Source organism: Streptomyces sp. NPDC101490 (assembly GCF_044767145.1).
Lineage (GTDB): Bacteria > Actinomycetota > Actinomycetes > Streptomycetales > Streptomycetaceae > Streptomyces.
Window position 1 is genome coordinate 1 of sequence record NZ_JBIWNI010000021.1, and the last position, 41,869, is coordinate 41,869.

Here is a 41,869-nt window from a genome sequence, read left to right on the forward strand (position 1 = left end):
CAGTATCGGGGCGACCCTCCGCCTTGCGATCGCACGCACCAGACGCCGCCAGGCCTGCCCTCCGGGCAGACGGCGCCACTTTTGAAACACGCCCTAGGCCTGAACGAAGGGCCGGGCCCGAGCGGGCGGGCCCGGTGCGCGGGAGGGGACGAAGAGAGGCCGGGCCCGGGAGGGCCGGGAGGGGCCCGGGGAGGGAGCGGGCCGGGGAGGGGCCCGGGGCGGGAGTGCCCCGGGCCCCCGTCATGCGGTGACGGCCGGCCTGCGGCCGGTGGAGGTCAGTCCCGGCCGGAGGCGGCGGGGTCCCCGGGGCGAACGGGGTCGGCGAGGTCGGCGGCGGCCGGGTGTCCGGCGTCCTCGGCCAGGTGTCCGGTCGGTCCGGCCGGGTGTCCGGCGTCCTCGGCCGGGAGTCCGGTCACGTCGGTCGCCTGGGCGCCGCGCTCGCGCATCTTTCTCAGCAGCTCCTTCTTCTGGTCGTCCGCCGTGCGGCGGACGCCCGAGCGGCCCTGGGGGTTGCCGTGCTGGTCGGCGCGGGACAGCTTCTTGCGCTGCCCTCCGACGCCGAGGAGGTTGTTGCGGCTCTTGGCCACGGTGTTCTCCCGTCGGTGAGGTGGGTGGTGGTCCAACGCGGTCCGCTCACGACGGCGCTCACTCGTAGATCTGGAAGAACGAGAACATGCCGACGACGCTACCGGCGCCCCTCCAGCGGGGACATCCGGTTTTCCTCCAGACCACTCGATCGAATGACAGATATTGAAATCTGTCATCGCACATGCCATGGTTGTCCCATGACCACGAACCAGAGCCCCGTCCCCACCCGTCCGCTCGGCACCACCGGCCCCCGCGTCTCCGCCCTCGGCCTCGGCTGCATGGGCATGTCCGCGCTGTACGGCGAGGCCGACCGCGCCGAGTCGATCGCGACGATCCACGCGGCCCTGGACGCCGGGGTGACCCTGCTCGACACGGGCGACTTCTACGGCATGGGGCACAACGAACTGCTGATCGCCGAAGCGCTGCGAACAGCCCCCGCGAGCGCCCGGGAGCAGGCGCTGACCAGCGTGAAGTTCGGCGCGCTGCGCACGGTCGAGGGCGGCTTTTCGGGGTACGACGGGCGGCCCGACGCCGTGAAGAACTTCGCGGCGTACTCGCTCCAGCGCCTCGGCCTCGACCACATCGACATCTACCGGATCGCCCGGGTGGACCCGGACGTGCCGATCGAGGAGACCGTCGGCGCCATCGCCGAGCTGGTCGAGGCGGGGCACGTGCGGCACGTCGGGCTCTCGGAGGTCGGTGCGGACACCCTGCGCCGGGCGGCGGCCGTGACCCCGGTCTCCGACCTCCAGATCGAGTACTCGCTGATCTCCCGGTCGATCGAGAAGGAGATCCTGCCCGCCGCGCGCGAGCTGGGCATCGGCGTCACGGCGTACGGGGTGCTGTCGCGCGGGCTCATCAGCGGTCACTTCGCCCGGGACCGGGAGCTGGCGGCGAACGACTTCCGGGGCATGAGCCCCCGCTTCCAGGGCGAGAACCTCCAGCGGAACCTGGACCTGGTGGACCGGCTGAGAGTGATCGCCGAGGCGAAGGGCGCCACGGTCGCGCAGACCGCCGTCGCCTGGGTCCTCGCCCAGGGCGAGCGACAGGGCGCGGACATCGTTCCGCTGGTCGGCGCCCGGCGCCGGGACCGGCTCGCGGAGGCGCTCGGCGCCCTGGACGTCCGTCTCGACGCGGCCGACCTGGCAGCGATCGAGGAGGCCGTCCCGGCGGGCGCGGCGGCGGGCGAGCGGTACCCGGAATCGCAGATGGCGCACCTGGACAGCGAGCGCTGACCGGCGGGTACTGTCCTTCCATGGCCGCCACCGAGACCCTGACCGCCGAGCGCATCCTCGAAGCCACCGAGGAGGTGCTGCGGCGCTACGGCCCGGCGAAGGCGACCGTGGTGGACGTGGCGCGGGTCCTCGGCGTCAGCCACGGCAGCGTCTACCGCCACTTCCGGACGAAGGCGGCGCTGCGCGAGGCGGTGACCGAGCGGTGGCTCTCGCGCACCGAGACCGACCTCGCCGCGCTGACGACGGCGGCCGGACGACCGGCGCGTGCCAAGCTCCACGACTGGTTCGCGACCCTCTTCGAGGCCAAGCGGCACAAGGCGGGCGGCGACCCCGAGCTGTTCGCCACGTACGGGGTGCTGATCGACGAGAACAGCGGGGTGGTCGACCGGCACGTGGACGTCCTGATCGGCCAGGTCCGGTCGATCGTCGAGGAGGGGGCGAGGGACGCGGAGTTCAGCGCCGAGGACCCCGAGGCGACGGCCCGCGCCCTGTTCGACGCGACCTCCCGCTTCCACGACCCGGCCTACGCCCCGGAGTGGCGGCGCCCCACAATCGAGTCCGAGTTCGAAGCCGTGGTGGACCTCCTGCTCCGCGGCCTGCGCGCCTGACCCCGGGTCCCCGCCCGCACGGCACCACGACCGGGACATCACCACCGCGACACCGCGACGGGACACCGCCACCGGCCGTCCGCCGGATGGGCGGTCGGCCCTTCCGCCACCCTGAGCCTTCCGGCGGCCCAGGCCTTCGTTCGCCCGCCGCACGGCGAAGCCCCCGGGTCCGTTTCCGGGACCGGGGGCTTCGCCGTGAGCGTGGGGCGGGTCAGCAGCCGAGCAGACGGCTGCCCAGGTAGCTCTGGATCTGGTCGAGCGAGACGCGCTCCTGCTTCATGGTGTCGCGCTCGCGGACGGTCACCGCGTTGTCGTCGAGGGTGTCGAAGTCGACGGTGACGCAGAACGGGGTGCCGATCTCGTCCTGGCGACGGTAGCGGCGGCCGATGGCGCCGGCGTCGTCGAACTCGATGTTCCAGTTCTGGCGCAGGTCGGCCGCCAGGCCCTTGGCCTTCGGGGAGAGCTGCGCGTTCCGGGACAGCGGCAGGACCGCGACCTTGATCGGGGCCAGTCGCGGGTCGAGGCGCAGCACGGCGCGCTTCTCCATGACGCCCTTGGCGTTGGGGGCCTCGTCCTCGGTGTAGGCGTCGAGGAGGAAGGCCAGCATCGCGCGGCCGACACCGGCGGCGGGCTCGATGACGTACGGCGTCCAGCGCTCGCCGGACTCCTGGTCCAGGTAGGTCAGGTTGGCACCGGAAGCCTTGGAGTGGGCGTTCAGGTCGTAGTCGGTGCGGTTGGCGACGCCCTCCAGCTCGCCCCACTCGCTGCCGCCGAAGGAGAAGCGGTACTCGATGTCGGCGGTGCGCTTGGAGTAGTGGGAGAGCTTCTCCTGCGGGTGCTCGAACCAGCGCATGTTCTCCTCGCGCATACCGAGGCCCGTGTACCAGTTCCAGCGCTGCTGCATCCAGTACTCCTGCCACTGCTCGTCCTCGCCCGGCTTGACGAAGAACTCCATCTCCATCTGCTCGAACTCGCGGGTGCGGAAGATGAAGTTGCCCGGAGTGATCTCGTTCCGGAAGGACTTGCCCATCTGCGCGATGCCGAACGGGGGCTTCTTGCGCGAGGTCTGCAGCACCTGGCCGAAGTTGGTGAAGATGCCCTGGGCGGTCTCGGGACGCAGGTAGGCGACGGAGGCGGTGTCCTGGGTCGGGCCGAGGTGGGTGGAGAGCAGGCCGGAGAACTGCTTGGGCTCCGTGAAGGTGCCCTTGTTGCCGCAGTTGGGGCAGTTCAGGTCGACGAGGCCGTTCTCGGGGAGACGGCCGTGCTTCTCCTCGTACGCCTCCTCCAGGTGGTCGGCGCGGTAGCGCTTGTGGCAGGAGGTGCACTCGGTGAGCGGGTCACTGAAAGTGGCGACGTGACCGGAGGCCTCCCAGACCTCGGTGGCCAGGATGACCGACGAGTCGATGCCGACGACGTCCTCGCGCGCGGTGACCATGTAGCGCCACCACTGACGCTTGAGGTTCTCCTTCAGCTCGACACCGAGCGGTCCGTAGTCCCAGGCGGCCTTCTGGCCACCGTAGATCTCACTGCACGGGTAGACGAAGCCACGGCGCTTGCTCAGGCTGACGATGGTGTCGATCTTGTCGGCGGCCACGGTGCTCTCTTCATTACGACGACGAAGTGCGAATGCCACAGGTTACCGGCGCCCGTACCCCCCGTATCAAATCGGTTCGGAGAGCGGTCCGCGCGAGGGCGCGGGACGACGGTGTGGGGTGGCGACGTGGGGTGGCCCACACCTGAGGACAATTGACAATCGTTTCCAGTTTTGTTGAAAATGACTGTCATGAACGTACGCCGCCTGATACCCAGCACCGCCCTCGCCGGAGCCGTCGCGCTCGGCGCCGTCACCCTCTCCGCCTGCACCGGAATCTCCGACACGGCGGACAAGGGCGACAAGGGCGGCAGCGGCAGGCTGGACGTCGTGGCGTCCTTCTACCCCATGCAGTACCTGGCCGAGCAGATAGGCGGCGACCACGTCGCCGTCGACACCCTCACCAAGCCCGGCGTCGAACCCCACGACCTGGAGCTCAAGCCCCGGCAGATCGGCGAGCTCGGCGACGCCGACGTCGTCCTCTACCTCAAGGGCATCCAGCCCGCCGTCGACGAGGCCATCGCCCAGGCCGGCGTGAAGAACACGGTCGACGCGGCCACCCTGACCACCCTGGAGACCCACGGCAGCAGCACCGGCCACGACCACGGGCACGGTGAGGAGGGCCACGCGGCGGAGGAAGCGGGCCACGACCACGGCTCCGAGGCCGGAACCGACCCGCACGTCTGGCTCGACCCCGTGAAGTACGCCGAGGTCGCCCGCGGTGTGGGCGCCGCCCTGGCGAAGGCCGACCCGGCCCACGCCGCCGACTACACGAAGAACACCGACGCCCTGGTGAAGAAGCTCGGCGACCTGGACGCCGACTTCCGCGACGGCCTGAAGAACACCACCACCAAGACCTTCATCACCACCCACTCCGCCTTCGGCTACCTCGCCGAGCGGTACGGGCTGGACCAGGAGGGCATCTCCGGCGTCGACCCCGAGTCCGAGCCGAGCCCCGCCCGGATCAAGGAGATCCAGGACATCGCGAAGAAGGACAAGGTCAGCACCGTCTTCTTCGAGACCCTCGCGAGCGACAAGACCGCCAGGACCCTCGCGGACGACACCGGTCTGAAGACCGATGTGCTCGACCCGCTGGAAGGCATCACGGACAAGTCGAAGGGCGACGACTACCTCCAGGTCATGCGCGCCAACCTCGACGCGCTGCAGAAGGCCCTCGGCGCCAAGTGACCCCCGCACCCGAGGAGGTGTCCGCCATGGACGCGGAACCCGTCATCTCCGTCCGAGGAGCCTCCGCGGCCCTCGGCGCCCGGCCCGTGCTGCGCGGCGTCGACCTCACCGTGCACCGGGGCGAGGTCGTCGCCCTGCTCGGCGCCAACGGCTCCGGCAAGTCCACCGCCGTCCGCGCGGTCATCGGCCAGGTGCCGCTGACCGGTGGCACGATCGAGCTGTTCGGCACGGACCGGAAGCGGTTCCGCGACTGGGCCCGGGTCGGCTACGTGCCGCAGCGCACCACGGCCGCGAGTGGTGTCCCCGCCACGATCCGCGAGGTCGTCGCCTCGGGCCGGCTCGCCCGCCGCAGGTTCGGCCCGCCGGGCAGAGCCGACCGCGCCGCCGTCGACCGGGCCATCGAGCTGGTCGGCCTCGGCGACCGCGCCCGGGACTCCGTCTCCGCGCTCTCCGGTGGCCAGCACCAGCGGGTCCTGATCGCCCGCGCGCTCGCCTCCGAGCCCGAACTGCTGATCATGGACGAGCCGATGGCGGGCGTGGACCTCGCCAGCCAGGAGATCCTCGCCGCGACCCTGCGCGAACAGGTCGCGGGCGGCACCACGGTCCTCCTCGTCCTGCACGAGCTGGGCCCCCTGGAGCCGCTGATCGACCGGGCGGTCGTCCTGCGCGACGGCTGTGTCGTCCACGACGGCCCGCCGCCGGAGGCCGTCGGACAGCACGCCCTGCCCGGCCACGACCACGTACATCCGCACGCGGCCGGTGAGCCGCTCCGCACGGGACTGCTGACCTGACATGGAATTCCTCGAACCGGCCTTCATGCAGCGGGCGCTGCTCGCCGCCGTGCTCGTCGGCATCACCGCCCCCGCCGTCGGCCTCTACCTCGTCCAGCGCCGCCAGGCACTGATGGGCGACGGCATCGGCCACGTCGCCATGACCGGAGTCGGCCTCGGCTTCCTCCTCAACTCCAGCCCCGTCTGGATGGCGACCCTGGTCGCCGTCGTCGGTTCGGTGGCGATGGAGCTGATCAGGGCGTACGGGAAGACCCGCGGCGACCTCGCGCTCGCGCTGCTCTTCTACGGCGGCATGGCAGGCGGCGTGCTGCTGATCAACCTGTCGCCGACCGGCTCCAACGCCAACCTCAGCTCGTACCTCTTCGGCTCGCTCTCCACGGTGTCCTCCGAGGACATCACCGCGATCGCGGTCCTCGCCGCCTTCGTCGTCCTGGTCACCGTCGGCCTGCGCCGCCAGCTCTTCGCGGTCAGCCAGGACGAGGAGTTCGCCCGGGTCACCGGTCTGCCGGTGCGCGCCCTGAACCTGCTGATCGCGGTCACCGCCGCGGTGACCGTCACGGTCGCCATGCGGGTCGTGGGCCTGCTCCTGGTCAGCGCCCTCATGGTGGTGCCGGTGGCGGCGGCCCAGCAGCTGACGAAGTCGTTCCGCGCGACCTTCGTCCTCTCGGTGGCGACCGGTGTCGTGGTCACCCTGACGGGCACGGTCACCTCGTACTACCAGGACGTGCCGCCCGGCGCGACGATCGTCCTCTACGCGATCGGGGTCTTCGTCCTGCTGACGCTGCTCGCCACGCCGCTCGCCAAACGGCGGGCGCGGGCCGCCGAGGCGGCCGCGGCGGGCTGTGACGTACCGGTTCCGCCCACACGACGGCCGACGGACGACGTCAAGGTCTGATCGCTCAGATCTCGGGGGGCCGGGGTGCTGGCAGAATGGCGGGGGCAGACAAGGATTCAAGGAGGCCCCCGTGGTGACGGCAGGACCCCCCGTACGAGGCCGCTCGACCAGACAACGGGCCGCCGTCTCGGCCGCCCTGAACGAGGTGGACGAGTTCCGCAGCGCCCAGGAGCTGCACGACATGCTCAAGCACCGGGGCGACTCGGTCGGCCTCACCACCGTCTACCGCACCCTCCAGTCCCTCGCGGACGCGGGCGAGGTCGACGCGCTGCGGACCAGCGAGGGCGAGACGGTCTACCGCCGCTGCTCGACCGGCGACCACCACCACCACCTGGTCTGCCGCGTCTGCGGCAAGGCCGTCGAGGTGGAGGGGCCGATGGTGGAGCAGTGGGCCGAGACGATCGCCTCGGAGCACGGCTTCGTGAACGTGGCGCACACCGTGGAGATCTTCGGCACCTGCGCGGAGTGCGCGCGGAAGTGACCTGACGTAGTCGGGGCCCGTACCGGGGTCGGTACGGGCCCCGACGCACGTCCGCGTCAGAAGCGGGGCACGTCTGTCAGACGCGGGTGAGGTGCCGGTCCAGGAGCGCCCGCAGCCGGTCGGCGTCGGCCGGACCGGCGAGCCCGCTCTTGGGCAGGTAGGCGAAGCCGGTGGAGGCCCCCCGGGCGGTGAGGAGCACGAAGAGCCGGGGCGTCTCCACGTACCGGGGCAGCATCGGCCAGCGGATGACGGTGTCGGTGTCACGGGTGATCCACCGCCCGCCGTCCTCGTCGAGCAGGGCCCGGCCCTCGCCCTGGTCGCGCACCGCCCGGAAGACGCTCCGGGCGGTCGTCACGGGAATCAGCTCCGCCGCGAGGACGGCGACCAGACCGAGCCCGGCGAACAGGGCCGCGGTACGCGGCTCCGGCTCGGACGGCAGCAGGGCCAGGGCCGCGATCACCAGGGCGAGCGCACAGGCACCGCGGGCCGTCCAGCGCAGCGCCCGCCACCAGGGGGCGGCCCGCAGCCTGATCCGTACCGCCTCGCTCACGTCTTCGTACAGGGGCGGGTAGACGAGTTCGAGCCCGTCCCACGCGGTGTCGCCGGTCGCTTCGCTCACGGCGGTGATCGTAACCGGGCCCGGCGGGGGCCCGGCGGGGACGGTCAGGCCTTGTCGAGGACGGCCAGGTCGGCGGGGTCCACGCCGCCGAAACGCCGGTCGCGGGAGGCGTACTCGACACAGGCGCGCCACAGGTCACGGCGGTCGAAGTCGGGCCACAGCACGTCCTGGAAGATCATCTCGGCGTAGCTGCTCTGCCAGATCAGGTAGTTGGAGGTGCGCTGCTCGCCGCTGGGGCGCAGGAAGAGGTCCACGTCCGGCATGTCCGGGTAGTACAGGTACTTCTGGAAGGTCTTCTCGTTGACCTTCGACGGGTCCAGCCTGCCCGCGGCGACGTCCTCCGCGAGCTTCTTGGCGGCGTCGGCGACCTCGGCGCGACCGCCGTAGTTGAGGCAGAAGTACAGGGTCATGGCGTCGTTGTCGACGGTCTGCTCCTGGGCGACCTGGAGCTCCTGGACGACCGACTTCCACATCTTGGGCATCCGGCCGACCCAGCGGATGCGGATGCCCAGTTCGTTCATCTCGTCGCGGCGGCGGCGGATGACGTCCCGGTTGAAGTTCATCAGGAAGCGGACCTCGTCGGGCGACCGCTTCCAGTTCTCGGTGGAGAAGGCGTAGAGGGAGAGGTTCTTGACGCCCATCTCCAGGCAGCCCTTGAGCACGTCGAGGACGACGCCCTCGCCGACCTTGTGGCCCTCGGTGCGGGGCAGGCCGCGCTCCTTGGCCCAGCGGCCGTTGCCGTCCATCACACAGGCGATGTGGTTCGGCACCAGCTCCGACGGGAGCTTCGGCGGGCGGGCGCCGGACGGGTGCGGCTCGGGGAGCTTGTACTCGCGGCGCTGCCGTCCGAGGATTCCGCGTCGTGCGATGGCCATGGCGATGGATCTCCTAGCTCTTCTCTACGTACCGCAGGGAGCGCAGGCCGCGCTCGAGGTGCCAGTGCAGATAGGCGGACACCAGTCCGCCGCCCTCCCTGACGTGACGCGGCTCGCACGCGTCCGCAGTCGCCCAGTCGCCCGTGAGCAGCGCGCTGAGCAGGCCGATGGCCTCCGCAGAGGGTACGACGCTTCCCGGCACCCGGCAGTCCGCGCAGACGACTCCGCCCGCGCCGACCGAGAAGAACCGGTGGGGGCCGTCGAGCCCGCAGCGGGCGCAGTCCTCGAAGCTGGGCGCGTAGCCGTTCACGGCGAGGGAGCGGAGCAGGAAGGCGTCGAGGACGAGGTGGGGGGCGTGCTCGCCCCGGGCGAGGGTCCGCAGGCCGCCCACGAGCAGCAGGTACTGCTGGACGGCGGGTTCGCCCTCGTGGTCGGTGAAGCGTTCGGCCGTCTCCAGCATGGCGGTGCCGGCGGTGTAGCGGGCGTAGTCGGTGACGATGCCGCCGCCGTAGGGGGCGATGGTCTCGCTCTGGGTGCAGAGCGGCAGGGTGCGTCCGACGAGTTCGCTCCCCCGGGCGAAGAACTGCACGTCGACGTGGGAGAACGGTTCGAGCCTCGCGCCGAACTTGGACTTGGTCCGCCGGACGCCCCGGGCCACCGCCCGTACGCGTCCGTGCCCACGGGTGAGGAGGGTGATGATGCGGTCCGCTTCGCCCAGCTTCTGGGTGCGCAGCACGATGCCGTCGTCGCGGAACAGACTCATGGGCCCATTCTCGCGTACGGGAGGCGGGTACCGGGACCAGGGGGACGGGACCGTCGCGGTGGCCGGACCGCGAGTGGCGAGTTCTCTTCCGTCCGTACGGGAAGGGGTACCGGCTCCGTCCTTACGGGAAGGGGTGCCGGCCCCGGGCATCCGGTCCGCGTCCGGTCAGGACACCTCGCCCCGGCTCCGCGCGTTCGCGTGCGCGGTGGCCGCGCTGATCCGCTCGGCGGAGGTGGCCTCCCGCACGCCTTCGGGCTCGACGTCCCATTCGCGTCCGCCGCCCAGCGGGCGGACCTGGACGTAGGGGCCCTCGTGGCCCATGACCCTTCCGACCCGCCCTGTGCGGATCTCCACGACGTACGACCCGATGGGCAGTGTCATGACCGGTTCTCCTCCCCGTGGGCGCCTTCTCCGTGTCTTCTCCCACCAACGTATGCCTTTCTGAATCCATTTCCCGCTTCGCCTCACCAGAGCGGGACCGCATCCGCGGAATCGACAGACCCGCAGGTCACGCAAGTGCGGTGGGGCTCAGGGCAGTTGCCCTGTTCGATCAGCCAATTCGAAAGCCGCGAGGGAATGCGGTGCGGGAAATCGAATGGGGCGCAGAAAATTCACGCGCTTTTCGAACGGCGCGGACCGGGTGCGGAACAGGCGCGGGCCGGGCACGGACCCGGTCCCGACCGCGCCCCGGACGCACTCCGACCGCACTCCGACCGGACGGAAAGGCCGACGGCGGCCCCGGCCCGCGCCTCCCCGCAGACCCTCCGAAGCCTAGTCACCCTTGGGGAAGTCATAAGATCGCCTTATGGGTCCATAGGCCGGTGGTGGGTACCGCAGCGCACCGTGCGATATTTAGGGTGACCTAAGTGTCGGCGGCTTCGCCGCCACGTCGTTTGCGAAGGGAACCCACTCATGCCCCGCCCCCTCCGGGTCGCGATCGTCGGCGCCGGCCCCGCCGGAATCTACGCCGCCGATGCGCTGCTGAAGTCCGAGGCCGCCGCAGAGCCGGGTGTGTCCATCGACCTCTTCGAGCGGATGCCCGCCCCCTTCGGCCTCATCCGCTACGGCGTCGCCCCCGACCACCCCCGCATCAAGGGCATCATCACCGCCCTCCACCAGGTCCTCGACAAGCCGCAGGTCCGCCTCTTCGGCAACATCGACTACGGCACCGACGTGCACCTGGACGACCTGCGCGCCTTCTACGACGCCGTGGTCTTCTCCACCGGCGCGATGGCCGACCGTCCGCTGAGCATCCCGGGCGTGGAGCTGGACGGCTCGTACGGCGCCGCCGACTTCGCCTCCTGGTACGACGGCCACCCGGACGTCCCGCGCACCTGGCCGCTCCACGCGGAGAAGGTCGCCGTCCTCGGCGTCGGCAACGTGGCCCTCGACATCGCCCGCATCCTCGCCAAGACCGCCGAGGAGCTGCTGCCGACCGAGATCCCCGCCAACGTCCACGAGGGCCTCGAGGCCAACAAGGCCGTCGAGATCCACGTCTTCGGCCGTCGCGGCCCGGCCCAGGCCAAGTTCAGCCCCATGGAGCTGCGCGAGCTGGACCACTCGCCGAACATCGAGGTCATCGTCAACCCCGAGGACATCGACTACGACGAGGGCTCGATCGCCGAGCGGCGCAAGAACAAGCAGACCGACATGGTCGCCAAGACGCTGGAGAACTGGGCGATCCGCGACGCCGGCGACCGCCCGCACAAGCTCTTCCTGCACTTCTTCGAGTCGCCCGTCGAGATCCTCGGCGAGGACGGCCGGGTCGTCGGCCTGCGCACCGAGCGCACCGAACTGGACGGCACGGGCAATGTGAAGGGCACCGGCGCCACCACCGACTGGGACGTCCGGGCGGTCTACCGCGCCGTCGGCTACCTCTCCGACGAGCTGCCCAAGCTGCCCTGGGACACCGCCAGCGGCACCGTCCCCGACCAGGGCGGCAGGGTGATCGAGGAGACCGGCGAGCACCTGGCCTCCACGTACGTCACGGGCTGGATCCGGCGCGGCCCCGTCGGCCTCATCGGCCACACCAAGGGCGACGCCAACGAGACCGTGGCGAACCTCCTGGACGACTTCACGAACGGGCGGCTGCTCGCCCCCGCCACCCCCGAGCCGGACGCGGTCGTGTCCTTCCTGGAGGGCCGGGGCCTCACGTACACGACGTGGGAGGGCTGGTACGCCCTGGACGCCGCCGAGAAGGCGCTGGGCGAGCCGCAGGGCCGCGAGCGCGTGAAGATAGTCGAGCGCGAGGACATGCTGCGCGCCAGCGGCGCCATCGGCTGACCTCCGCGCGCGGCCGACCGGCCCCGTGCGCACGAAGGCTCCGGCCCCCGGCCGCGTCCTCCCGAGGGAGGGCGGGACCGGGGGCCGGAGCCTTCGTGCGCATCCGTACGGTGCCTGGGGGCGTCGGTCAGGACACCGTGCGGGCCGAGGCGAGGAGCCGGGCGACGTCGTCGGGGGCGAGCGCGAGCGCGTTCCCCACGGTGCCCAGGACCTCCTGCTCGGCCGGGCTGTAGATCCCGTCCGCGAGGGCGATCCGGGCGGCCCCCAGCAGCAGCGCCTCCCGCCCGGCGGGCGCCAGGTGCGGTGTGAGCGGCTCCAGGGCCTCGTGGAGCTCGATCGCGAGGAGCGCGCCCTCCGGGTTCACCTCGGGCATGAAACGCCCGGTGTCGGCCTCCAGGGCCGCCACGAGGTCGACGAGCTGGATGGCCGTGCACTCGGCGAATCCCGCGGACCTGACCGCGCTCACGGCCCGGTCGAGGACCTCGCGCGAATCGGTGCCGCCCGCCGCGAGGACGGCGAGGGCGACGGTGTGCACGGCGTCCCGCAGCATCGCGGAGAACCTGCCGGTCGTCGGGGAGTCCAGCACCTCCGTGCCGAAGTGCGTGTGGCACGCGGCGCATTCGACGACCGGCCCCGTACACCCGCGGGGCAGGACCGGCACCCCGAGGACGGCGAACCGGCGGCGGCCGGTGCGCCGCCGGTAGTTGCGATCGCCTCCGCACTCCTCGCAGAAGAACTCACCGTCCCCGACGGTGTTCCAGGAGGTGCGGATCCCGCATACGCCCACTTTCCCACCACGTGAATCCCGGGCAGACCGCACACGCACCTCCTCGACGGCCCGGCTGCACTGCCGGCGTTGGCGTGATGTTAGCCACATCCTCGTTGTGGCGTCAGCACCCCGTCAGGAGTTCGTCGTGCGGATGGCCGAGACACGTCACCGCTCAGGAGGTGCGGCGGCGGCGCTTTGCGAAGGCCAGGAAGCCTCCGCCGACGAGGACGGCGGCCGCGGCGGCGGCGATCACGCCCGGTCCGATGGCCGAACCGGTCGAGGCGAGATCACCCTCCGGGGTGGCGGACGGCGCCGGGGTCGGCGTCGCGGCCGGGGCGCTGGTGGACTCGCCGGGGGCGGCCGGGGTGGACGGGGAGGCGGAGCCGCCCGGCGTCTCGGAGGCGCTCGGCGTCGCGCCGCCCTCGCTGGGGGTGGCCGAGGGGGTGGTGGCCGTCGGGGTGGGGACGGTGGTCTCGGTGGGCTTCGGGGGCTCCGGGGAGACGACCGGGCCCGGCTTCGTCTCCTTGGGGAGGCAGCCGGTGAAGTTCATCTGGTGGGTCTCGGCGCCGGGGACGGTGTCGAGGGAACCCGCGATGACGGAGCCGTTGACGTGACCGGGGCCGTAGGCCGTGCTGCCCATGGAGACGGCGGCGTTGGGCGCGAGGATCGTGCCGGGCCAGGAGGTGTAGTTCTTCTTCACGCTCGTGGCCTCGGGGAAGTTCCACAGCAGCTTGGAGCGGACCTCCTTGAAGTCGGCGCTCCCGGAGGCGTAGTCGTCGATCACGAAGTTCTTCACCTGCGCGTCCCAGAGCCAGACGCTGGAGGTGGGGCGGGTGTGCATGTCGTACGAGCCACCGACGACGTTCACGAGGGTGGAGGCGCCGGTGGGCACCTTCACGTAGATCTCGCCCGCCTTCTGCAGGTCGGCGGCGCTCACCGCGAAGACGTTGAGCCGGGCGTCGGTGCCGGTGAGGAGGAGGCTCCTGCCGTCCACGGCGGCCTCGCCGTTCGGCTTGACGCCCGCCCAGCCGGTGGACAGCGCGCGCAGTTCGGTGAACTCCTTGCCGAAGTCGATCGGCGAGGAGCCCTCCTTGACCTTGTCGCCGTCGACGCCGAAGCCCTGGCCGGGCGTGGAGCGGTTGACGACCTTCCCGGCTATGCCGGTGCCGTTGTCGAGGACGACCTGGTTGGCGTACAGGGTGCCGCCGACGACGAGGCTGTGGCCGCCGGGCAGCCGGGCGAGGTCGGCTCCGGTCAGCTTGTGGCCGATGGAGAAGCCCGAGGGCCGCTTGGGGTCGCCGAAGGTGGCGTCACCGCCGACGGCGACCGCGCCCTCGGAGTCCGAGTGCCGGACGGAGTCCTTCTCGACGAACTCGGCGTAGTGGCCGGCGATGCCGAGCGGATTCGTCACGCACTCCGTCGTGGTCGTGGCGGAAGCGACGGGGGCCCAGCTGAGGGCGGCACCGGTCACCGCGAGGGCGGCGGCCACGGCAGCGGTCGTGCGCATACGAAACTCCAGCTCAAAGGAGGTGCGAAAGGGGCGCGTGGGGGGTGTGTGGGGAATGTGTGGGGCACGTGTGGGGGGCGTGTCCGAAGGGACGCCCCGACTGTCCGCCATTCCCTGATCTACCGTCAACTCACCTCATATGACGGCCAATCCGACATAGAGGGATCACTCACCTTAAGCGAAGCTGAAACTGTGACGCGCTTCACATGTGTCGCTGCCCCGTGCCTCACGGAGAGGTACGGGGCAGCGACGGTGGGAAGCGTCAGCGGGCGGAGCGGTTGACCGCCGAGACGACCGCCTTCAGGGAGGCGCGGGTCGTGTTGGCGTCGATGCCGATGCCCCACAGGACCTTGCCGTCGATGGCGCACTCGATGTACGAGGCGGCCTGCGCGGACGCGCCCTCGCTCATCGTGTGCTCCTGGTAGTCCAGCAGCCGGGCGTCGACGCCGACCGCCTGGAGCGCGGCGAAGAACGCGGAGATCGGGCCGTTGCCGGAGCCCGTCAGCACGGTCTCCGTACCGTCCACGACCGCCTCGACGGTCAGCGTGTCCGTGCCGTCGGTGTCCGAGGTGGACTGGCCGGAACGGAGCTGCACCCGGCCCCAGGCGTTGTCCGGGTTGGGCAGGTACTCGTCCTGGAAGACCGCCCAGATCGCGGCCGGGGTGACCTCGCCGCCCTCGCTGTCGGTCATCTGCTGGATGATCCGGGAGAACTCGATCTGCATCCGGCGGGGCAGGTCCAGCTTGTGGTCGTTCTTCAGGACGTACGCGATGCCGCCCTTGCCGGACTGCGAGTTGACCCGGATGACCGCCTCGTAGGAACGGCCCACGTCCTTCGGGTCGATGGGCAGGTACGGCACCGCCCACTCGATGTCGTCGACCGTCTTCCCCGCGGCGGCGGCATCGGCCTCCATCGCGTCGAAGCCCTTCTTGATGGCGTCCTGGTGGGAGCCGGAGAAGGAGGTGTAGACCAGGTCGCCCGCGTAGGGGTGGCGCGGGTGGACCTCCATCTGGTTGCAGTACTCGCTGGTCCGGCGGATCTCGTCGATCTGCGAGAAGTCGATCTGCGGGTCCACGCCCTGGCTGAACAGGTTCATCCCGAGGGTCACCAGGTCGACGTTGCCGGTCCGCTCGCCCTGCCCGAACAGGCAGCCCTCGACGCGGTCGGCGCCCGCCATCAGCGCCAGCTCGGCCGCCGCGACCGCCGTGCCCCGGTCGTTGTGCGGGTGCACCGACAGGCACACGTACTCCCGGCGGGTCAGGTTCCGGGACATCCACTCGAACCGGTCCGCGTGCGTGGACGGCGTCGAACGCTCCACCGTGGCGGGCAGGTTGAGGATGATCTCGCGGCCCGGACCCGGCTGCCACACGTCACAGACCGCCTCGCAGACCTCCAGCGCGAAGTCCAGCTCGGTGTCCGTGAAGATCTCGGGGCTGTACTGGTAGCCGAACACCGTCTCCGGTCCCAGCAGCTTCTCCGCGTACTCCATCACCAGTCGCGTGCCGTCCACCGCGATCTGCTTGATCTGCTCCTTCGAGCCGCGGAAGACGACCCGGCGGAAGGTGGGCGCGGTCGCGTTGTACAGGTGGACGGTGGCGCGCTTCGCACCGGCCAGCGACTCCACGGTCCGCTCGATCAGGTCCTCGCGGGCCTGGGTCAGTACGGAGATGGTGACGTCGTCCGGGATCGCGCCCTCTTCGATGATCGAGCGCACGAACGCGAAGTCCGTCTCGCCCGAGGACGGGAACCCGACCTCGATCTCCTTGTAGCCCATGCGGACCAGCAGGTCGAACATCTCGCGCTTGCGGGCCGGGGACATCGGGTCGATCAGCGCCTGGTTGCCGTCGCGCAGGTCCGTGGAGAGCCAGCGCGGAGCCCGGGTGATCCGCTGCTCGGGCCAGGTCCGGTCGGGGATCTCGACGGCCTCGTACCGGCCGTACTTGTGGATCGGCATCCCGGACGGCTTCTGCAGCGGCGTCTCGTTGGTGACGGGCGTGGGGCGGCCGACGAAGGGGGACTGGGACATCGCGTTGGGCTCCTCGGTACAGCGGGAGGGGGTTCCCCCGGCCCTTCACGGGACTCGGGGGAGGCCGACTGTCGAACGCAACACCAGGTCCCGCGGGGAGGGGGTCGGCCTACGACTACAGGCCCTCACCGCGGCAGCTAAGGAGAAGCAGCCCGAAACGCATGATGCCCGGCAGCCTAGCCGAGGACGACGGAGGCGGACGTCCCGTTTCAGTATGCGGGACGGCCTCCACGTCAAGACCCGACAGTGACGCATCACTCCATTTCGCCAATTCCCGTCTCAGCCCGTGACAGTGGGATCACTCAGTGCCACATTGCAGAGATGACCCACACTCCCGTCTTCTGCTCGATCATCCCGCCGCACGTCCTGGACAAGCTGGCCCGGGACGGGAACGACGCGGCCCTGCGCACCCTGGAGGCCGACGCCGCCCTGCGGACCCGCCGCCGGGTGACCGGTGTCCGGGAGGCGGCCGCCCCGGCCCCCTCCGACGCCGGCTCCGCGAAGCCGAACCGCACGATCTACGACGCCGGGCACCAGGAGGTCCTGCCCGGCAGGAAGGTCCGCGGCGAGGGCGACGCCCCCGGCCCCGACGCGACCGTGAACCGCGCCCACGCCGGTCTCGGCGCCACGTTCGACCTCTTCCGGGCGGTCTACGGACGGGACTCGCTGGACGGGGCGGGGCTGCCCCTGCACGCGAGCGTCCACTACGGCCAGCGCTACAACAACGCCTTCTGGGACGGCCAGCAGATGGTGTTCGGCGACGGGGACGGGGACCTCTTCCTCGACTTCACCATCCCGGTGGACGTCATCGGGCACGAACTCACCCACGGCTTCACCCAGCACACCGCGAACCTGGAGTACTACGGCCAGTCGGGCGCCCTCAACGAGTCCGTCTCCGACGTCTTCGGCGTCCTGGTCAAGCAGCACGCCCTCGGCCAGAGCACCACCCAGGCCGACTGGCTGATCGGCGCGGGGCTGCTCGGCCCCGGGGTCGACCACGGCACGGCGCTGCGCTCCATGAAGGCCCCGGGCACCGCGTACGACGACGACGTCCTCGGCAAGGACCCGCAGCCCGCCCACATGGACCACTACGTCCGCACCAGCCGGGACAACGGCGGCGTCCACATCAACTCCGGCATCCCCAACCACGCCTTCTACCTGCTCGCGACCGAGCTGGGCGGCAACGCCTGGGAGCGGGCCGGGCAGATCTGGTACGACGTGATGACCGGCGGGGCGCTCACCCCCGAGGACCGGTTCGCCGAGTTCGCGGCGGCCACCGTGGCGGCGGCGCGCGCCCGGTACGGCGACGGGACGGAGCTCCAGGCCGTCCTCAAGGCCTGGTCCGCGGTCGGGCTGCCGTCCGACTGATCCGGCTGGTACACAGGTCCCATGCGGATTCGAGTGCGGCGCACGGGCGGTTTCGCGGGGATCGAGCGGTCGGCGGAGGTGGACACCGGCGCACTGGCGGACGCCGCCGAGTGGCACGCCCTCGCCGACCGGGTGCTCGCGGACGGCGAGAGCGTGCCACCCGGCGGCGGCCGGGGCGTCCCGGACGGCTTCCGGTACGAGATCACCGTCGACGGCCGCACGGTCCACTGCGGCGACCCACGGCTGACGGAGGCGCAGCGGACCCTCATCACGAGGGTCCTCAAGGAAGGCGCGTAGCCGGGAGGTACAGCGCGCGCCAACCCTCCGCGCGCTCCACCTTCCGCGCGCTCCCCGCGTGCGCCGCGCCCCCCATCTCACCCTATGTCGCTCTGTCGTTCGAAGATCGTTCGTGTCCTGCGAGGATGGCGCCACCTCCGTCAACCTCGCGAACATGGAGCGCACATGAACGACAGTCAGCTCGGACGGCGTGGCTTCCTCTCCCTGGGCGGTGTCGCCGCCCTGTCCGTCGCAGGGATCGGGGCGACCGCCGGAACCGCGGGCGCGACGGGCCCGCGTGCCGGGGCCACGGGCGCCACCCTGGCACTGCCGCCGTCGAAACTGATCCGGGTCGAGGGCAACACCGGCCCGGCCTACTTCCGCGAGAAGGCCGTGCAGCGGGGGACGGTCATCCAGTCCCTCGGCTTCGACAACGTGAACCGCCGCCTCTACTTCGCCCAGCTCATCGGCGGCGGACTCCATTTCCCGGGCGAGCCGGAGCAGGTCACCGCCGCCACCCGCGACCTCCACGGCGACCTGGCGATCACCGAGTGGACCCTCGGCCCCGACACCCCGGAGGGCGCCGGAAGCGCGAGCCTCACGGGCTCCATGTATCTGCGGGGCTTCGGCCACGGCGTCGGCATCGGCGTCGAGCCGTCCGGGAGCGGCACCTACCTGTGGACCGAGGTCGACGCCGTCCAGGACACCCAGCAGGGGACCAGCCGGGGGCGGCGCCTCTGCCGCTTCAGGTTCAGCAGTTCCGATACGCCCCTGGACGCCACCAGCACCTCGCTCCAGAAGTTCACCCCCGTACCCGGCAGTGTGAACAACACCGCGGGCGTCGACCCGCTCAACAACCGCCTGGTGGTCCGCTACAGCCTGAACGGGACGCACTACCGGATCTTCGACCTGGCGGCGGCGCGGGCGGGCGACTTCGGTACGCCGCTGGCCGAGATCGCCGAGCCCGCGGTCCAGATCGACCGCGACCTCTACGGAAAGCCGTCGTTCCAGGGGTACGCGGTGGCCGGTCAGTACCTCTACATGCTGCACGGCAACTCGTACGGCTACACCCAGGACCATGACGGCGACCCGTCCACGCCCAAGATCGTCATCTCCCCGCCCGGCGTGGGCAACACCCATCTCACCTCGGTGGACCTGAACACCGGCCAGATCGTCACGACCTTCCACTCGAAGGCGGGCCACACCCTGCCGTTCCGGGAGCCGGAGGGCCTGGCCGTCCAGATCCCGAAGGCGTCCGAGCCCGGGGTGTTCCGCCTCTGCATGGGCTTCGCCTCGGGGGACACCCCGGGCGGGCGCACGGCGTCGGTCTACTACAAGGACTCGCTGATCCAGCCGTAGGGCGGGACGGCGGCGGGGCGGGGCGTGACCGCACGACGGTCACGACGGTCACGACGGTCACCGCGTCACGACACGAGAAGGGGCCGCGTCCGGGGAGAAGTCCCGGGCGCGGCCCTCGTCGCGGCCCGCCCCTTCCGGGGCCCGCTGCTAGAAGCCGAGCTTCCGCAGCTGCTTCGGGTCGCGCTGCCAGTCCTTGGCGACCTTCACGTGCAGGTCGAGGAAGACGGGGGTGCCGAGCAGCGCCTCGATGTGCTTGCGGGACTTCATGCCGACCTCCTTGAGGCGGCTGCCCTTCGGGCCGATGATGATGCCCTTCTGGCTGGGGCGCTCGATGTACACGTTGGCGTGGATGTCGAGCAGCGGCCGGTCCGCCGGGCGGTTCTCGCGCGGGATCATCTCCTCGACGACCACCGCGATGGAGTGCGGCAGCTCGTCCCGGACGCCTTCGAGGGCGGCCTCGCGGATCAGCTCCGCGACCATGACCTGCTCCGGCTCGTCGGTGAGGTCGCCCTCCGGGTAGAGCGGCGGGGACTCGGGGAGCAGCGGGATCAGCAGGTCGGCGACGAGCTGGACCTGCTTGTCACCGACGGCCGAGACGGGCACGATCTGCGTCCACTCGAAGCCCAGCTCCTTGCCGAGCTGGTCGATCGCGATGAGCTGCTCGGCGAGGGTCTTGGAGTCGACCAGGTCGGTCTTGGTGATGATCGCGATCTTGGGGGTCTTCTTGATCCCGGCGAGTTCCTTGGCGATGAACCGGTCGCCGGGTCCGAGCTTCTGGTCGGCGGGCAGGCAGAAGCCGATCACGTCGACCTCGGCCCAGGTGGCGCGCACCACGTCGTTGAGCCGCTCGCCGAGGAGGGTGCGCGGCTTGTGGAGGCCCGGGGTGTCGACCAGGATCAGCTGGGCCTCGGGGCGGTGCACGATGCCCCGGACGGTGTGCCGGGTGGTCTGCGGCCGGTTCGAGGTGATGGCCACCTTCTGACCGACCAGAGCGTTCGTGAGGGTGGACTTGCCCGCGTTGGGGCGGCCGACGAAGCAGGCGAAGCCGGCCCGGTGGACGGCTTCGGATTCTTGGTTGCGAGCGCTCATGGAGGCCATTGTCCCCGATGAGCGCCCGCCGTACGCACTCAGTGCGTGCTCGCGGGTACCGGAGCCTCCTCCACGGGGTCCGTACGGGGGTCCCGGCGGGCCGTCCGGCGGCGGAGCCGCAGGCCGAGGACGGTGGCGGCGATCACCGCGAGGAGGGTGACGAGAGCGGTCCAGGGCACGGCGAGGAAGGAGACGGTGCCGGTCTCCCGTACGTCCTTCGCGGTGGCGGTGAGGGTGATGTCGCCCCGGTCGAACTGGGGGGAGCCGGTCCACCGCGCGGTGAGCCGGATCTTCTGCCGGGGCAGCAGCTCGGCGGGCAGCCCGGTCAGGCCGCGGGCGAGGAGAGTGCGGCCGAAGAGCCCCTCGGCGCGGAGCGCGACCTCGGGGCTGAGGGTGACGTTGCCCCGGTTGTGCAGGGTGTACGAGAGGAGGGCGCTGCCGTCGCGGGTGCCGGGGACCAGCGGCAGGTCCTGGTCGAGGGTGATGTCCTCGACGGCGAGGGCGGGCACGGTCGGGCCGGTGACCCGGAGGTAGACGCGGGCGGCGACGGCCCGCTGGACGCCGACGGCGACCGTGCCCCCGGCGGCGGGGCCGATCCGTTCGTCGAGGGCGACGAGGGCGCCGGGGTGGTCGCCGGGGTCGGCGTCGGCGGGGACGGTCAGCGTGTAGGGGACGGTGACGGCGGAGCGGGGCGGGACGGTGATCCGGGTCTTCTCGGGGGTGATCCAGGCTCCGGCGCCGGTCTGCCTCTCCTGCCGGGTGCGGACGGCGAAGCCGCCGTCGCGGTCGGTGTTGTAGGCGTCGGCGCCGTAGAGCCGGAAGGTCAGCGGGCCGTTCGTCCGGTTGGTGACGGTGACCCGGTCGGTGACGGTGGCGCCCGGGTCGGCGGTGAGGAAGAAGTAGGGGCGGCTGCCCGGCCGGGCGGCCGCCGGGTAGACCGCCCATTCGCCGTTCTCCGCCGCCCCGGCGCCCGGCGCGAGGCCCAGGAGCAGGAGGAGGGCGCTCAGGAGGAGGGCGTACGGCTTGACGCGGAGGACGTACGGTTCGACGCGCACGGTGCGGAACCTCCTGGGGTGCGGATCGGCGGCGGACCGGCCGGGTGCGCGCCCGGCCCGCCGTGCGGTCAGGACAGGGTCAGCGTGAGCACGCCCGCGTACGAGCCGGGCGCGGTGAACGCCGGGACGTCGAGGGAGAGGCCCGCGTCGACGGTGAACTCGCCTCCGGTGAGGGCGCCGTTCGGGGTGGAGGCGAGGGTGGCGCCGCCGCTGCCGACGGGTCCTGCGGACCCGGCCGCGCAGGTGCTGGGGCTGCCCGCCTTGGCGGTGCAGGACGGGGTCCAGCTGAGGTTCCCGGCGCCGAGGGAGCCGCCGGGGCCGGTGAAGTCGGTGACCTTGCCGGTGAGGGACCAGCCCGCGGGGCCGCCGCGGAAGTCCTTGACGGTCACGGTCTGGAGGCTGCCGGTGGCGGCGCCGCCCTGGCCGAAGTCCACGGCGGAGAGCTGCACGGCGTCGCCCGCCTGGGTCATGGACAGTTCGCCCGCCGTGACGGACGCGGTGATCCGCTGGCTGCCCGGCGGATCGGGGGTGTCGTCGACGACGGTGTAGGCGGCCGGGCCCGCGCCCTTGTCGGCGTTCCAGGAGGCGCCCTCGTAGGCCACGATCCCGGTGGTCGCCTTGTCGTTGACCTTGAGGCGGGCGGCGAAGGAGCCCTCGCTGTCGGTCGTGACGGTCATCCGGTCGGCGGTCTCGGCCGCTCCGGCGCGGCCGACGACGGTGACGTCGGTGAGCGGGGTGAAGCGGGAGCCGTTGACGGTGACCCGGACGCCGGGGGCGCCGGAGGGCGTCTCCAGCTGGAGGGCCCGGGTGTTGGGGCTGGTCACCGGGCTCGCGGTGACCGTGTCGGAGACCGGGGCGGGCGGGTTGAGGACGGTACAGGGGGTGTCCAGCTCCATGATGTAGCTGGTGTGGATGTTGTAGTCGCCGGGTGACAGGGTGATCGTTCCGGCCTGGGTGACCGTGAAGGTGCCGGTCATGGAGAAGGCCGGGAAGGAGCCCTTGCCGGGGACCGGCGGGTTCTTCTTGGGGCCGGTGACGGTGATGGCGCCGGTCTGGGCGCCGCCGAGGACGACCTTGCCGCTGGGCGTCATGATGTCGGCCGGGAGGGCGAGGTCGACCGGGTTGGAGGCGGCGGGCTTGGTGATCGTGTAGGTGACGGTCACGACGTCGCCGACCTTGGGGCTGCTCTTGTCGACCGAGACGAGGGCGGTGGTGGTGCCCTGGATGGGCGGGATGCCCGCGATCGGCGGCGGGATGCAGCGGGTCTGGTACTGCACCTCCACGGAACTGCTGGTCGCACCGGCGGGGGTGGCGAGCGCGCCGCCGCCCGCGAACGCGAGGGCGGTGGCGCCGAGGACGGCGGTCCAGCGCCGTCTTCGGACGGCCGCCCGGGATCGGGTGAGTGCCATGGTGTGCCCCCTCCTGAGGAATGAGTGGGCGCCATTGACAGCCGTCGGTGAAGAGAAGTCAAGGCACGCGGGAGACATCGACTGATGTCCCGTCAGATACTGTCAAGATCGGTTCGGCCGGAGCTTTTCGCAGGTCATCGGCGGGGCGGCCGGAGCCGGAACACGACGGAGACCGGTGCCGCCCGAGGGCGGCACCGGTCCTGGGCGGAGCGTGCTCGGCTAGAAGACGAACGGGCCGGGCGTCTGCGAGGTGACCGCGTCGCAGTTCACCGTGACCCCGAAGATCACCATCTTGAGGGCGACACCCGCGAAGTACGAGTTGAGGCTGTCGCCCGAGGCCACGGTCCCGGCGAGCGGACCGATCTTCACCGTCCCGTTGGCGGGGAGCGCCGGGTTCTTCTTGCCGGTGAAGACCCGGGTGCCACCGCCGCCCTTGGCCATCGTCAGCGTCGCGCTGATCTGGTCGGCGCCGACCGCGATCGGCGTCGTGATGCCCGAGGTGAGGGTGATGGTCGCGGACGTGCCGCTCTGCGTGGCGGCGAGGGTGGCGGTGCCGCCGCCCCAGGTGCCACAGTCGTACGTCGCCGTGGCCGAGCCGGGCGAGACGGCGGCGGCCGACGGGGCGAAGGCGAGTCCGGCGGCGGCGAGGCCCCCGGCGAGGACCGCGACGGTCCCCGTGGTGCTTCTTCTTCTCATGGCTAGTTCGAACCCCTTCCGATGACGAACGCAGGGGTGCGGACACTGCGTGGAGGACGAGAGATCTGACGGTCCGTCGGGCGGACCGGTGTTCATTGAGACGCAGACCGCCGGGGAAGGCAAGAGAAGACGCGGTGATCGTTCACAAGGACACAAGACGGAGGGGCCCGGCACACCGCCGGGCCCCTCCGTGTCCTGTTCTCGCCGTACGGGCCCATCGCCGGGCCGGGCCGTCCGCGCGACCGTTCCGTGCGGTTTCCGTACGGCTTCCCGCACGGTCTTCCCGCACGGCTTCGTACGGCTTTTTGTACGACTTTCCGCACGGTCTTCCCGTGCGGCGGGACCCCCGCCCGGTCGGGACGCGGTCAGCCCGCCGTGACCGCCGCGCGCAACTGTCCGTCGGGACCCGCGAGCAGCACCGGGGTCTCCGGGCCGCCGAGGTCCCGGACCGCCGCCCGGTCCTCGTCCGACGCGGCCTCCGCACCGGACACCACGGCCGCCGCCTCCAGGGACCGGGCGCCGCTCGCCACCGCCATCGCGACGGCCGTCCGCAGCGCGCTCAGCCGGAGCGACTCCAGCTCCACCGTCCCCGCCACGTACGTCCGGCCGGTCTCGTCGCGCACCGCGGCGCCCTCGGGCACGCCGTTGCGGGCGCGGGCGCTGCGCGCCAGCGTGATGATCTTCAAGTCCTCGGCGCCGAGGTCGCCGTGCTCGCTGCTGAGTGTCATGCCCCTGAGCATAGGTCCGCCCCGGGGATCAGCCCGCGACCGGGTACATCGCCCCCCGGCGCCCCTCCGGCGACGCCAGCCACTCCAGCTTCTCCGCCGTGTGCGCCTCCGGCAGCGGCGTGTGCAGCACGATCAGCAGGTCCGGCCGGGCCGGGACCCGCAGCTGGGTCGCCTCCATCATCAGGGTGCCCGCCAGCGGATGCTCCAGCTCCTTGCGGTTCTGGCCGCCCGGCCGGACGTCCTGCCGCTCCCACAGCTCCGCGAACTCCGGACTCAGCTGCTTCAGCTCCTCGATCACCACCCGGAAACCCTCGTCCTCCGGGGACTCCGAGCAGGCCGAACGGAACTGGGCGACGACCTTCGGCGCGCTCCGCGCCCAGTGCGCCGCCCGCGTCCGGTACAGCGGATCGGTGAAGAAGTTCACCAGGCAGTTCTGCGGGACGCCCGGCCGCATCCCCAGCACGAGCGCCGCCGCGTCGTTGTGGACGACCGTGTTCCAGTAGACGTCCATGATGTGCGCGGGGAACGGCGTCCACGCGTCGATCAGCCGCCGCAGCCCCTCGCACATGTCCAGGTCCTCCGGAGCGGTCTCCGCGACCGGCGGGTTCAGCGCCGCCAGGACGTACAGATGGCGCCGCTCCGCCGGGCTCAGCCGCAGCACCCGCGCCACCGAGTCCAGCACCTGCGGCGAGACCGTGATGTCCCTGCCCTGCTCCAGCCACTGGTACCAGCTGGCCCCGACACCCGCCAGGACGGCCACCTCCTCCCGGCGCAGCCCCGGGGTCCGGCGGCGCCCGCCGTCCGGCAGCCCCGCCTCGGCCGGGCTCACCCGGGCCCTGCGGCTCATCAGGAACTCACGGAGCTGCCCCAGCCGGTGCTGCTTCGCGGTGACGCTCTCGACGGCGGTGGCCACGTACTTCCCCCTGGATGCGTGGTGGTGCCCGGTCGTACCTGCTCGTGCCCGGTCGTGCCTCGTCGTGCCCGGTTGTGCCTGCGCATGCCGGCCGTGCCTCGTGGTGCCCGGTCGTGCCTGGTGGTACGGCCAACAGGATAAGTTCCCGCTCCCCACCGTTGTTCCCGGACGACGAAGGTGGGGACATGCCGACCCTGACCTCCTCCGGGGCCCCCGCCCGGAACCCCGCCCCCGCTCCCCCGGCCCTCACCGGCCGCACCCGGCTCGTCCTCTTCGTGCTGTGCGCCGCCCAGTTCATGGTCGCGCTCGACTTCTCCGTACTGAACGTGGCCCTGCCCGTCCTCGGCGCCGACCTCGGCCTCGACCGGGCCGCCCTCCAGTGGGCCGTCACCGCCTTCGCCCTGCCCTCGGGCGGCTTCCTGCTGCTCTTCGGCCGCGTCGGCGACCTCTACGGACGCAAGAGGCTGTTCCTCGCCGGGCTCTCCCTCTTCGGCGCGGCCTCACTGCTCGCCACCTTCGCCTGGGACCCGGCGTCCTTCCTCACCGCCCGCGCCCTCCAGGGCCTCGGCGCCGCCGCGATCGTGCCCACCGGCATGTCCCTGCTGACCACCACCTTCCCCGAGGGCCCGCTGCGCGACCGGGCGCTCGGCATCTCCGGCACCCTGCTCTCGCTCGGCTTCACCGTCGGCATGGTCCTCGGCGGCGTCATGACCGACACGCTCGGCTGGCGCTCCACCATGGGCCTGCTCGCCCTCTTCAGCGCGATCGTGCTGCCGCTCGCCCCCCGGCTGCTCCCCGAGTCCCGCACCCCCGAACGGCCCCGGCTCGACGTGCCCGGCGCGGTGACCGTCACCCTCGGACTGCTCTCCCTGATCTACGCCCTGTCCACGGCCGCCGAGCGCGGCTTCGGCGGCGCGGACGTCCTGGTCACCCTGGTGGCGGGCGTACTGCTGCTCGGGCTGTTCGTGCGGGTCGAGTCCCGCGCGGCGGCCCCGCTGGTCTCGCTGCCGATGCTGCGGCGGCCCACGGTCGCCTTCGGCAACCTGGGCGGACTGGTCACCTTCTCGATGATGTCGACCGTCGTCTTCGTCCTCACCCTGTACCTCCAGGACACCCTGGGCCTCTCGGCCTTCGCCACCGGCCTGGTCTTCGGAGTGCAGGGCGTGATGTCCGTGATCGCCGGAACACTGGCGCCGAAGCTGATCGGCCGGATCGGCGCCCGCCGCGTCCTCGTCGGCTCGCTCGCCGGACAGGGCCTGCTGACCGCAGCGCTGCTCGGGCTCGGCCGGGAGTCGGGCGCGGTCCTGGCGACCGTCGCGGTCTCACTGGCGTCGATGTGCCACCTCGGCGCGATCATCGCGTACGGGCTGACCGCCACCTCCGGCGTCCCCGACGAGAAGCAGGGACTGGCCACCGGTCTGGTGACCACCACCCAGCAGGTCGGCCTCACGGTCGGCATCCCGCTGCTCGGGGTCCTCGCCACCACCGGCGGCGACCTGTACGGCGGTGTCCGCACCGTCCTCGTCCTGGACGCGGCGATCCTGCTCGGCGCCGCCGCCCTGGTGGGCCTCGGACTGCGGCGCCGGTGACTCAGGGGCGGTCGAGGCGGAGCCGTACCGTCCGGGGAAGACCGGCGACCACGAGGTCGTACGAGTCCTCGACGAGCTCCCGGACCATCCGGTCCGGGAGCTCTCCCACGCTCACCGTGTTCCAGTGCCGCTTGTTCATGTGATAGCCGGGCGCGACGCCGGGGTGCTCCTCGCGGAGCCGTACCGCCTCGTCCGGATCGCACTTGAGGTTGACCCGCAGCGGCTCGGAGTCCAGCGCCGAGAGCGCGAACATCTTCCCGGCGACCTTGAAGACGGAGGTCTCCGGGGTGAACGGGAACTCCTCCGTCGCGTCGTTGAGGTCCAGGCAGAAGGCGCGCAGCTCGTCGGGGGTCACTACGGGGTCTCCTCCGGTTCCAGGGGTTCCACCAGAACGGTGACGATCTTGTTCCGTCGGCCGGCCGGGGACTCGGCCGTCAGCCGCAGGGAACGCCCGTCCGGCAGCTCCACGACCGCCTTCGCGCCCGCGATCGGCACCCGGCCGAGCGCCTTCGCGAGCAGACCGCCGACGGTCTCCACGTCCTCGTCGTCGTACTCGTCGGGCCCCAGGCCGTACAGCTCGCCGAGGTCGCCGATGTCGAGCCGGGCGGTCACCCGGTGCCGGCCCCCGCCGAGGTCCGTGACCGGCGGCAGCTCCCGGTCGTACTCGTCGGTGATCTCCCCGACGATCTCCTCCAGGATGTCCTCGATGGTGACGATGCCCGCCGTGCCGCCGTACTCGTCGATGACGACGGCGACGTGGTTGCGCTCCAGCTGCATCTCGCGCAGCAGGTCACCGGCGTTCTTGGTGTCGGGGACGAAGGCGGCGGCCCGCATCGCCGTCGACACCAGGTCCGCCTCGGACTCCCGGTTGATGTGCGACTTCCTGACCAGGTCCTTCAGATACACGATGCCGACGATGTCGTCCTCGTTCTCCCCGGTGACCGGGATGCGCGAGAAACCGGAGCGCAGCGCGAGGGTGAGGGCCTGACGGATCGTCTTGTACCGCTCGATGCAGACCAGGTCGGTCCGGGGCACCATCACCTCCCGCACGAGGGTGTCGCCCAGCTCGAAGACCGAGTGCACCATCCGGCGCTCCTCGTCCTCGATCAGCGACTCGCTCTCGGCGAGGTCCACCAGGGCCCGCAGCTCCGCCTCGGAGGCGAAGGGACCCTTGCGGAAGCCCTTGCCCGGCGTCAGCGCGTTGCCGATGAGGATCAGCAGCTGCGGGATCGGCCCCATGATCCGGGCCAGCGGCAGCAGCACGTACGCGGCGGCCGTCGCCGTGTTCAGCGGGTGCTGGCGGCCGATCGTACGGGGCGAGACGCCGACGGCCACATAGGAGACGAGGACCATCACCGCGATGGCGACGAGGAGCGCCTCCCAGGTCTCCGGGAAGGCTTCGAGGCAGACGTACGTGACGAGGACGCCCGCCGCCATCTCGCAGGCGACGCGCACGAGGAGCGCCACGTTGAGGTAGCGGGTGGGGTCCGAGGCGACCTGGGCGAGCTTCTCCGCCCCGCGCCGCCCGGACCGTACGGCCTCGGCGGCGCGGAAGCTGGAGACCCGGGCCAGACCGGCCTCGGCGCACGCGGCCAGCCAGGCCACGACGACCAGGGCGACCGCCCCGAGGATCAGTGACACGTCCATCGGGTCAGGAGACGGTCGGCGCCGGGGACGGGCCGGTCAGGCCCTTCTCCGCGCGCCAGCCGTCGACGATCGCCGCCTGGAGGCCGAACATCTCGGCCTTCTCGTCGGGCTCCTCGTGGTCGTAGCCGAGGAGGTGCAGCACCCCGTGGACGGTGAGCAGCTGGAGCTCCTCGTCCATGGAGTGATCGGTCGGCGCGTCCTTGCCCTGCTGGGTGGCGACCTCGGGGCAGAGCACGATGTCACCGAGGAGGCCCTGCGGGGGCTCCTCGTCGTCCTTCGACGGCGGGCGCAGCTCGTCCATCGGGAAGGACATGACGTCCGTCGGTCCGGGCAGGTCCATCCACTGGATGTGGAGCTGCTCCATCGCCTCCGCGTCCACCACGATCACCGAGAGCTCGGAGAGGGGGTGGATGCGCATCCGGGCGAGCGCGTAGCGGGCGATGTCGAGGATCGACTGCTCGTCGACCTCGGTCCCGGACTCGTTGTTGACGTCGATCGACATGGTGCTCGTGTACTACTTCCCGTTGCGGCTGTCGTACTGCTCGTACGCGTCGACGATACGGCCGACGAGCCGGTGCCGGACGACATCCTGCGACGTGAGCGACGAGAAGGCGACGTCCGGGACCCCTTCGAGGATGTCCCGCACCTGCCGCAGCCCGCTCTTCGCCCCGTTCGGCAGGTCGACCTGGGTGATGTCACCGGTGATGACGATCTTCGAGTCGAACCCGAGCCGGGTGAGGAACATCTTCATCTGCTCGGGGCTGGTGTTCTGCGCCTCGTCGAGGATGATGAACGCGTCGTTCAGGGTGTTGTGCGTCAGCAGATAGTCCTGTGTGACGTACAGCGAGTCCTCGGCCGCGACCTGGATGCAGACCGTCTCCTCGCGCCCGGCGGGCTCGATGGAGTCGATGAACCGCATCGGCCGCCCGCCGCCGCCCGCGGCCCGGTAGGCGTCCCGCTTGCGGGCGAGCCGGAAGGGCTCGACGCCCTCGGGGAGGCGGATGTCCACGACGTGGGCGTCGTGGCGGTGCTTGCCCAGGGCGGTGCCCTGGGGTCGTCCCTCCGCCGCCCGCCGTCGCGTGTAGGCGACGCCGCCGAGGGACTGGACCAGCGCGATCACGTCGTCACGGAGCATGATCGAGGTGCTCGTGTACTGGATCCGGCAGGTGCGGTCCTTCTGTGTGACCGGGCCGCCGTCGGAGTCGAGGAGTCCCTGGAGCACGGCGAGGCGGACCTCGGCCGTGTTGTACAGGTAGTCGTCGGGCACGAACTTGGAGTGCGAGCGCGTACCGATCAGGTCGAGCTGCCGCAGCACTCCGGTGACCGGGTTCTCCGTGGTCATGACGTCGCCGGGGGCGGCGATCCGGTTCAGGACGTAGTCCGGTCCTCCCTTGGCGCGTACGGCGATGCCGGGCAGGGCCGCTTCCAGCGCCTCGGCGAGTTCACGGTCCTCGCTGGAGAACGACGGCGTGGTCGAGCCGGTCAGGCAGCCGTCCCCGAGCAGCAGTCCCAGTGCGTAGGGGTCCATCGGGACCTCGCGCTCGGGCAGGGCCACGGGTGCGGTCAGCAGCGGCAGTTCGTACCTGTGGGCGTGCGCGGCCCGCAGGTCGCCGATCATGTCCTGGGTCTCCAGGACCCGCCACGGCTTGTCGCGCCGCTTGTCGGAGGCCGTACGGACGGTCCAGAGGTGTTCGCCGCAGCACAGGGTCCAGGAGCCGTCCTGGGCGCTGACGCGGTAGACGTCCTTCTCCCCCTGGGGGTAGACGCCGAGCACCGGGGTCGGCTCGCCGTCGGAGCCGATGACCAGGTCGCCCACCTCCAGGTCGCCGATGGGGCGCCAGCCGTCCGGCGTCAGGACGTTGGTGAAGACGGGCTGGGCACGACCTCGCATGTAGGCCAGGGGGGCGACCTCGATCGTGCCGCTCGCCATCAGTTTGGGGATGGAGTCGGGGTCGAGCATGTCGTGCAGCGCGTCGTAGAGCGGGCGCAGGTAGGGGTCGATCTTCTCGAAGAGGGTGCCGGGCAGGAAGCCGAGGCGCTCGCCCGCCTCGACGGCGGGGCGGGTCAGGATGATGCGGCTGACCTGCTTGGACTGGAGGGCCTGGACCGCCTTGGCCATGGCCAGGTAGGTCTTTCCGGTGCCCGCGGGGCCGATGCCGAAGACGATGGTGTGCTTGTCGATGGCGTCGACGTACCGCTTCTGGTTGAGCGTCTTGGGGCGGATCGTGCGGCCCCGGTGGGAGAGGATGTTCTGGGTGAGCACCTCGGCGGGGGTCTCCTCGTCGCTCCCCGAGCCGTTCTCCCCGGCCCTGAGCATGGCGATCGAGCGTTCCACTGCGTCCTCCGTCATCGGCTGACCGGTGCGGAGCACCAGCATCATCTGGTCGAACAGGCGCTGGATCAGGGCGACCTCCGCCGCGTCCCCGACCGCGCTGACCTGGTTGCCCCGGACGTGGATGTCGGTCTTCGGGAACGACCGCTCGATCACGCGGAGCAGTGCGTCGCCGGAGCCGAGCAGGCTCACCATCGGATGCCTGGCGGGGACGGCGAAGTGGGCGCGGGCCTGTCCGGGCGCCCCGTCCTGGGGCGATCCGTCGCGGGCTGTGGGTGTCTGAGTCATGGGCCGGCACTGTGGCCTGCGCATACCTCCTGTTGCGGGGTTCTCGCCGCTCGACAACCTCTGATCCTCAAGCCTACGACCTGGGTGCCACGGGCCCGTAGTGGTTTAGCCGTTCGTCGTACGGACCGTTCAGGTGTGGGCGGCGCGGAAGCCGATGGTGGGTACCGCGCGGCGCGGCGGCCAGGCGCGCGCCGGGGCGGGCAGCAGTCGTTCGAGGAAGGCGTAGCGGGCGCGCAGGGCCTCCGGGTCCTGGCCCTCGTGGTGCTGGGCCCGCTGCCACCAGGCGGCGATCTCGCCCCAGGTGGGGGCGGAGAGGGAGCCGCCGAACTCCTGGACGGAGAGGGCGGCGGTGAGTCCGGCGAAGGCGAGCCGGTCGGCTAGGGGCCAGTCGGCGAGGGTGCCGGTGACGAATCCGGCGACGAAGACGTCCCCGGCGCCGGTCGGGTCGAGGGCGGCGACCCGGATGGCGGGGACCTCGGCGGTCTCGCCGGTGGCGCCGTCGACGGCGTAGGCGCCCTCGGAGCCGAGGGTGACGACGGCGTAGCGGACCTTGTCGGCGAGGGCGCGGGCGGCGGCCCGGGGGCAGTCGGTGCGGGTGTACCGCATCGCCTCGGCGGCGTTGGGCAGGAAGGCCTCGCAGTGTTCGAGGTCGGTGAGGCCCCTGAGGTCCCAGTGGCCGGTGTCGTCCCAGCCGACGTCGGCGAAGACCTTGGCGCCGCCCAGGGCGGCCCGTTCGACCCATTCCTCGGCGCGTCCGGGGACGAGGGAGGCGACGGCCGCGCGCGCGTGGGGCGGGTACGCGGGCAGGGTGCCGTCCAGGTCGGGGGCCTGGTGGCCGTGGGAGACCATGGTCCGTTCGCCCTCGTAGGCCATGGAGACGGTGACCGGGGAGTGCCAGCCGGGGACCGTGCGGGAGAGGGAGAGGTCGATGCCCTCGCCCTGTTCGAGGGCGTCCCAGCAGTACTCGCCGTAGTGGTCGTCGCCGAAGGCGGCGGCGAGGGAGGTCCGCAGGCCGAGGCGGGCGAGGGCGGTGGCCATGTTGGCGACGCCGCCGGGGCTCGATCCCATCCCCCGGGCCCAGGACTCGGTGCCGCGGACGGGGGCGCTGTCGAGGCCGGTGAAGATGATGTCGAGGAAGACGGTGCCGGTCAGGAAGACGTCGCAGGCGGGGTCGGTGGGTTCGCGCAGGCACCCCAAGGGGTCGACCTCGGCGTCGTGTTGCGGCTGCTCTCCCCTGGCTGTGGTCACGGCGGACTCCCCGGTCGTGGTGCGGTGCATCGGCACCGTGGTGCTGATCTGGACAGTGTGCCCGACGGGGGTGGAGAGACGGCTGCGACGCCACATGGCCGTCGCGCGTTACCCCGTAGGAGCGAACCCAAACCGATAGTGACTCACCTCACAGGCCGAAACGGGGGGCGGTGTCTTCTCCGCCCAGTCGGATGCTTGATACACATGGTGCCGCGAGCCCGTGGATCACCGGGCGCCATCTCATTTCTCCGTTCAGTTCCTGGAACGCCCATGTCGTCGCGCCCGCGCGTCCCGGGGGCCCCTGTCGCCCTCGTCGCCCTCTTCACCGCCGGCTATCTCGCCCCGTACCTGCTGCCCACCGTCGTGGGCCGGCTCTCCGCCGGGCTCGGCCTGAGCCCGGCGCAGGCCGGGCTCGTCGGCTCCTTCCTGCTCCTCGGCTCCTCGGCGGCGGGGTTCACCCTGGCCGCACGCGGTGACCGGATCGCGCCCCGCACGGCGGCCCGCGCGGGGCTCCTCGCGATGGCGGTCGGTTACGGCTCCGCCGCCGCGACCGGTCTGGTGCCGCTGGTCGTCGCGGGCGCCGTCCTCGGGGGCGTCGGCTCGGGCACCGCGACGGCGGTCGCCGCCGCCGGGATCGCCGGGCAGCGCGACCCGCACCGGGCCGCCACCCTCGGTCTGCTGACCGTCTCCGCGACCGCGGGCGCGCTCTATCTGAGCCTGCCGCACCTGGCGGGCGGCCACACGCCGCCGCTGCTCGCCCTCTCCTGCGCGGCCGTCCTGGTGTGGCCGGTCACCGGACGGCTGCCGGGGGTTCCCTGGGCCGGGGGCCGGGCCGCGCGCGGGGGCGGTCCGACCGGTCCGCTCCCCCGGCGCCGGGCCGGGTGCGTGCTCGCCGCGGGCATCCTGTGCTGGTCCCTCGCGCAGAACGCGCTGTGGGGGGTGAGCGGTCGTATCGGGGTGACGCAGGCGGGTCTCACCGAGGTGACCGTCGGCGCGGTCTTCGCGGTGGCGCTCGGCGCCGGGCTCGCCGGGGTGACGGCGGCGGGGGCGCTCGGCTCCCGGCTCGGCCGCGCGGTGCCCATCGGCGCGGGCACGGTCCTCATCGCGGGCTGTGTGCTGCTCAGTTCGGCCGCCGGGAGCCTGGCCGCGTTCGCCACCGGCGAGATCCTGTGGAACGCCGTCTACCCGGTGGTCCTGTCGTACCTGCTGGGTCTGGCCGCCTCGCTCGACCCGCGCGGCCGCTGGGCCGTCCTCGTCGGCTCGGCGTCGTCGCTCGGCGTGGCGTGCGGCCCGGTGACCGGCAGCCTGCTCTCGGAGGGCGCCGGATATCCGGGGATGGGTGTGGTCCTGTGCGCGCTGCTGCTGCTCGTCGCGGTCCCGATGACGGCGGTGGCGCGGCATGTCTCCGGGCGTCCGCTGGTCCCCGGTTCGGTGCGGCGCCGGGGTGGCGCCCCGGCGGCGGTCCTGGCGGGCACGGCGGCGGCGACCCCGCCGACGGTCCCCCAGATGGGCGCCCCGGAGCAGGAGGTCGCACTGGTCCGGGCGCCGGTGGGCCGTCGGCGTCCGACCCGGGCGAGGTTCGGTCTGGCGAGACCGGGCGACCGGGGCTGAGCCCCCGGCCGACGGGCGGGACACGGACGGCGGGGCGGGGACCTGAGCGGGACGGACGAGGGACGGACTGCGGGCGCGGAACAGACCGTCGGCGCTCAGCCGGGAACGACCCGCCACAGGTGGTCGTCGTAGGGGCCGCAGGGGAACTGGTTGACCGGCGCGGTCTCCCGGCGGCTGCCCCCGGGCACCGCGAGGCACATCCCGCTGTTGCCGTTGACGACCCGGAACAGGGGCCGTCCCGCCGTGTCGCCGCGCTCGTACGCGAACCGCCAGAGGTGGTCCAGGTAGGCGCCGCACGGATACTGGTCGACCTCGGCCGCCGCCTTCCGGCTTCCGGCGGGGACGGCGGCGCACAGTCCGCTGTTGCCGTTGACGATCCGGTGCAGCGGCCGTCCCGCCGCGTCCCGTCCCGAGGGCATCAGCCGCCAGAGGTGATCGGGGTACGGGCCGCACCCGAACTGGTTGAGCCCGACGACCCCGGTCGCGGCACCGGGCACCGCCAGGCACAGGCCGCTGTGGTGGTTGACCAGACGCACCGGGCGCTCGGCGGGGGGTGCGACGGTGATGCCGGGAGCGGACGGTTCCCGGGGCGGCGCGGAGGTCCGGGGCGACGGGACGGGCGTGCGCGGCGGGGCCGGTGGGGTGGACGTGGACGGCGGGGCCGTCGCGGAGGGCGTCCCCGCGGGCCCGGAGGGCGACGCCGAGGTGACGGGGGCGGACGGCACCGGCGGGGCCACGGCTCCCGGGGGTGCGGCGGACGGCACCGGCACGGCGGGCCCGGACCGCTGCGCGCCGATCGCGAGCGTCGCCACGACGCCCGTCAGGGGTACCGCGATCCCGGCGACCCACCACGCCCACCGGGGCGGCTGGTGCGGGACCGGCGCCGCCGGAGCTGCGGCCCCGGGCGGACCCGCCGTACCGGAAGAACCGTCCGTGGACCCCGTGGGGCCGTTCGTGTGGGACACCCCGTCGCTCCCCCCGGGACAACCGCGCGGGCTCCAGTATCACCGCGCGGCCGACCGGGGAACAGAGCGCGGGGCGGGGCCGGGTCCCGTACGGGGGCCGAGTCCCGTCCGCCCGGCCCGTACGGCCTCAGACCGTGTCGAAGTCGTACGCCTCGACCTCGGCGAGGTACCGGGCCCTGCGCTCCTCGTCGTCGTCCAGGAAGGAGGCGAGGAAGGAGTTGCGGGCCAGCTCGCGGAGCTGGTCCGGGGTCAGGCCGAGGGCGTCGCGGACCCCGTCGAAGTTGTCTCCGGCGTAGCCGCCGAAGTACGCGGGGTCGTCGGAGTTCACGGTGACCAGCAGGCCCGCCGCCATCATCGACCGCAGCGGATGGTCGGCGAGGGTGTCGATGACCCGGAGCCGTACGTTCGACAGCGGGCAGAGGGTGAGCGGCACCCGCTCGCGGGCCAGCCGCTCGACCAGCTCCGGGTCCTCCACGCAGCGCAGCCCGTGGTCGATCCGCTCCACCCCGAGGACGTCGAGCGCCTCGCGGACGTACGCCGCCGGTCCCTCCTCGCCCGCGTGGGCGACCTTGCGCAGACCGAGCGCCCCGGCCGCCTCGTACACCTCGCGGAACTTGGCGGGCGGATGGCCGACCTCCGCCGAGTCCAGGCCGACGCCGGTGATCCGGTCCAGGTGGGGCTTCGCCTGCTCCAGAGTGGCGAGCGCCGACTCGGCGGACTCGTCGCGCAGGAAGCACATGATGAGCCGGGTGGAGATCCCGTGCCGCTCCTCGGAGCGGTCGAGCGCGGCACCCAGCCCCTCGACCACGGTGGCGAAGGGCACCCCGCGCGCGGTGTGGGCCTGCGGGTCGAAGAAGATCTCGGCGTGCCGGACGCCCTGCGCGGCGGCCCGCTCCAGATAGGCGTCGGCCAGTTCCGTGAAGTCCTCGGCGGTCCTCAGCACCGCCATCAGGCCGTAGTAGAGGTTCAGGAAGGACTGGAGGTCGCCGAAGCGGTACGCCTCGCGCAGGGCGGCGGTGTCCGCGTACGGCAGGGTGACGCCGTTGCGTTCGGCGAGCGCGAAGGCCAGCTCGGGTTCGAGGGTGCCTTCGATGTGGAGGTGCAGTTCGGCCTTGGGTACGGGCATGGTCACAGTCGTTTCGGTACGGGGACCCGCATGAGGTCCTGGGCGATGCTCAGTTCGCCGTCGAATCCGGCCGCCCGCGCCTGCCGCTCGAACTCCGAGGGGTCGGAGTACCGCTGCGAGAAGTGGGTCAGCACCAGGTGCCGCACCCGGGCGTCCCGGGCGACCTCGGCGGCCTGTCCGGCCGTCAGATGGCCGTGGTCGGTGGCGAGCCGGACGTCCTCGTCGAGGAAGGTCGACTCGATGACCAGCAGATCGGCGTCCTCGGCGAGGGCGTGCACCCCGTCGCAGAGCCGGGTGTCCATGACGAAGGCGAAGCGCTGCCCGCGCCGGACCTCGCTGACCTCCTCGAAGGGCACGCCGTTCAGGGAGCCCTCGCGCTGGATGCGGCCGACGTCGGGGCCCACGATGCCGTGCGCGGCGAGCCGCTCGGGGAGCAGCCTGCGCCCGTCGGGCTCGGTCAGCCGGTAGCCGTACGACTCGACGGGGTGCGAGAGCAGCCGCGCGTCCAGGGTGAACGCGTCGGTGACGGCGAGCGGCCCGTCGGCGGAGACGGGCGCCTGCACCAGGTCCACGGTCTCGCGGTACGCCGTGGCGTACCGCAGCCGGTCGAAGAAGTGCTGGCCGCTCGCCGGGTAGTGCGCGGTGACGGGGTGCGGCACCCGGTCGAGGTTGATCCGCTGGATCACCCCGGCGAGGCCCAGCGAGTGGTCGCCGTGGAAGTGCGTCACGCAGATCCGGTCGAGGTCGTGCGCCGCGACCCCGGCCCGCAGCATCTGCCGCTGGGTGCCCTCGCCAGGGTCGAAGAGGATGCCCCGGCCGTCCCAGCGCAGCAGATAGCCGTTGTGGTTGCGGTGCCGGGTCGGGACCTGGCTGGCGGTCCCGAGCACGACGAGTTCGCGGACGGACACGGACTATCCGGGGGGCCAGGTGAGACCGCGGCCGGCCAGCACGTGCGCGTGGGCGTGGAAGACGGTCTGGCCCGCGCCGGAGCCGGTGTTGAGGACGATCCGGTAGCCGGACCCGTCCACCTTCTCCTGGGCGGCGACCTCGCCCGCCTCGCGCAGCACGTCGGCGGCGACCTCGGGCGCGGCGGCGGCCAGGGAGGCGGCGTCCGGGTGGTGGAGGCGCGGGATCACCAGGACGTGCACGGGCGCCTGCGGGTTGATGTCACGGAAGGCGACGGTGGTCGCCGTCTCCCGCACGATCGTCGCCGGCACCTCACCCGCCACGATCTTGCAGAACAGGCAGTCGTCCTGCGGCTCTCCGGCCATGGCCCCGCTCCTCGCTCGTCTGATCGGCTGGTACCCCCGCATGTTATCGGCCGCCGCCCGCCCCCGGGCGCGCCCCCGGTCAGTCCGTGGGCGCCCGCCGGTTCAGGGCGGAACGGCTCGCCCAGTACGTGATGATCACGGCCCAGAACAGCGGCGTCCCCAGACCGCCGACCACGCCGGTGCCGAACGACCACAGGGCCATCGTCACCACCGAGTACAGCCCGAGCAGCCCCACCGCGGCCGCCATCGCGATCACCGGACGGCAGGACCGGGCCACCAGGAACAGCGGGCGGCGCAGCCGGGGCGGCACCCGGCGGGCCATCCACAGCACCCAGCCGCCCCAGGCGCCCAGGAGGACGGCCGCGCCGATCACGAACGGTACGACGGCGTCCGCGCCGGTGGCCCCGTCCCGGACGGGCGCGGCCCCGAACGCCGAGGCGAGGAAACCCGCCAGGGCGACCCAGCGGGCCCCGGCGACGGTGTTCCAGGCCATCGCCTCCAGGTTGTGGCGGGCCTTGCGGTCCTGGAGGTCGAGCGCGGCGGAGGCGACGAAGCCCTCGGCCGCCTGGGTCCACGCGCCGCGCCGGAACCAGCGGCGCCGCAGCCGCAGCAGCGACAGGTTGTTGTGGGCCTCGCTGCTCTGCGGGTTGAGCCGCAGCGTGGTCTCGTACGCCCGCCGCGCGGTGGCGTGGTCGCGTCGGCGCTGTGCGGTCAGGCCCACCAGGAAGTGGGCCGCGTCCTCCTCGGGCGCCAACTGGACGGCGGTCCGCGCTGCCTCGTATGCCTCGGTGTTCCGGGCGCGGTTCACGGACCGGGAGAGGACGGTGGCGAGGGCGTAGTGGGTGCCCCAGTGCTGCGGGGCGAGCCGGACGGAGTGCCGGGCCGTGGCCTCCGCCTCCGGGTAGCGCTTGAGGCCCAGCAGGATCTGGACCCGCATCAGGACGCCCGCCAGCAGTTCGGGTTCGGCGCTCAGGGCCCGTTCCACGGCGTCCAGGGCGGCCGGATGGTCCTCGGCCCGGTGGTGGCAGCGGGCCAGCAGGACGAGCGCCTCGGCGTCCTCCGGTTCCGTCGCCAGGTGCCGGGCGACCAGTTCCCCGGCCTGGGCGTACCGGCCGGTGTCGTAGAGGGCCTCGGCGCGCAGCAGCGCGGTCGGCGCGGTCACAGCTTGCGCTTCCGCTTGAGGTGGGTGAGGAGGTCGTCGTAGAGGCCGCCCTCGTTGGCGAACATGGCGACGTTCCGGGCGGCCGCGAACCAGGGCTCCGTGGACGGCTTGATCTGCTTGGCCGCGCCGAGCAGGTCCTTGGTGGTGATCAGGCGTACGGAGCCGCTGCGGGCGGAGTCGAGGAGCGCGGTCTCGGCCGCCGACTCGCAGACGTGCGCGAGGTCGGCGCCGGAGAAGTCCTCGGTGGCCTTGACGAGCTTGCCGAGGTCGACGGACTCGACGGGGCGTTCCCGCAGGTGGTAGCGGAGGATCGCCTCGCGGGCGGTGGCGTCCGGCGGGAGCACCAGCAGGGTGCGGTCGAGGCGGCCGGGGCGGCGCAGCGCGATGTCCACGTCCCAGGGCACGTTGGTGGCGGCGAGCACGAACACGCCTTCGTTGCCCGCGCCGCTCGCGATGCCGTCCAGTTCGGTGAGGAGCTGGTTGACGACGTTGCGCAGGCCGCTGTGGTGGGTGCGGGAGCGCTTGGCGCCGAGCGCGTCCAGCTCGTCGAGGAAGACCACGCAGGGGGCCTGGCGGCGGGCCGTCTCGAAGATGTCGTGGACGTTCTTCTCGGAGGCGCCGATCCACATGTCGAGGACGTCGGAGAGCGAGACGGTGAGGAAGTTCGCGCCCAGTTCGCCCGCGACGGCCCGTGCGATGAACGTCTTGCCGCAGCCGGGCGGCCCGTACAGCAGCAGTCCGCCGCGGAGCGACTTGCCGTACAGCCTGCGTAGTTCGGGGTTGCGCATGGGGGCGAGGAAGGCGGCCTCCAGGCGGTCCTTGACCTCGTCCATGCCGCCGACGTCGGCCAGGCGCACCGCGCCGGGCGCGTCGACGTCCCAGGCGGCGGGGGCGTCCCCGCCCTCGGCCTGCGGCTCCGTCAGGAAACGGGGCCCGACGACGTCCCGCACCTGCTGCTCGGCGGCGGCCCAGTCGAAGGCGGGACCGTCGACGGGGGCGTCCGGGGGCTGGGGGGCGGTGGAGGTCGTGGGACTGGTGTGCTCGACAGGTACAGGTGATTCGGGGGTCGGGGACTCTTCGCGGCTGATGGAGCTGGTGGAGCTGGTGTGGTCTGTGGGGCCAGTGGGGCCATCGGTCCCGGTGGGCTTCGCCGGAACGGCCGGGGCCGCCGGAACGGCCGGGGCCGCCGGGGCCGTCGCGGGCAGCCCCATCGCGCGGATCATCAGTGCGCGGGCCGCCGCGTCCCCCGGCGCGTGCTGGAGCGAGACCGCCGCCTCCGCGACCGCCTCGTCGTTCCGGCCCTCCGCGAGGAGCAGTTCGGCGAAGTGGAGGCGCAGGGGTACGTCGTCGGGCGCGGCGGCGACCGCCGCGCGCAGACTACGGATCAGGGGGGAGTCGTCGGCCATGCGGGTCAGCCTAGAAAGGCCGCCCCACGCCCCGTCCACCGGGTACGGCCCCGGGGGGCCTCAGCTCCAGCGGCCCGTGCGGGCCAGTACGAGGGCCGTCGCCGCGGTGCCCGCGGTGGAGGTGCGCAGGACGCTGCGGCCCAGCCGGTAGGGCTTCGCCCCGGCCGCCTCGAAAGCGGCCAGTTCGTCCGGCGAGACGCCCCCCTCGGGGCCGACGACCAGCACGATCGAACCCTTCGCGGGAAGGTCGGCGGTGGCGAGCGCGCCGCTCGGGTGTGCCCGGTCCTCGTGCAGCACCGCCGCGAAATCGGCCTCCGCGAGGAGCGCGGCGACCTGCTTGGTCGTCATCGGGTCCGCGATCACGGGGAACCGCGTGCGGCGCGACTGCTTCCCGGCCTCGCGCGCGGTGGACCGCCATTTGCCGAGCGCCTTGAGGCCCCGGTCGCCCTTCCACTGGGTGACGCACCGGGCCGCGGCCCACGGCACGACCGCGTCCACCCCGGTCTCCGTCATGGTCTCGACGGCGAGTTCGCCCCGGTCGCCCTTGGGGAGCGCCTGGACCACGGTGACGCGCGGCTGCTCCTCGGGGTCCTCGTGGACCTCGTCGACGCGTACGGTCAGCCGGTCCCGGTCCTCGGCGGCCAGCACCGCGCACGCGGCCCAGCGGCCCCGCCCGTCGACGAGGACGAGCTCCTCGCCCTCCCGGAGCCGCTTCACGGAGACGGCGTGCCGTCCCTCGGGGCCGTCCAGGAGGAAGCTCCCGGGGCCGGGAACGGTCTCGACGACGAAGACGGGTGCGGTCATGAGGTGCTCCTGTGGGCCTGCTGGGCGAGTGCGGTGTCGAGTTCGGCGGCCAGCACCACGACCAGTTGTCCGGCGGGGAGGTCCCGGGCGAGGCGGTGGCCCTGACCGGCCCACAGGGCCATGCCCTGGGCGTCCCCCGTGGCGGCGGCGGCCTTGCGCAGCGGCGCGGTGAGGTGGTGGATCTCCGGGTAGGCGGCGGGGGCGTACGGCCCGTGCTCGTGCAGGAACCGGTTGACCAGGCCGCGCGCCAGACGTCCGGTGAAGGCCCGGGTGAGGGCGGTCCGGGTGAACAGCGGGTCGGTCAGGGCCGCCTTGTGGAGCCGGTGGGCGCCGGACTCGGGGCAGGGCAGGAAGGCGGTGCCGAGCTGGGCGGCGTCCGCCCCGGCGGCGAGGACGGCGGCGATCTGCGCGCCCCGCATGATCCCGCCCGCCGCCACGAGCGGCAGGGCGACGCTCTCGCGGACCTGGGTGAGCAGGGCGAGCAGTCCGGTGCCGTGGGCGTCGTCGTCGGCCGGGTCGTCGCGGAAGGTGCCCTGGTGGCCGCCCGCCTCGGTGCCCTGGACGCAGACGGCGGCGGCCCCGGCGTGCTGCGCGGCGAGGGCCTCCTCGACGGAGGTGGCGGTGACGATCGTGTAGGTGCCGGCACGGGCGAAGGAGGCCAGGACCTCGGGCGCGGGGCAGCCGAAGGTGAAGGAGACGACGGGGACCGGGTCCTCCAGGAGGATGGCCAGCTTGGCGTCGTAGGCGTCGTCGCGGCTGTCGTCGGTCTCGCCGAGCGGGGTGTCGTACCAGGTGGTCTCGCCCGCCAGCTGGTGGCGGTAGACCTCGACGGCGGCGGGGTCGGCGGGGCGGCCGGTCCCCGGCAGGAAGAGGTTGACGCCGAAGGGCCGGGCGGTGAGCCCCCGGACCTGCTTGATCTCCTGGTAGAGGCCGCCGGCCGTCTTGTAGCCGCCGGCCAGGAAGCCGAGGGCCCCGGCCTCGCAGACGGCCCCGACCAGCTCCGGACAGGAGGCGCCACCCGCCATGGGGGCCTGCACGATCGGGTACCGAGAGAGATCGTTCAGTGCGGTGGTGGACATATGGGCATCGTGTCATGCCCCTGCTCCGGCGCCGAATCCGTGAGCGGCTCCTCGACGCCTGAGCGGCTCCCCCGCCGGACACGGCTCCGGACACGGCTCCGGACACGGCTCCGGACACGGCTCCGGACACGGCTCCGGACACGGCGAGGGGGGGGGGGGGGGGGCCCCCCCGCGCGCCCCCCCCCCCCCCCGCCCCGGGGCGGCGCCCCCCCCCCGCCCGCCCGGCCGC

39 protein-coding genes and 1 pseudogene are annotated in these 41,869 nt (G+C 72.4%); 12 read left to right on the top strand and 28 right to left on the bottom strand.

Annotated elements, in window-relative coordinates; translation table 11 throughout:
* Positions 1-377: 377 nt before the first annotated feature.
* Positions 378-587, bottom strand: a pseudogene (locus ACIRQY_RS28405) (DUF6243 family protein); the annotation flags it as partial.
* Positions 588-785: 198 nt separating this feature from the next.
* Between ACIRQY_RS28405 and ACIRQY_RS28410 the strand changes: the two are divergent.
* On the top strand, positions 786-1,823 hold the full coding sequence (locus tag ACIRQY_RS28410; RefSeq protein ID WP_403930563.1) for an aldo/keto reductase: 1,038 nt from the start codon (positions 786-788) through the stop codon (positions 1,821-1,823).
* Between the two features lie 20 nt (positions 1,824-1,843).
* On the top strand, positions 1,844-2,431 hold the full coding sequence (locus tag ACIRQY_RS28415; RefSeq protein ID WP_403930565.1) for a TetR family transcriptional regulator: 588 nt from the start codon (positions 1,844-1,846) through the stop codon (positions 2,429-2,431).
* A gap of 211 nt (positions 2,432-2,642) precedes the next feature.
* Here the strand turns inward: ACIRQY_RS28415 and ACIRQY_RS28420 are convergent, their stop codons facing one another.
* Positions 2,643-4,025 (bottom strand): glycine--tRNA ligase, encoded by a 1,383-nt coding sequence (locus ACIRQY_RS28420; protein ID WP_351789299.1) that lies wholly within the window; start codon positions 4,023-4,025, stop codon positions 2,643-2,645.
* 189 nt (positions 4,026-4,214) lie between these two features.
* On the opposite strand from ACIRQY_RS28420, the gene ACIRQY_RS28425 reads away from it, so the two are divergent.
* The 4 genes from ACIRQY_RS28425 (at position 4,215) to ACIRQY_RS28440 (ending at position 7,377) form a co-directional block, all read left to right on the top strand.
* On the top strand, positions 4,215-5,210 hold the full coding sequence (locus tag ACIRQY_RS28425) for a metal ABC transporter substrate-binding protein (RefSeq protein ID WP_403930567.1): 996 nt from the start codon (positions 4,215-4,217) through the stop codon (positions 5,208-5,210).
* Between the two features lie 26 nt (positions 5,211-5,236).
* Positions 5,237-6,001, top strand: a complete 765-nt coding sequence (locus ACIRQY_RS28430; RefSeq protein ID WP_403930568.1) for a metal ABC transporter ATP-binding protein — start codon at positions 5,237-5,239, stop codon at positions 5,999-6,001.
* A gap of 1 nt (position 6,002) precedes the next feature.
* Positions 6,003-6,896: a metal ABC transporter permease gene (locus tag ACIRQY_RS28435; protein ID WP_403930570.1), complete on the top strand. Its 894-nt coding sequence runs from the start codon at positions 6,003-6,005 to the stop codon at positions 6,894-6,896.
* A gap of 70 nt (positions 6,897-6,966) precedes the next feature.
* Entirely contained in the window at positions 6,967-7,377 is a 411-nt protein-coding gene (locus ACIRQY_RS28440; RefSeq protein WP_351789307.1) for a Fur family transcriptional regulator, read from the top strand.
* Between the two features lie 76 nt (positions 7,378-7,453).
* Here ACIRQY_RS28440 and ACIRQY_RS28445 read toward each other — a convergent pair whose 3' ends face one another.
* From ACIRQY_RS28445 to ACIRQY_RS28460, 4 genes are all read right to left on the bottom strand, one after another.
* On the bottom strand, positions 7,454-7,996 hold the full coding sequence (locus ACIRQY_RS28445; RefSeq protein ID WP_403930572.1) for a YcxB family protein: 543 nt from the start codon (positions 7,994-7,996) through the stop codon (positions 7,454-7,456).
* Between the two features lie 44 nt (positions 7,997-8,040).
* Entirely contained in the window at positions 8,041-8,865 is an 825-nt protein-coding gene (locus ACIRQY_RS28450) for an isoprenyl transferase (RefSeq protein WP_351789351.1), read from the bottom strand.
* A 19-nt stretch (positions 8,866-8,884) separates the two neighbouring features.
* On the bottom strand, positions 8,885-9,634 hold the full coding sequence (recO, locus tag ACIRQY_RS28455) for a DNA repair protein RecO (protein ID WP_351789312.1): 750 nt from the start codon (positions 9,632-9,634) through the stop codon (positions 8,885-8,887).
* Positions 9,635-9,799: 165 nt separating this feature from the next.
* Entirely contained in the window at positions 9,800-10,015 is a 216-nt protein-coding gene (locus ACIRQY_RS28460) for a hypothetical protein (RefSeq protein WP_351789314.1), read from the bottom strand.
* Positions 10,016-10,546: 531 nt separating this feature from the next.
* Between ACIRQY_RS28460 and ACIRQY_RS28465 the strand changes: the two genes are divergently transcribed.
* Positions 10,547-11,917, top strand: a complete 1,371-nt coding sequence (locus ACIRQY_RS28465; protein ID WP_403930574.1) for an FAD-dependent oxidoreductase — start codon at positions 10,547-10,549, stop codon at positions 11,915-11,917.
* A 127-nt stretch (positions 11,918-12,044) separates the two neighbouring features.
* On the opposite strand, the gene ACIRQY_RS28470 is transcribed toward ACIRQY_RS28465, so the two are convergent.
* The 3 genes from ACIRQY_RS28470 to leuA all read right to left on the bottom strand — a co-directional run bounded on the left by ACIRQY_RS28470 (position 12,045) and on the right by leuA (position 16,219).
* Positions 12,045-12,737, bottom strand: coding sequence for a TerB family tellurite resistance protein (locus ACIRQY_RS28470; RefSeq protein ID WP_403930576.1), 693 nt, complete (start codon positions 12,735-12,737; stop codon positions 12,045-12,047).
* Between the two features lie 121 nt (positions 12,738-12,858).
* Positions 12,859-14,193, bottom strand: a complete 1,335-nt coding sequence (locus ACIRQY_RS28475; protein WP_403930577.1) for a choice-of-anchor A family protein — start codon at positions 14,191-14,193, stop codon at positions 12,859-12,861.
* 262 nt (positions 14,194-14,455) lie between these two features.
* Complete coding sequence (gene leuA, locus ACIRQY_RS28480) at positions 14,456-16,219, bottom strand: 2-isopropylmalate synthase (protein ID WP_351789323.1); 1,764 nt, start codon at positions 16,217-16,219, stop codon at positions 14,456-14,458.
* Between the two features lie 321 nt (positions 16,220-16,540).
* Between leuA and ACIRQY_RS28485 the strand changes: the two genes are divergently transcribed.
* From ACIRQY_RS28485 to ACIRQY_RS28495, 3 genes are all read left to right on the top strand, one after another.
* Positions 16,541-17,587, top strand: a complete 1,047-nt coding sequence (locus tag ACIRQY_RS28485; RefSeq protein WP_403930579.1) for a M4 family metallopeptidase — start codon at positions 16,541-16,543, stop codon at positions 17,585-17,587.
* Positions 17,588-17,608: 21 nt separating this feature from the next.
* Entirely contained in the window at positions 17,609-17,884 is a 276-nt protein-coding gene (locus ACIRQY_RS28490) for a protealysin inhibitor emfourin (RefSeq protein WP_403930580.1), read from the top strand.
* Between the two features lie 165 nt (positions 17,885-18,049).
* The gene (locus tag ACIRQY_RS28495) at positions 18,050-19,222 is read left to right on the top strand and encodes a teichoic acid biosynthesis protein C (RefSeq protein WP_403930582.1); all 1,173 of its coding nucleotides are present in this window, start codon (positions 18,050-18,052) and stop codon (positions 19,220-19,222) included.
* Between the two features lie 147 nt (positions 19,223-19,369).
* On the opposite strand, the gene era is transcribed toward ACIRQY_RS28495, so the two are convergent.
* The 6 genes from era to ACIRQY_RS28525 all read right to left on the bottom strand — a co-directional run bounded on the left by era (position 19,370) and on the right by ACIRQY_RS28525 (position 25,112).
* The gene (gene era, locus ACIRQY_RS28500) at positions 19,370-20,320 is read right to left on the bottom strand and encodes a GTPase Era (RefSeq protein ID WP_401238050.1); all 951 of its coding nucleotides are present in this window, start codon (positions 20,318-20,320) and stop codon (positions 19,370-19,372) included.
* Between the two features lie 29 nt (positions 20,321-20,349).
* Positions 20,350-21,366, bottom strand: coding sequence for a WxL protein peptidoglycan domain-containing protein (locus tag ACIRQY_RS28505; RefSeq protein ID WP_403930584.1), 1,017 nt, complete (start codon positions 21,364-21,366; stop codon positions 20,350-20,352).
* A gap of 68 nt (positions 21,367-21,434) precedes the next feature.
* Positions 21,435-22,775 (bottom strand): beta-xylosidase, encoded by a 1,341-nt coding sequence (locus ACIRQY_RS28510; protein ID WP_403930586.1) that lies wholly within the window; start codon positions 22,773-22,775, stop codon positions 21,435-21,437.
* A 219-nt stretch (positions 22,776-22,994) separates the two neighbouring features.
* Complete coding sequence (locus tag ACIRQY_RS28515; RefSeq protein WP_351796573.1) at positions 22,995-23,471, bottom strand: hypothetical protein; 477 nt, start codon at positions 23,469-23,471, stop codon at positions 22,995-22,997.
* A 365-nt stretch (positions 23,472-23,836) separates the two neighbouring features.
* Positions 23,837-24,199, bottom strand: a complete 363-nt coding sequence (locus tag ACIRQY_RS28520; protein ID WP_351796570.1) for a cytidine deaminase — start codon at positions 24,197-24,199, stop codon at positions 23,837-23,839.
* Positions 24,200-24,227: 28 nt separating this feature from the next.
* Complete coding sequence (locus ACIRQY_RS28525) at positions 24,228-25,112, bottom strand: helix-turn-helix transcriptional regulator (protein ID WP_403930587.1); 885 nt, start codon at positions 25,110-25,112, stop codon at positions 24,228-24,230.
* A 185-nt stretch (positions 25,113-25,297) separates the two neighbouring features.
* Between ACIRQY_RS28525 and ACIRQY_RS28530 the strand changes: the two genes are divergently transcribed.
* Positions 25,298-26,701 carry an MFS transporter gene (locus ACIRQY_RS28530; protein ID WP_403930589.1) on the top strand — a complete coding sequence of 468 codons (1,404 nt, stop codon included), beginning with the start codon at positions 25,298-25,300 and terminating at the stop codon, positions 26,699-26,701.
* 1 nt (position 26,702) lies between these two features.
* Here ACIRQY_RS28530 and ACIRQY_RS28535 read toward each other — a convergent pair whose 3' ends face one another.
* The 5 genes from ACIRQY_RS28535 to ACIRQY_RS28555 form a co-directional block, all read right to left on the bottom strand.
* Positions 26,703-27,056, bottom strand: a complete 354-nt coding sequence (locus ACIRQY_RS28535) for an MmcQ/YjbR family DNA-binding protein (RefSeq protein WP_403930590.1) — start codon at positions 27,054-27,056, stop codon at positions 26,703-26,705.
* Positions 27,056-28,348, bottom strand: coding sequence for a hemolysin family protein (locus ACIRQY_RS28540; RefSeq protein ID WP_351796559.1), 1,293 nt, complete (start codon positions 28,346-28,348; stop codon positions 27,056-27,058). Before ACIRQY_RS28540 ends, ACIRQY_RS28535 begins: the two co-directional genes overlap by 1 nt.
* 4 nt (positions 28,349-28,352) lie before the next feature.
* Positions 28,353-28,850, bottom strand: a complete 498-nt coding sequence (gene ybeY / locus ACIRQY_RS28545) for an rRNA maturation RNase YbeY (RefSeq protein ID WP_351796556.1) — start codon at positions 28,848-28,850, stop codon at positions 28,353-28,355.
* Positions 28,851-28,862: 12 nt separating this feature from the next.
* Complete coding sequence (locus tag ACIRQY_RS28550; RefSeq protein WP_403930593.1) at positions 28,863-30,968, bottom strand: PhoH family protein; 2,106 nt, start codon at positions 30,966-30,968, stop codon at positions 28,863-28,865.
* Between the two features lie 129 nt (positions 30,969-31,097).
* Positions 31,098-32,216 (bottom strand): carbohydrate kinase family protein, encoded by a 1,119-nt coding sequence (locus ACIRQY_RS28555; RefSeq protein WP_403930594.1) that lies wholly within the window; start codon positions 32,214-32,216, stop codon positions 31,098-31,100.
* 270 nt (positions 32,217-32,486) lie between these two features.
* Between ACIRQY_RS28555 and ACIRQY_RS28560 the strand changes: the two genes are divergently transcribed.
* On the top strand, positions 32,487-33,827 hold the full coding sequence (locus tag ACIRQY_RS28560; RefSeq protein ID WP_403930596.1) for an MFS transporter: 1,341 nt from the start codon (positions 32,487-32,489) through the stop codon (positions 33,825-33,827).
* Between the two features lie 95 nt (positions 33,828-33,922).
* On the opposite strand, the gene ACIRQY_RS28565 is transcribed toward ACIRQY_RS28560, so the two are convergent.
* The 8 genes from ACIRQY_RS28565 to ACIRQY_RS28600 all read right to left on the bottom strand — a co-directional run bounded on the left by ACIRQY_RS28565 (position 33,923) and on the right by ACIRQY_RS28600 (position 41,640).
* On the bottom strand, positions 33,923-34,792 hold the full coding sequence (locus ACIRQY_RS28565; RefSeq protein ID WP_403930597.1) for an RICIN domain-containing protein: 870 nt from the start codon (positions 34,790-34,792) through the stop codon (positions 33,923-33,925).
* A gap of 127 nt (positions 34,793-34,919) precedes the next feature.
* Positions 34,920-35,918 carry an adenosine deaminase gene (locus tag ACIRQY_RS28570; protein WP_351796541.1) on the bottom strand — a complete coding sequence of 333 codons (999 nt, stop codon included), beginning with the start codon at positions 35,916-35,918 and terminating at the stop codon, positions 34,920-34,922.
* 2 nt (positions 35,919-35,920) lie between these two features.
* Entirely contained in the window at positions 35,921-36,826 is a 906-nt protein-coding gene (locus ACIRQY_RS28575) for a ribonuclease Z (protein WP_351796538.1), read from the bottom strand.
* Positions 36,827-36,829: 3 nt separating this feature from the next.
* Complete coding sequence (locus tag ACIRQY_RS28580) at positions 36,830-37,189, bottom strand: histidine triad nucleotide-binding protein (protein ID WP_351796535.1); 360 nt, start codon at positions 37,187-37,189, stop codon at positions 36,830-36,832.
* 79 nt (positions 37,190-37,268) lie between these two features.
* Positions 37,269-38,351, bottom strand: coding sequence for a tetratricopeptide repeat protein (locus tag ACIRQY_RS28585; protein ID WP_403930600.1), 1,083 nt, complete (start codon positions 38,349-38,351; stop codon positions 37,269-37,271).
* Positions 38,348-39,757 carry an ATP-binding protein gene (locus ACIRQY_RS28590; RefSeq protein WP_403930602.1) on the bottom strand — a complete coding sequence of 470 codons (1,410 nt, stop codon included), beginning with the start codon at positions 39,755-39,757 and terminating at the stop codon, positions 38,348-38,350. Before ACIRQY_RS28590 ends, ACIRQY_RS28585 begins: the two co-directional genes overlap by 4 nt.
* 60 nt (positions 39,758-39,817) lie before the next feature.
* Positions 39,818-40,561 carry a 16S rRNA (uracil(1498)-N(3))-methyltransferase gene (locus tag ACIRQY_RS28595; protein ID WP_403930604.1) on the bottom strand — a complete coding sequence of 248 codons (744 nt, stop codon included), beginning with the start codon at positions 40,559-40,561 and terminating at the stop codon, positions 39,818-39,820.
* Complete coding sequence (locus ACIRQY_RS28600) at positions 40,558-41,640, bottom strand: nitronate monooxygenase (protein ID WP_351796523.1); 1,083 nt, start codon at positions 41,638-41,640, stop codon at positions 40,558-40,560. The genes ACIRQY_RS28595 and ACIRQY_RS28600 overlap by 4 nt, the downstream gene beginning before the upstream one ends.
* Between the last annotated feature and the right edge of the window lie 229 nt (positions 41,641-41,869).

Bases quoted from the DNA above. Each gene is read 5' to 3' on its own strand.
- ACIRQY_RS28600 (WP_351796523.1), bottom strand. From the start codon at position 41,640: ATGTCCACCACCGCACTGAACGATCTCTCTCGGTACCCGATCGTGCAG.
- ACIRQY_RS28580 (WP_351796535.1), bottom strand. From the start codon at position 37,189: ATGGCCGGAGAGCCGCAGGACGACTGCCTGTTCTGCAAGATCGTGGCG.
- ACIRQY_RS28415 (WP_403930565.1), top strand. From the start codon at position 1,844: ATGGCCGCCACCGAGACCCTGACCGCCGAGCGCATCCTCGAAGCCACC.
- ACIRQY_RS28475 (WP_403930577.1), bottom strand. From the start codon at position 14,193: ATGCGCACGACCGCTGCCGTGGCCGCCGCCCTCGCGGTGACCGGTGCC.
- ACIRQY_RS28590 (WP_403930602.1), bottom strand. From the start codon at position 39,757: ATGGCCGACGACTCCCCCCTGATCCGTAGTCTGCGCGCGGCGGTCGCC.
- ACIRQY_RS28520 (WP_351796570.1), bottom strand. From the start codon at position 24,199: ATGACACTCAGCAGCGAGCACGGCGACCTCGGCGCCGAGGACTTGAAG.
- ACIRQY_RS28550 (WP_403930593.1), bottom strand. From the start codon at position 30,968: ATGACTCAGACACCCACAGCCCGCGACGGATCGCCCCAGGACGGGGCG.
- ACIRQY_RS28430 (WP_403930568.1), top strand. From the start codon at position 5,237: ATGGACGCGGAACCCGTCATCTCCGTCCGAGGAGCCTCCGCGGCCCTC.
- ACIRQY_RS28435 (WP_403930570.1), top strand. From the start codon at position 6,003: ATGGAATTCCTCGAACCGGCCTTCATGCAGCGGGCGCTGCTCGCCGCC.
- ACIRQY_RS28595 (WP_403930604.1), bottom strand. From the start codon at position 40,561: ATGACCGCACCCGTCTTCGTCGTCGAGACCGTTCCCGGCCCCGGGAGC.
- ACIRQY_RS28570 (WP_351796541.1), bottom strand. From the start codon at position 35,918: ATGCCCGTACCCAAGGCCGAACTGCACCTCCACATCGAAGGCACCCTC.
- ACIRQY_RS28560 (WP_403930596.1), top strand. From the start codon at position 32,487: ATGTCGTCGCGCCCGCGCGTCCCGGGGGCCCCTGTCGCCCTCGTCGCC.
- recO (WP_351789312.1), bottom strand. From the start codon at position 9,634: ATGAGTCTGTTCCGCGACGACGGCATCGTGCTGCGCACCCAGAAGCTG.
- ACIRQY_RS28425 (WP_403930567.1), top strand. From the start codon at position 4,215: ATGAACGTACGCCGCCTGATACCCAGCACCGCCCTCGCCGGAGCCGTC.
- leuA (WP_351789323.1), bottom strand. From the start codon at position 16,219: ATGTCCCAGTCCCCCTTCGTCGGCCGCCCCACGCCCGTCACCAACGAG.
- ACIRQY_RS28510 (WP_403930586.1), bottom strand. From the start codon at position 22,775: ATGGCACTCACCCGATCCCGGGCGGCCGTCCGAAGACGGCGCTGGACC.
- ACIRQY_RS28540 (WP_351796559.1), bottom strand. From the start codon at position 28,348: ATGGACGTGTCACTGATCCTCGGGGCGGTCGCCCTGGTCGTCGTGGCC.
- ACIRQY_RS28465 (WP_403930574.1), top strand. From the start codon at position 10,547: ATGCCCCGCCCCCTCCGGGTCGCGATCGTCGGCGCCGGCCCCGCCGGA.
- ybeY (WP_351796556.1), bottom strand. From the start codon at position 28,850: ATGTCGATCGACGTCAACAACGAGTCCGGGACCGAGGTCGACGAGCAG.
- ACIRQY_RS28530 (WP_403930589.1), top strand. From the start codon at position 25,298: ATGCCGACCCTGACCTCCTCCGGGGCCCCCGCCCGGAACCCCGCCCCC.
- ACIRQY_RS28490 (WP_403930580.1), top strand. From the start codon at position 17,609: ATGCGGATTCGAGTGCGGCGCACGGGCGGTTTCGCGGGGATCGAGCGG.
- era (WP_401238050.1), bottom strand. From the start codon at position 20,320: ATGGCCTCCATGAGCGCTCGCAACCAAGAATCCGAAGCCGTCCACCGG.
- ACIRQY_RS28495 (WP_403930582.1), top strand. From the start codon at position 18,050: ATGAACGACAGTCAGCTCGGACGGCGTGGCTTCCTCTCCCTGGGCGGT.
- ACIRQY_RS28515 (WP_351796573.1), bottom strand. From the start codon at position 23,471: ATGAGAAGAAGAAGCACCACGGGGACCGTCGCGGTCCTCGCCGGGGGC.
- ACIRQY_RS28485 (WP_403930579.1), top strand. From the start codon at position 16,541: ATGACCCACACTCCCGTCTTCTGCTCGATCATCCCGCCGCACGTCCTG.
- ACIRQY_RS28460 (WP_351789314.1), bottom strand. From the start codon at position 10,015: ATGACACTGCCCATCGGGTCGTACGTCGTGGAGATCCGCACAGGGCGG.
- ACIRQY_RS28410 (WP_403930563.1), top strand. From the start codon at position 786: ATGACCACGAACCAGAGCCCCGTCCCCACCCGTCCGCTCGGCACCACC.